The following is a 57,671-nucleotide window of genomic DNA, read 5'->3' on the forward strand; positions in this document are numbered from 1 at the left end:
TACGGAAGGAAGTTTCCGGAAATTCGGGCTGGATCCTCAGGAAGATCAGTTAAAGCAAGGGCTCACTTTCGACAACGGGCAATGGGCCCGTGAGCCGGAAGAGGCGTTTGGTGAACTGGCTACGGCGCAGGGTGCGAATATTGTTCCTACACTTGCCGGTGAATATGTCACTTTCTACCGCCAGTTGGGTGAAGCTGTCAGTAACGGTGCCAAATTGCCTGCAGACGGGGAAACGGTCATACCGGTGATCAAACTTATTGAACTGGCCATCGAAAGTGCGGAAACGGGCAAAGTCATGCCTGTATACGTAAATATGAAAGAAAATAACTAAAATATCTTGCAAACCGAAACTTTAACTGCTTTATTGGTTTCAAGTCGTAATTTATAAGTTTCGAAATGCAAAAGCGAAATACCCGCCAACGACGCGATGAAATCGTTGAATGGGTGAATCAGGCCGGCCATGTTCATGTGGATGAGATGGCTGCCAGGTTCAATACCTCACAGGTAACTATCCGTAAAGATCTTGCCGTGCTTGCCGGCGGGAAGCGAGTGCTGCGTGAATTTGGCGGTGCTGCGCCTTTTCCGTCTTCCGGGGCGGATACAGGATCTGACAGCGAAAACTCAGCCACGCCGGCTTCAGCGAAAACAGCCATTGGTTTTAAAGCTGCTTCGCTCGTGACAGACGGCGCGAAAGTGATCCTCGACAGCGGTAACACGACCGCTTCTGTCGTGCCTTTTCTTAACCACAAAAAGCTGGTTGTCATGACCAATTCTTTGCGTGCTGCCAACGCATTAACGATCGCAGATAACGAACCCACCGTACTCATGACCGGCGGAACGTGGGATGCACACTCGCAGGCGTTTCAGGGCAATATGGCGGAGAAAATGATCAGTGCCTACAGCTTTGATTTGGCCTTCATCGGTGCGTCCGGGCTGGATGTCGAAAGAGGCAGTACCACGTTTAACGAACTGACCGGGCTTTCCAAAGCCATGGCCGGTGTTGCGGCAAAAGTCGTGGTACTGGCTGAGTCAGAGAAATTTACCTTCCGCATGCCTAACCTTGAACTGGCGTGGGAAGACATTGATGTACTCATAACCGATGAGCACATCAGCGAACCAATTAAACAACAAATTGAACAGCAGGGCGTCACCGTAATGATTGCCCCGGCAAACGGAGAATAACCATGTGTGGAATAGTCGGCGCTGTAGCAGAGCGTAATGTAGTCGAAATCTTACTGGAAGGCTTAAAGCGCCTTGAGTACCGTGGTTATGATTCCGCCGGTGTGGCGTTATTACAATCAGGCGGTGAACTTACCCGCATCCGTCGTACCGGCAAGGTACAGGAACTGGCAGATGCTGTGGCGAACGGTGAAGCGCTGGGTTCTACCGGTATCGCGCATACCCGCTGGGCAACCCATGGCGGCGTAACTGAGCGTAATGCGCACCCTCATTGCTCCGGAGAGCGTATCTCCGTTGTCCACAACGGCATCATTGAAAACTACGAAGCCTTGCGTGAATCACTGAAAGCGCAAGGTTATACCTTCACCAGTGACACCGACACAGAAACCATTGCACACACGGTACATGCTGAAATGCAAAAAGGCGTGAGCCTGCTTGAAGCAGTACAAAACAGTGTGAAGCAGTTCCACGGTGCTTACGGTACGGTAATTATGGACAGTGAAGACCCGTCACGGGTAGTTGTGGCACGCTCCGGCAGCCCGCTGGTGATTGGTCTTGGCCTGGGGGAAAATTTCATTGCCTCAGACCAGATGGCTTTGCTGCCGGTGACTCGCCGCTTTATCTTCCTTGAGGAAGGTGATGTCGCTGAAATTACCCGTCGGGAAGTCAGCATTTTTGACGTTAACGGCAATCCGGTTGAGCGTGAAGTTATTGAATCTAATATCGAACACGATGCAGGTGATAAAGCGGGTTACCGTCATTACATGCTCAAAGAGATCCATGAGCAGCCAACGGTTGTGCGTAACACGCTGCAACAGCGGGTGGACGAAAAAGGACTGTTACCGGACATTTTCGGCAACGGTGCCGATGAGATTTTCTCAAAGGTTAAACACGTTCAGATCATCGCCTGTGGTACCAGTTATCATGCCGGTATGACTGCCCGCTACTGGCTGGAACAGTACGCGAATGTGTCTTGTGGTATCGAAATCGCTTCAGAATTCCGTTACCGCAAATCGGTAGTACATGAAAACAGCCTGCTGGTGACTATTTCCCAGTCCGGTGAAACCGCCGACACGCTTGCCGCACTGCGCCTGGCCAAAGATCTGGGCTACATGGCCAGCCTGACCATTTGTAACGTACCCGGCTCATCGCTGGTACGGGAATCCGATCTTGCCTTTATGACCCGTGCAGGCGCAGAAATTGGCGTTGCCTCAACCAAGGCTTTCACGACTCAGCTTACTGCTTTTCTCATGCTCACACTGGCACTGGGTAAGCACAACGGCATGTCAGGCAAAGATCATGGCAGCATCGTCAGTGCCCTTCACAGTTTGCCAGCCAAGCTGGAAGAAACTCTGGCGATCACAAAAGGTATTGAAGATTTAGCGGAAGAGTTTGCCGACAAGAACCATTCATTATTCCTGGGACGTGGCGACCAGTATCCCATCGCAATGGAAGGCGCGTTGAAGCTGAAAGAGATTTCCTATATTCACGCCGAAGCCTACGCCTCAGGTGAACTGAAACACGGCCCGCTGGCACTGATTGACGAGGAAATGCCTGTCATCGTGGTAGCGCCTAACAATGAGCTGCTGGAAAAACTGAAATCCAACGTGGAAGAAGTGCGTGCCCGCGGCGGTATCATGTACGTGTTCGCTGATAAAGATGCACACTTTGCCAGCGACGAAACCATGCGGGTAATCAACGTTCCCCACTGCGAAGCCCCCATCGCACCTATCGTCTACACCCTGCCTTTGCAGCTGCTTTCTTACTATGTAGCACTGATCAAAGGCACCGACGTGGACCAGCCCCGTAACCTGGCGAAGTCGGTGACAGTGGAGTAGAGGATCAGGAAAATGCAAAAATCTCTAATTTAGACAAATATAGAAAATAGTTTTATATCCGGAAGCAGGTCTTGAATTGAAGACCTGCTTTTTTTTACGGAAAAACAAAGTGAAATAGCTAGCTGTCCTCTAATACTAGTGAACTTTGCCGGCGTGAGTTTAGTTTTAGCTGTGTTTCATTGCCTTCCACGTATATACAAAGAGCTGATATTTGATCATTTCATTAACAGGATGTAGTCTAAAATTTAATCTATTTTGATTTGATGACAGTTGTTTATGACAAGGACGTTGATATGAACAAAGAACGATTCAGATATGCGACAACTTCTATTGAAAATAATATAAAAGTAAGGCTCAGAGATGAAGTTCTTACGTCAGAAAAGCCGATTGGCGGTTCGGTGCTCGAGCTACACGGGAATCAGGATAAAGAGCTTTATCAATACTTATTTGATGGCCATTCGAGATTTATTTACGAACAGAAGGGAGAGCGTCCTTCAATCATTGTAGGGCGAAAAGGAGCTGGAAAAACAACTTATTTGAATAATTTATCTTTTAAAAGTGGTGTGACAGCTCTACCTATCAGACAGTGGCAAGCTATTGGCGAAGTCCAGCAAATTATATCAAACCTGTTGGATAACGGCATTGATATAAGAGCTGAAAGAGCATCATATATCTGGCAATGGATCTTTCTCTCCGCCGTCATTCTAAAGTGTGGTGAAACCCTATTTTCCGATAAAACTCTTAAAGACTTCTACCAACTACTCCCAGTTAAAGAATTTAAAGACATTGGTATTTCTGCTGTTACTTCTTTTGCAAAGAATAAGCTTTCGAAGCTCGTAACGAATAATTTGGGCGCGGAACACGCAGAATTGTCGTCTGTAGCATGGTTACTGGAAGATAAAACACAGGCAATTGATGATTTAGAAATGAAGCTCTCGAATACTCTGGGAGAGCATAATCTGACAGCTATTATTCTCTTTGATAATGAAGAAGATGTCTTAGATGACATTAATATTGAGAACGCTCCAAACCTGCAGATTGCTAAGGCAATCGCGATTAAGGGTCTTCTAAATTTAGCTGGAAGGATAAATGAAGGCGCGATAAATGTACAGCTTAGATACTGCATTCCTGCTGAACAGTTCTTCGCGTTTAAGGAGTTGGCAAAGAACCCCGTTAAAGATTTCGGTCGCTTACATCTACTACATTGGACTGTAGGGGAACTACTTTCTTTAGTTGCGCATCGCTTTTTACTTCACTTGCATGTTTGGAAAGACGAGAAGCCAATTCTGGGTGGGCCATACGACGAGTTAATACAGTTTCCAATTTACACCCGGAAGGGGGCTTTGGAATTTTTCGACAAAATTTTACCTACTAAAATAAAGAACGGCAGGGGTCTTGAAGAAAGTACTAAAGCTTATTTCTTAAGACACTTTCAAGTTCTGCCAAGACAAATTGTCGACGTATTTAACGAAATTCTAGCTATGTCGATAAGAAACAATAAATCTATTACTAACCTGGATGCACAGATTGTTCTCGGAGCGGTAAGACGTAAAGAAGCTCTGATGGCCGAAGAAATTATTGTCGCCTACAGTAAAATGTTTCCTGAAGCCTCCTCTATAAGGAAAAAGGTATTGCCTAATATTCCCCTGCTTTTTACGTATAAGGATTTACGAAAATTTTATGACAGCAGGGAGTTTCTAAACACCGGCAAGTCAGTTCTGCAGGGTATGAAAGGAGAAGTCGAAGTATCTCCTGACAGATTTGAGAGATGTTTATTAGAGACCGGAATTATAGGAAGAGTTATAAGTAAACCTTCAGGAAATGATATCGGCTATATAAACGCAGAGTTTGAGTACTCCATGCCCGGTAGTCTGGATTTGTGCGAGAATGATGAATTAGTCATTCATCCGGTATTTTCCGGGCAGAGGAAAGCAACAGCATGGGACGCTATCGGAAAAAACATCATAGGCGTTTATCCCCACGATGCAGATCCTGATTTATCCGCTGATAGAGAATTATTGCGGTGCTTTTTCGTGTAACTGGTTGCCTGATTAGTGCTTCTTACCCAGAGTATACCACCGACCTTTTCTCAGATTCATCAACCTGCAGGCTGAACACATCTGGTCTGGCGTAATGGCCGTTTACGTCGAAGTCGTAGCGGGCGCGTTTTAAATCTTCAAGGTCAATGTCTGCGGTGATGAGACCTTCTTCGTTTTTAAGTGGCCCTGCAAGAATGTCGCCCATGGGGCTGACAATAACACTGCCGCCGGCAATTAACGGGCGTTGTGCGTCCCAGTTTTCTACCTTGATGCCTAATGCGTCCGGAGACGGTTGCACCTGACAGGCACTGACCAGAAACATTCTGCCTTCGTGAGCGATATGGCGCATGGAACATTGCCAGATCTCCCGCTCGTCCACGGTGGGCGCACACCAGATATCGACACCTTTGCCATAAAGTGCCATACGAAGCAGGGGCATGTGATTTTCCCAGCAGATAGCACCGGATATCCGCCCGGCTGAGGTATTGATGGCGGGCAGGGTGGAGCCGTCTCCCTGTCCCCAAATCAGACGTTCAGTGCCGGTGGGCATGAGTTTGCGGTGCTTTGCTGCCAGGCCATCTTCCGGCGTGAAATACAGGGAGGAACAGTAAAGCGTCGAACCTTGCTTTTCGATAACGCCAATGACCAGGTTCGTATTCAGGCGCGCTGCCAAATCTGCCAGTTCACGGGTTTCCGGTCCCGGGACGGCGATGGCTTCATCAAAATACTGCTTAAAGGATTCTCTGCCTTCCGGTAAACGGTAGCCAAGACGGGTTCCGAAGATTTCTCCTTTAGGATAGCCACCCAGCAAAGCCTCGGGCATCACCACTAAATCGGTTTGTGCTTCTTCAATAGCGTTTTCAAAACTGAGGATGGCCTCCAATGTCGCCTGAGTGTCCTGTGGTTTAGTGCCAATTTGCAAAGCCGATATACGCTTTTTCATGGAATTCCTTTACGGTGTTGAACAGAGTTTCTGCCGGTTTGTGTGATATGAATCATAGTACGCCGCTTATCGGGAAAACATACACAGATGCTCAGCGCCATCGTAGATCAGATGAACTGAATGTGAATTTCCGGTTTTGAAAAGCGGCGGATAAGGTATTCTAGGCCTACGCAGGTTTTTCGCCTGTTGCGTGGCTTGTGAAAACGGCCTTATTTTAACTATAGACACTATCGAAATATCAGCTTTTGAACGGAAAAAATAAAGTCGTCACACTACTTCGTCAACAACCATACTCGCGGGTAGCGCTGGCGCAGGCTACCGGTTTGGGTAAACCGGCGTTGACTAAAGTAACCAGAATGCTGGCTGAAGTGGGCCTTATTCGTGAGAACCCGGGGGCTGACACTGACTCCTCAGATCGTACAGGCAGGCCGGCAACAGAGTTGGCACTGAATGAGGGACATTACTTTAGTGCTGCTATGTACGTTTCGATCGAAGGTGTAAGTGCTTACTTGCAGGATGTTTCAGGCAAAGTTCACCGTTCTTTGAATCAGCCATGGCAGGTATCATTCAAACAAGGAAACCTGTTTTCCCCGTCCGTATTTTCCGCAAAGCTGCAGGCGCTGGTTGGTTCACTATGCGCCGGCCATGGTATTGAAGTAAATGTACTTAAATCGGTATGTATTGCTACTCAGGGTAAAATAGCGCAGCACACCGGCATTATTTATCAGTCACAATTACTTGATGAACAAAACGTGCCGCTGGCATCCATGTTAAAAAATGCGCTGGGTGTGCCTGTACATTTGTATAACATTGCCTGGTGCTCGACATTCTGTTTCAACGCCTTTAATCAGTTTGAAGAAAGCTATATAGCATTGCTTCTGGGTTATGGTCTGGGCACCGGTATTTGCGTTGATGGCAGATTAATTGCCGGACCGGATGGCCTTGCTCCGGAAGTGAGCCATCTGACTTACGATAAACACGGCCCTGTGTGCTATTGCGGCGCCCGTGGTTGTGCTGAGCAGTACGTCACCTACAACGCGATTTTCGGGCAGGCTGAACAAGCCGGTATTACGCTGGAAGGCGCAACGCCAGTTGAAAAGCTGCACCATATCAGTGAACTACTCAATGCAGGCAATCCGGCTGTGCAGGCCATCATTAATCAGGCAGGGGATGTCCTCGGGCACATTGCCGTGCAGCTAATGGCCATGCTTGATGTGCGGCACATCTACTTAAACGGTGAAACGGCCATTCTGCACGAGTACCTGGGGGCCGCCATCAAAGAAGCGCTTGAGCGTCATGGCAGTACCCAGGCCATTGCATCCCGCCTTTCAATTACTTACGAGCCGGATACTGGCGTTGCCACGCGGGGCTTACTGGAATTGACCAACCGCAGCTTCTCCGTTTAGCTGCGGCCACGTTGCAGAATTATTATTCTCTGGTTTTAATAATGATCCGCCGGTAGCTGGTCAGTGCCGGTGTGCCGTTATCTGTTACTGCGAGAATAACGTGAGCTTCACCGCCGTTATCACAGGGTACCGGCGTATCGTGCCACATCTCTCTGCATGCTTTAGTCACGGTAACTTCGCTTTTGCTGCCGGTATTTTTCAGTGAAAGTGCCGCCAGCGCCGGAGTGCCCGGCATGCCGCTGTAGCCTGCTTCTTCGTAATGGAACCAGTGCCAGGACAGTTTATTTCCGTCAGGATCTTCTGTGGCAGAAGCGTCCAGAACCAGCGTCTCCCCCTGTTTAACATCAGCGTAAACCACCTCTGTGCCTGTGCTTCCGTTAACCGATACGACGGGATGGTGGTTTGCTTCCTCATAGGGCTTGATAGTCCAGTCCATGCGGGCCGCAAAATCATGCTGAAACTGCTCACGCCAGCGCCAGATGGTCGCATGATCAGAGACTACAGTTTCACCGTCTTTGCCTGTGACCGTATCGGCAGACGTGACACGGGGGAACCAGTCACCGCCCTGAGTCCAGATTGAATGCGTTTCTCCGTACGGCTGACGGTAAACATAGCGTCCTCCCCAGCCGCCCCAGGACGGGCTGCGGAAACTGTTCAGTCCGTTAGCGGTTAATCCCAAAAAGGCCGGAGTGTCACCTTCCATAATGAATGCATATCTCAGGTAATGCTTGCCCAGCGGGCCTTTTTTACGGATATTTTCTTCCAGCCACTCATTCGATACGGTGGTGAAGTCAGCACCCTTGCCGTTTTGATAATATTCATCACCGGCGATGCCTGTCCAGGTGGCGTAAGCATATTCACCGCCGTCGGGAGACGAAGGCTTTACGATATAGCTGACATCAGGAAAGTGCTTGCGGATCCACGGCCCGGCATCATCCTGATCAGAAATAGAATAAACGCGAAGCTTCTTCTCAAATGCTTTAAGTTCAGCCTCTGAGCGGTTCGCTTTCACATCCATCAGTGCCTGTGCCAGCGTATTTGCGCCACCCCACACTGTTACCCAAACCGGCCGTGGATCGTTTTTATCGACGGCGGCAATCAGCGCTTCAGAACCCGGGGAAGATTGCCCTTTGCCTGTACTGGCCATGCCGTAGCCCGGCTGGCCCACATTCACCAGACTTTGCAGATACGCTGCTTCCGGCCAGCCGTCAGCATGTTTCATCAGGTTGCTGCGTACTTCGCCGTAAGCGGAAATAATACCGGCTATGGTGTCTGTTTCCCGCTTTTCTTTCTGCCAGGTAGACGTAGTTGCAATCAGGCCTTCAAGGTCCAGTTCATTGGAATAGGTCAGCAGGCGCACCATGGACATCTGATCGTCCGGCTCGTTGCCCATATCAGTGAAAACAAACACTCTGGGCTTGCCGGTAAATTCATCCACCGGCGGCGGTGTGTTACTGAGTGCATGAGAGCTCGCAAAAACCAGCAGCGCCAGACTGCTTTTCGATACAACAGAAGTAAACCGTTTCAATGACAGGATCCTTATTTATCACAACACTGGAAATGTGATAAATAAGTTAATTTACTTGGTGAATTAATTCAATGAAGAATGTGAGCTAGTCAGTAAGAGTTGTCCTGAATTAGCTAAATATCCGGTCTCATCATATCTTCATCATTTCGTCACGTGGCAGTCACAGTTCCCGGACAGCATGGACTTTTACACTGACAAAGGAGACGGGTAATGGGATTGAATCTGTGGCAGATTTTACTGGTACTGCTAATCGTAGTACTACTGTTCGGTCGTGGCCGTATTCCTGCCCTGATGGGCGATATTGCCTCCGGTATCCGCAGTTTCAAACAGGGTTTGCAGGACGAAGAACAAAAGCTGGATGTAACAGCACCTGCCGATCAGACAGAGTCTGAATCCGCACAGTCCAATCGTGTACCAGAGCAACCGGTGAAAGCCGGCCAACCCCATGCTTGATCTTAGCTGGACTGAGCTTTTTTTCGTGGGTGTGCTGGCCCTCATTATCATCGGCCCCAAAGATTTACCTGAGCTGTTTCAAATTTTCGGACGCTTTACCGCAAAGCTGAAGCGCATGTACGCTGGCATGCAGGGCAGCATGAACCAGCTTACGAAAGAAGTGAATATTGTGAACGGCAAAGCGCAACCGGGTGACGAAAGCTGGAAAGCGTTTTTGCCTGAAGATATAAGAAATCTGCCGGCAGATTTTACGCCGGGCTCAATGTCTGCAGAGCAACATACTGAGCGCCGGAACAAAATTGACGAGGCGCGCAAGCAGGCTGATGAAGCGCGTAAGGCGAAGGAGCAGCGCAATGAATGACGAACAGATCAATAAGTCCACTGCGCCTTTACTTACTCACCTTATTGAGCTTCGTACCCGCCTGCTTTACTGCCTGGCGTTTTTTATGGTGATGTTCGGCGCCGGCTACTATTTCTCTGCTGACATATACCATTTCCTGCAACAGCCATTGCTTCAGCAATTCGGTGAAGGCAGTGAACGGCGAATGATTTATACCGGCTTGCAGGAGGCATTCTTTACTTACCTGAAGCTGGCATTTTTTACTGCTCTGTTTTTCTCGGTGCCGCTTATTCTGATCCAGGTCTGGCGCTTTCTTGCTCCGGGTATGTATCAGCACGAAAGAAAAAGTTTTTTGCCGCTGTTTATTATGACCCCGGTTTTGTTTATTACCGGCGCTGCGCTTGCGTTTTATGTAGTGATGCCGATGGCATGGCAGTTTTTTATGAGTTTCGAAACCGCAGGCGGCAATGAGGCCATCAGAGTCGAACTGGAAGCAAAAGTCAGTGAATATCTGTCGCTGGTGATTAAGCTCATTCTGGCATTCGGACTGAGTTTTGAGCTACCTGTATTTCTGCTTATCCTGGCTAAAACCGGCATGGTAACGGCTGAAACACTAAGACACTACCGGCGCCACGCTATTGTGCTGATATTCCTTGTCGCTGCTTTTATTACACCACCTGATTTAATTTCCCAGATAGCACTGGGTACGCCCATCGTGTTGCTTTATGAAGTATCTGTTTACCTTGTTGCTATGACAGAGCGGCGGGCACAGGCGGCGCAGGAAGCTGCTGAAATATAAATTAAAAAAATCTGTCACGAACATGTAGCCTGCCCGTCAAGAAAATGGCGTCTGAGTGTCATTTTTGCTCCGTAGATTGGTTCCCGGCAAGACCGGATGTTGTCCCCTTTCAGAGGTCGGGGTTCCTACTTCTAAAACCAATCGAACAGGTGCAATAAAATGTCTAAAGAAACAACCGGGATGATTCTGTCCGAAGCGACGGTTAACCGTCGTGATTTTGTAAAAGGCGGTTCTGTTGTTGCTGCCAGTACAGCACTGGCATCACTGTCTGCCAAGGCTGCGACTCTGCCATTTTCTTCTTCTTACGGCCCACTGAGCATGAAAGCCTGTAAAGCAACAGGTCTGGAGTTGCTGGCTTTACCGGATGGCTTTGAATATACCTCTTACGGCTGGACAGGTCAGATCCAGTCTGACCGTAACCCGACACCAACCGACCATGACGGTATGGCAGTGGTTGCTGCAAAGCAAAATATCGTATGTCTGGTGCGTAACCATGAGTTAAGCGAGGGCGAAGGCCACAAGTGTGACCCTGTGGGCGGCCGTGGTATCTATAATCCGGCGCAATATGGCGGTACTACCAACCTGATGTTTGATGTAGTAAATGGTAAGTTCCTGTCTTCCTACAACAGCCTTGGCGGCACAATCCGTAACTGTGCTGGTGGCTCCACACCATGGGGTTCGTGGTTATCCTGTGAAGAGACCTTCCAGGTTGCTCAGGGCATTTATCACGGCTACATCTTCGAAGTTCCGGGTTTTGGTGTATCAGACGGTCAGCCAATCCGTGAGATGGGTCGCTTTACCCACGAAGCTGTGGCAGTGGACCCTGCAACAAGCTTTGTCTACATGACAGAAGACACGGGCACTTCGGCATTTTATAAATTCGAACCTGCAGGCCAGTGGGGTGATCTGAAATCAGGCGGTACGCTTTACGCAATGGTGCTGGATAACACACCACGTGTTGATCTGCGTGGCGGACTGGTTGAAGGCTCAACCTACAACGTAAGCTGGCAGGAAATCCCTGATCCGGACGCATTCAGTGAGTCCTGTTTCAGTCAGGCCAGTGACGCGGCCATCATTCTCCGCGGTGAAGGTTGCTGGTATGACGACGGTAAAATCTACTTCGTTTCTACTTCAGGTGGCGCAGCCGGTCTGGGACAAATTTTCTGTTTCGACCCCCGTCGTCAGCAACTCACGGTTGTTTTTGAATCTATCAGCACGTCAGAAGTCGATGGTCCTGACAATATTGCTGTCAGTCCCCGTGGCAGCATCCTGATGTGTGAAGACGGTGGCTCTGATCCCAAGCGTCTGGTGGGCTTAACACAAAGCGGCGAAACCTTCACGTTCTGTGAAAACCGCATGGAGCTGGATCAGGGTGATCTTGCTGTTATTGACAACATTTACCCCGGCGTTTCAGCCAACTTTACCGACAGCGTGGGTACCAGCACAGATGGTTCTGCCCGCCGCAGCTTTACCAGTCGTGAGTGGTGTGGTGCATGTTTCTATGGCCGCTGGTTATTCGTGAATATCCAGTCTCCGGGTGTCACGTTCGCGATTACCGGCCCGTGGGAAAACGGCGCACTGTAAGCCGGAATAAACATAGAAATTTAATAAAACAATACGGGGGCACGTTGCTGCCCCTTTTCAGACTCTAAGGAATAAACATGAAAGCACTGGTCTTTTTAGCATCAATGTTACTCGCTGTTCAGGCGAATGCAGCCATTATGAACCTGAGCATTCCGGGTACGGCAAGCGGCTCTCTGAGTGACGAAAGCGGTTGGTTAAACGGTGATACTTCAGCAATTGATTTTTACACGTTCGAATTATCTGCTGACACTGAATTGAGCTTTTCACTGGATACACTTCTTACATCAATGGGCATGAGCCTGTATTCAGGCGAACTGGCGACGGATCCCGGTTTCCTGTTTGACAATGCAGGTGACTTCTCTGATTTCTGGGGTAGCAGCTTAACGTATATCACTGGTACCGACGCTTTCGTACCTGCGGCAGGGACTAATGACCTCGATGCGGGATTACTTACAAGTGGCTGGTACACGCTGGCTGTAGGTGGGAATGAAGGTTTCAGCTTTGGTTCATTCAGTTACACGCTGAATGCAGACGCAGTGACCACCACTGTTTCAGAGCCGTCCACGTTTGTGGTTGCACTGATGATGCTGGCAGGATTGTGCTGGACACGCCGTCAAGGTCGCAACTAAACGCGGCTTTCAATAAATTCAAAGGGGCGCCCGGCGCCTCTTTTTTAATTCTAACACCCTGATACATCAACAATAATTTCAGGTGGCTGGTAAGTGTTAACAAAAGTTTCGTAGGAAACATAGCAGGCCGTGGCAACCACTTCGTTATGCCCCACACCCTGGTTAATTTTACTGCGAACGGTGATGTAAATTTCACGGGTGAGATCGCCGCTGGCAGACTGGCCGTTGAAATTATCGGCCCAGGTAAAATCATCGGCACCAAAACTCATCAGTTCCATGATTTCCGGAATGCCGTCACTGTCACCGAAAGAAAGCGCCAGCGGATAGCCTTTATCAAAATAAACGCCGTCAAAATCAAAACCATTATTAAATCCGCCATTTCTTTTGGCGATGATGGCTTTAGTGTGAGCAATGTTCGCGGTGGATTTCAGTGCGCCGGCAAGGGTATTAATAACAGCAGCATTGGCTTCAGATGACAGGTTCACAAAGCGCGGCAATGCCGTGACCGATAATACGCCAAGCATAATGATGACGATGATCAGTTCAATAAGCGTGAATCCGGATTGTCTGGATACCTGATAACGCATTGGCCTGCCCGATTTCTTACCTGTTCAGTCGATAATTTAAATACACCGTAATACTACTTGTTTATGGTAGAGCAGAATCCGGCGTATAGGGTTATCTGTAAATATACCTATGCACGTTGCCTTTAAGCCGCTGAGACCAGGTTTTTCCAGCTAAGTGCTTCATGCTTATAACGGCATGCGTGCGGGAAATATAAGGATAACTTTATTTTTTGCACCTGGCGAAATCCGGCAATACAAGGTAGCCGGATTGAATCGTAAGTGGTAAGCGTTTACTTACTCAATCGAGAACTCATCAAATAATGTCACTTCAGAATCCAAATCACTAGGGTCAAACACATAGCTTTTCACTGTGCCCGTGCTGGTATCAAGGACAGAGAATACCGACAGCACATTGCTGGCAACAAAAGGCAAATTCGGATAGCTGTCATTTTCCATGCTCATGGGACTGAACTGCGTAGGGAAGCTCATTACACGCCCCTGTGGATCACCGTTAGGCGGATAATTTGTTTCTGACCAGCGCGGATTGGCTGAATAAACATCTTCCCAGAAATCAGCTGTAGCCGGACGCCGGTTTGCCGTGTAAGTGCCGGTGGTATCATCGTAATATGCACCGTAGCTGTTACCCACATTAGAGCTTTCCAGGTAGTGCAGATCTTCTACCTGCGCGCGGTTCCACAAATGAGAATGGCCGATGTGCACCAGGTCTACACCGTTTTCAAGGAGCAGGGGTTCAATATCGTTCAGCCACACATCACCGGTAAGCGGATACTGGTAACGAATTTCCGTCGCGCTTTCCAGTGACGGCGCGATGGTGTCAGTCCATGTGGCCGGCTCAATGGGGAAGGTGTATTCAGCGACAGATTCACCTCCACTGCCATTGTCCTGTACAACCTGCAGCACCGGCTGTGCAAGCACCGGAACGGTGTTGTCACCCAGTCCGAAAACGCCCTGGTGCGCCATCACCACCTTGTACTTAGCATTTTGAAATGCTTCAGTCTGCATAACATCCGTCAGCCAGGTGTATTGCTCTGACTCAGCATCGAAACGCTCAAACAAAAATTCACCAAATCCCCACTGTGTCGGGTCGGTGTAGTTTTCTGCGTTTTCAACAAATTTGGTTTTGTTGTTCGGGGTAACACTCCACGAACGCCAGATACGGGAGACATTCATAGAAATCAGGAACACGTCTCCAAAAGATACCGCGAAGTATTCTTCGCCACGGGGGCCATCATTGGGGAAGGAAAAGATATCCAGAAAGCTCATCTGGTTGTGAGAGTGATCGGCGATCCACTGTGCTTTAACCGTTTCATCGTCAGACGGGTTAACGTCGGCTTTAACCTGTTCATAGGCGACTTCTGCAAACCATGCCGGTTGAGGATCACCAAAGCCGCCGTTCAGAGAGTAGCTTTCTTCATCTGGCGTATAACGGCCCATGACCTCATGGTTGCCAATAGTACCGAACACCGGTGCATGCTGGAGAATTTCACCGCCATTGTAGGGAAAGCCAGGCATGTATTGCTGGTAGTGTCCCTGCAGGGCCGGGAAGAATGCAGGCGCATTGTCTTTGACCTGATCGAACCATTCTGAAGCGCGGTCGGGTGCATTCACAAAATCACCGGCAAAGAATACTGCGTCTGGCGTGCCAACGGTTTCCACTACCTTCTGATAGTTTGCGACAACGTTCTTTTTCGACTGCAAATCAGAAGTCAGCAGAATCATTAACGCTGGAAGCAGTGGGTAATTGTAAAAACGGGTCTGTGAGCATTTTATGCTCAGGGTTCACGGGAACCGGCACTTCTACTTCAACGGGAACTTCAATTTCAACCGTTTCATCGTCACCACAAGCGGTAAGAGTAAGCAGGAGCCCGAGGGTGCCCGCGACGCGTAACTTCCACAACATGGATACATTCCTTTTGAACGAATTGAGAGAAAAATAGATGGAGTACTGCGCAAACCAGCGTTACAGGATTGAGTGACGTTAGTGAGATATTTTTATTACAGTGGCGTGATGTGTTTGGAATTTTTTATTCTTTGTGGCGGAAAATCTCTGATAAGCACGGTTTAAGATGATAGCTCCGTATCATGCAAATTCCGCTGCTTCCATTGAGAAGGTGCGCATCCTACTACACGGGTAAATGCCGCAGAAAATTTACTTGGATTGCTGTAACCAACCATACCTGCAACATGCGTCACACAATATCCCTGCAGCAGATACCTTTTGGCTTCCTGCATCTTATTCAGCAGAATATATTTGTATGGCGTTGTGCCGGTGCTTCTTTCGATTGCACGGGAGAATTGCCTGGTTCCCATTCCTAAAAGGCCGGCCAGTTCGTCTGTCTTAATTTCCTGTTCAATCTGCGTTTGAATGTAATCAGACAGACAGCTCAATTGCCGGCGACTTAGTCTTGATACCGGTTGTTGCTGTGTAAGGTTGTCAGAGAGGGCTGCAATACGTCGCAAGATAACGGATATGCCTTCTTGCAAAAATGATGTGCAAGGATCTTGCTGCTCAGCACATTCCCACATCGCCAGCGCTACCGTAAGGATTAATTCATCTTCAAGTACAGTAGATTGGTAGCAGTTATTTGCTGGCTGGCAAACATTACAAAACTTCTCAGTATCAATGGCAATGCCCAGCATATTCACATCAGGCGATGAGAATTCACCGTTTTCGTGAGGAGCAGTGATCAAAATACTCCTTTTCTTCCAGCGCCACGATCGATTTCCATATTTGACGATACCACCATCAGACAAGCAAACCCCGATTTTGAGATGTCTTCCCGCAACCATTTTTCCTGCAGTTGCAGGGAAGTGTGAGCGAACGAGTACAGCGCTCTCACAGGCCAGACTCATTATAGCCGGTTGTGCAGTGCTACTTTTCAGGCTGTCGACAATAGGGTTTCCGTTATCCATCTGTTTCACCTGGTAAAAATAATAAAAATACCAAAATGGAGTGGTGGGACATTTTGGAGCGGTATTCATTCAGCGGGTTTTTAAACTACGTCACTTTGCAATCAGTAAGGGAATATCTTCAGTATGTTTGAAAAGAGACGGTTAACAAAAACGCTATATGTATCTTCTGGTCTCGGGCTGGCTTTCATTTCTGTCGCAGCGATGTCCAGCGAGTATGCAATATCTGCCAGTAAAGATGAACCTGAACGTATAGAAAAACAGCATAAAGACGCGGTGGGTTCTGATGGCGGAGATGCTATTGAGAAAATTGTCGTTAAGGGGACGAAGCGGGGGACGGAGCTGTTAAAAGCCGATGTTTCGGTAACGGTTATCAATTCAAAAATGATTGATGAAGCGAGAATACGTGATTTTACCCGGATAGATGAACTTGTTCCCAACGTGCAATTTAACGAGTCCGGGCAGACTGGCAGTATTTACATAACGATTCGCGGCGTTGAGTCCAATCCGTTTGTTGTTAACAGAGCCGCGGTGTACATAGATGGCATTCCTTTTCGTGAGCTAAGTAACTCAGTACTTAGTCAGGTTGACTCCATCGAGGTGCTTCGCGGTCCGCAAGGAACGCTTTACGGTGCAAATTCAGAGTCAGGTCTCATCTTAGTTACCACAAAAACACCTTCGGAAGTCATGGAGCAGAACTACCGGGTATCGGCTTCAAGTTACGCCTCTGGCCAGGGCTACGTGGGAACCGGATTCGCCGGCGGACCACTGAATCAAAACTCACTTAGTGGCTCCCTGGCGTTCAGTACATCGATGGAGGATGCCTACGTAAAGAATGCGGGAACGTCCACGGGCGAAAGCGGTGAAATTAAGGAGAACTTCGTTCAGGGTAAACTCCAATGGACGCCAACAGACGCACTTACCGTTAACGCTACGTCTTATTGGCTTGATGAAGATGCGCCGGGTCTGTTCGTACAGCAATATGTGCCGCTAAATATCAATCTGTACAATCAGTTGTATGCAGATACGATGAACGGCGGGCGCCAGATTGATAAGTGGACGGCGTTAGAAGATGCGCCCAAATATACCAATTCGGAAGAATTTGTTGCCGGTATGAGTGTGACCTACGAAACTGAAGTTGGCACTATTGATCTGGCGGCTTCTTATCGTACTCTGGAAGAAGACTCCAAAGGGCTGGATTTTGATCTTACTGCCACGCCGTATGTGTCCGGGCGTGAAGAGAAAAGTGAAGACTACAAAAACATAGAACTGCGCTACAGTTCGCCTGAAAATAGCGTGTTCGATTATATTGTTGGTGTTTCCTACTATGCGGAAAGCGAAGAAAACACCAAGTCGACATTTATGGGGAGTGGCGATCTTGATAGCTATCTGGCCGCTCCTCTACAGTACAAAGAAGGTGAAGACAAAAGTCTCTTTGGGTCATTGAACTGGTATGTAACTGATAAGCTTAAATTTGGCGCAGGGTTGCGTTACGAGCATGCAGAAAGATCTGCGGTACAAACCGCCGGCGCGCTGGATTTAGGTCTTGGAGCCATTACCTACTATCAGGATGCGGACCTTTCGAACACCTTTGAAAACTGGCTGCCACGCATCAGCGCTTTATACCAATTTAATCGCAACCTGTCTTTTCATGCGTCAGTTTCAAAGGGCTATATTCCGGGCGGATTCAACCTTACTGCCATACAGGACGATGTGGTAGATGACAGCATATTGTTTTATGACAGTGAAACGCTGCTCAGTAGAGAAGTCGGTTTCAAGTGGATGTCCGCAGACAGAAAGTGGCGCTCTTCCGGCGCACTATTTTTTATAGAATCAGATAACTGGCAGGAGATTCAGGTCGCTACCGACGCGAATGGTCGCCCTGTCAGCTCTGATTATATCGGCTCCGCCGCATCAGTAGAAAGCAAAGGCGCTGAACTAGAACTGGTCTGGCGACCTGCAGACTCGCTCTCTATAAATAGCCACTTCGGAATTGTGGACGCTGAATACACCGATCTTCAGATTAGTGAGTCACTGAATGCTGCAGGACTGGCGGTTCAGTTTGTTCCCGACTATGATGCCGGAGTGGCTGTCCGGTATGAATTGGATGAGAACTTTTATGTCAGAGCTGAAGCTAACTTTACCGGGAAGACCGCGCTGCGGGCAAAAGGCGATGCCGTCCAGCGGGCAGTCTCGACGCTGGGACTACAGCTAGGGTACGACGGTGGACAGACTGCTATCAGAGTGTTTGGCGAAAATCTGACAGACGAGCGAATTGCCAGCGGGCTTGCCATAGAAAATATGGCTTTTGGCACCGACGGATTGTTTTACAGTCCGCTTGACGCGCCGCGTATCATCGGTGTTGAAGTGGAAGTTTGGTTGTAGCGTTCTGTGAATTTACGGGAATAAAAAGCCGGGCAATGCCCGGCTAACAGTTTCAGGGAAGAAACACGCAGTAAACTTAGAAGTTACCCCGCAGGCCGAGAGAGACGCGGCGACCGGAGAACTCATACATGGTCGGGAAGGCCGGGTCCATGGTGTAACCTTTGGTGGCTTCGTCGGTAATGTTGATGCCTTCCAGTGTCACTTTAAACGTTTCGTTGATGCGGTAGCCTAAAGACACATCGTACTGGCCGTAGGCATCGCGGTATACCGGATACATGTCACGCTCGATATATTCCACGTACTTGTCTTTGTAGTTGTAAGACACGCGGGCATCAAATACGTCGTCTTCGTAGTAGAACGTCACGTTATAGGTTTCGTCAGCCAGCCCTTCCGGCGGCGTAGGAATACCTAAATCAGAAGCGCCTGTTAATGAGTTATCCAGTGTTGTGTAGTTTGCATTCACACCAAATCCGTCGAGCACGTCATGGAAACGGGCGAAAGGCACCTGAACGATAAATTCCAGACCCACTTCCCACTGATCGGCATAAGTAGGCTTAAGATCCGGGTTACCGTCGCGGTATTTAAACTCATTTAAGCTCACGGTACGTTTGTAAGCGATGTCAGTCAGTGCAGGGCGGATGAAGGTTTCTGACGCAGCAGCACGGAACAATAACTCATCGGTAATATCCAGCGTGAAGTTCACGCTTGGCAGGGTTTCTTTGTAATTACCGGATTTGGAGACTGGCGCAGAGGTATAGCCGGTTGAGCCATCGGCGTTGATGAAGATTGGAGAATCAGGCCGAAGGTTCGTGGTGAGCCTGGGCCTGATGTTTTAAGCGTGTTGTTTCTGATTACCGGCCGTACTGCTTGTCGAGAATACCTGTTAATTCGCGCAGATCGTTAACCACATAATCGGGCTCCTGAGCCAGAGGATACATGGCTTTACCCGGACGGGTTACAAAAGCGGCCTGCATACCTGCAGCTTTTGCTCCGGCAATATCCCAGCCGTGAGCCGCTACCATCAGGGCATCTTCCGGTTTAACACCCAGTTGCTTCAGTGCCCAGGCATAGGCGCGGAGATCAGGCTTGTAAATCTGAATATCTTCAATGCTGTAACGGGCATCAAAAAAGTCTGTCAGGCCGGCGTTTTCAAACTGGGTTTTCACACCGTAGTTGGACGAGTTGGTTAAACTGACAATCTTATAGCCCCGTGCTTTTAAATCCGTCAGCCCTGATTTTACGTCCGGGTGCGGTGGCAAACTGAGCAGTGGCGTCACAATGCTTGTTTTGGCTTCTTCTTCCGTGATGTCTATGCCATTGGTTTCTGCCACCATCATTAATGCTGCCACGCCAATTTTCCCGAAGTCCTGATATTCCCCTGACACGGTTGATACCAGTGAGTGGTGCAACATGGTTGAGAACCACAGGGGAAGCAATGATTGCTGACCATTGAGGGCTTCGCCTACTGATTCACGCATTGCTTCCATATCCAGAAGGGTTTCGTTAACGTCAAAAATGATTACTTTGGGTTGTGATGGCATGGTGTCAGCCTCCGCATTGTTCATAACCGTTACCAGTAAGGCGACGGCAATAAAAAGAATATGTCTCAATGTAAGTTGTTCCTACGATGGTGGTGTACATAACGATTCTATTGTTTTAATTTCTTAAAAGAAGCCCTGTAAATCGAAACCTGTGTTTAAGATATTTAAAGTATGTATAGCCTGAATGAACTTGAAACCTTCATCGCCATTGTGGAAAACAAGGGGATTCACGCTGCTGCGTCTGTACAGCAAGTGTCACCTGCCACGGTGAGCCTGCGGTTGAGTAAACTTGAAAAGGCACTATCCACGGTGCTGGTCTTTCGTGACAGCAGAAAGTTTGCTTTGTCGCCGGCAGGTGAGGTGTTTTACCAACGTGTGGGAGACATTCTGGAAGCATTGCGGGATGCGGAATATCAGATTGGTGCGAGGGGCTCGTCTGTCAGTGGCATTCTGCGGGTTACCATGCCGCCCTGGGTATTTTCAAAATTTGTGATGCCAAAACTTATGGAATTTGAGCAGGCGTATCCGGATCTTAAGCTGGATTTTCTGATCAACGACCAGTTCGTCAATGTGGTTGAAGATAAGCAGGATGTTGCCATCAGGGTAGGCAAACTGGCTGACTCGGGCTTATTAGCGAGGAAACTGGCAAATAATTCCCGTTTGTTGTGCGCTGCACCTGAATATCTGGCCAGGGCCGGCCATCCCCGCAGTATTGATGATTTGGCGGCGCATCGCTGGGTTGTACTTCCCTGGCAGCGCCAGTTGAAAATACAGGAAGGCGAACACAGCCGGACGTTGAACGTGAACGCGCGGTTTACTGTGTCGAACTCCGACAACATGACGCAGGCTGTGCTGGCCGGTCACGGTTTGGGGATCAAATCTTATATTGCGGTTAAAGATGAATTAGCCCGCGGGCAGCTGGTGGAAGTATTACCGGAAGCACTGGCAGATAACGACGCGCCGGTATGGTTTCTCAAGCCGCAGAACAGCTTAACCACACGCAAAACCGAAGCCTTTTATGATTTTATGAAAGGGCTGTTTGCCTGATAGCGCAGCCTTTTCAACAACTTTGGGTATATACTGTTAACGGATATACAAAACAGCGGATTGTCTGATGACAAAACAACAATATGATTATCTGATCGTCGGTGCGGGCCTGTTCGGTGCCGTGTTTGCCAGAGAAGCGCGCCTTGCCGGAAAGTCCGTTCTGATCATTGATAAGCGTGATCACAAAGGCGGTAATATTTATTGTGAAAACGTGGCAGGCATCAACGTGCACAAGTACGGCGCACATATCTTTCACACCAGTAATCAGCGGGTATGGGATTATGTGAATCAGTTTGTCAGCTTCAACCGCTATGTAAATTCTCCTGTCGCGAATTACCGCAACAAGCTTTATAACCTGCCATTTAATATGAATACCTTTTACCAGTTGTGGGGAGTCACTACCCCTGCAGAGGCAAAGGCAAAAATTGAAGAGCAACGTGCCCCTTACCGTCAAACTGAGCCCCAAAATCTGGAAGAGCAGGCGTTATATCTCGGTGGCAAAGATTTGTACGAAACACTCATTAAAGGCTATACGGAAAAGCAATGGGGGCGACCGGCGACGCAGATCCCGTCCTTCATCATTAAACGTTTGCCATTCCGGTTTACTTTCGACAATAACTACTTTGACGACCTTTATCAGGGGATCCCTCATGGTGGCTACAACGCGCTGATTGACGGGCTGCTCGAAGGCATAGAAGTGAGAACCGGTGTGAACTTCTTTGAAAATCGTGAGGATTGGGAAGCGCTGGCCGGTAAAGTGCTCTACACCGGTAAAATTGATGAATTTTTTGATAAGTGCTTAGGGGAGCTGGAATACCGCAGCCTGCATTTTGAAACCGAAGTACTGGACTGCGAGAATTATCAGGGTAACGCGGTAATTAACTACACCGAAGCTGAAGTGCCCTGGACACGCATTATTGAACATAAGCATTTTGAATTCGGTAAACAGGAAAAAACCGTGATAACGCGGGAGTTCCCACATGAATTCAGCAAAGATAACGAACCTTACTACCCCATCAATGATGCCAGAAATAACGCCATGCTGGCAGAATACAAAGCGCTGGCGGCAAAGCCTGAAAATGCAGCTAAGTACCTCTTCGGCGGGCGGCTGGCAGACTACAGATACTACGATATGGATGATACCGTAGAAGCCGCGCTGGCACTGACTGACCAGATGTTCGGCGGGTAGAAAATAGTTGCCGCAAAAGGTGAAACTGCCCCCGGAGCCGGAAACAAAAAAAGCGGGCCCGGGCCCGCAGTAACAGAGGAATGAAACTATTGTTCAATCCGTGATGAATAATGCACTTAATGCTAGTGGAAGAAGTACCACATAATGCTGTGCTCCGAGCCCATGCTCCACAGAGCAACGGCCACTATCATTAATGCTTCCAGCACCAGCACACCCATGCAGAGCGTCGACGTGGAAAGGATGAAGCCCTCTTTATGGCTGATACCCAGGAAGCTTGGTGTACCTGCATAAAGCAGATAAGCCGTGTACACCAGGCCCGCTGCCACTGCTGTTACGCAAAGCCAGAACACAGGGTAAATAGCAAACACGCCGCTCATGAATAACGGGGTTGCTGTGTAGCCGGCAAATACGATGCATTCTGCCCGTGACGGGCGTTCAGGGAATCGTCTTGCCATCCAGTGAATAATACTGCCAACCGCAGCTACGGCTAATAAAATCAATGCATAGAATGCGGCGCCCAGCACCAGTCCGCTGGCGACAGAAACCTGAAAGACTTCCTCACCGCCAAAAGTCCAGCCAAACTGTGTGGTGCCGATGAAGGAACAAACCACGGGGATAAGCGCGTACCAAAGTACATGGTGGGTATATAAATGGCTAACCGTTTCATGTTCTTCATTAATGGAACGCCATTCTTTATCGGGATGATGGATCAGTCCCCATATGTGATTGCTCATAGTCAACACTCCTGCTGGTCAAAGAACGTACACTCTTAGTATTAACATAAAATAAACATATGGCTATAGTTTTTAACATTTTATCGGGGAGGGTTTTTGTTCGCTTTGGTTATAAAGAAGGCTGACGGGCGGCGTTTTCAGAACAAAAATGATAAAAAAAGCCGTATCACCTTTCGCTGATACGGCCTTATGACGTTTATTTAATGCTAAATAAGGATGTCAGTCCTCTACGAAGCCTTCATTCGCATGCACCGTCAGCGGGTGATAACCGGGTTTGGCTTCCTCAAATGCCTTTTTCGCAAACGCTTTCCCTTCCGGTGTTTGCGACAGCGCCCGGTAGAGCGGTTTCACCAGCTTATTCCGGCCTATTTCAACCAGGTAATCATGCAAACGGGGCCAGGCCGGCTTGTATTCATTCTGTACGGCAATCATCAGCCAGCTGTGCGCAATTTCGTTATTGTGGCTGTTGGTAAGATCAAAGGCAGAATCCAGATCTTTTAACTGCGCAGCAGACAGTGAAGAAGGCATGTTATTCAGGAAATACAGCCATTCGTGGGTTGTCCAGTTTGCTGTTTTGATGTCTGCAGCAGGCTTGTCGCCATTCAGCCAGGCAGTGCGCTGACTGTCCACCTTATCGAAGGCATCAGACGCCGGCACAGGTGCACCATCAGGAATGCCCGGCTTAAACACCCATTCTTCAATGCGTTGCTTGTCGAGCTTGTCCGGATATTGTTTCAGCAGGGTGTCTTCCAGATACGCCATGAAGGTGTCAGTGGTGATACTCCGGAAAGCAAAATGCTTGAAATACTGCATCAGGAAAGCGTCGAAGTTTTCACGGCCCACCTTTTGTTCCAGTTCACGGAGAAACAGCGCACCTTTTTCGTAAGGGATATCTGAAAATACATCGTCAGGATTGCGCCCGCGTAAATCTACGGCAAGTATTTCATCATTGGCCGGCAGCGCAGCGATATCTGCTTCAAGGCTCTGATAGCCCAGTACCGCCTCCATGTTAAAGCGGTCTGTACCGTACAACATTTCCATAATGCGGTAAGTCAGATAGGTGGTAAAACCCTCATTCAGCCACAAATCCCGCCAGGTGGCGTTGGTCACAGTATTACCCGACCAGCTGTGCGCCAGCTCATGGGCAATCAGGGAAACCAGACTTTTGTCGCCGGCAATCACCGTAGGGGTGATGAATGACAGACGGGGGTTTTCCATACCACCAAAAGGAAAGGAGGGGGGAAGGATAAGAAGGTCATAACGGTCCCAGCTGTAGGGGCCGTAGGTTTTTTCTGTCAGCTCCAGCATGCTTTCCGTGTCTTCAAACTCGGCGGCGGCTGCATCGAGAACTTCAGGCTCGGCGTACACGCCGGTACGTTCACCCATAGGCTTGAACTCAAGATGACCTATGGCCAGGGCAATCAGGTAAGAAGGTACAGGCTGAGGCATGGTAAAGCTGTAATCGCCGTCACGGGGCGTATCAGGGTCATTCGAGGCACTCATGACTGCCAGCAAATCTGCCGGAGTATGAATACGGGCGTCGTATGTGACTCTGACCTGAGGTGAATCCTGCAGCGGAATGAAACTGCGCGCATGAATGGCCTGAGCCTGAGTGAACAGGAACGGATGTTCTTTGCCCTGAGTCTGTGCCGGAGTAAGCCACTGCACGCCGGATGCTTCCGGTGAAGTCACATAGTCGATGGTGACAGCGCTGGCCGATGCAGGTAAGGCTATCGACAGGGGAGAACCCAGATTATCGTCCTCTTCACCCAGTGTAAACTCAACGGCTTTACCATTTGCGGTTACCTGTTTGATATCCAGTGCGCGGGTATCAACGATTAACGTGTCCGCATCCGGTTGAATACGGTCGAAATCCAGCGTCACTGAACCGGTAAGCTCACGGTTGTCGAAGTCTGCGGTTAAATCCAGATCCAAATGTGTTACCCGCACTGCGTCAGGGTTCGAAAATGAATGATAATCCGTACCTGATGCTATCGTGGATTGGTGTCCAGTGTGTTGTGCACTGGCTGGTTTTGATTCTGTCGTTGTGGTGTTGTCTGCCGGCTGGGAGCAAGCAAATAACAGCGGTGCTGATGCCAGCACCCATGAGAGTTTATTCATTGCTTTCCTTTACTCTTCAAATTAGTCTTGTGACTGCAAAAAGACGTTGTCTGATGCAGTGTTGTGATCACAATAACAGGCAGTGGTCGTATGGAAAACCTAAACGCCGTAAACCGTGTAAAGCAGTCGTTCAAACACTGATACAGGGAATACGCGCAAATGCCGTGAACAGTGCGGTATTTAATCTCATTTATGCAGGGAGAAATAATGAAGAAAGTTCTGGTTATTTTATTGTTGGTTATTGTGGTGATTGCCGGCGGTGTGGTTTATCTGGCCAGTGGGGCCAATGACTTTATCCGCGAACAAATTGAAACACAGGGCACAAAATATCTGGCTACGCCGGTTACCGTGTCAGCTGTGGATTTGTCTTTCAGTGACGGGCGTCTGACTATCACTGACATTGATGTAGAAAACCCTGACGGATTCAGTGAAGAAGACGCGTTCAGCCTTGACGGTGTGACATTAGATCTCGCCGGGGCTACCGAAGAGCCTTACCGCATCCAGGAAGTGACTGTAGACGGTCCGGAAATCCTTTATGAAGTAGACGCATCCGGACAGGGCAACCTGATGGTCATTAAAAAGAATTTGATGGCTAACCTGCCTCAGGGCGACAGCCAGCCTGCAGAGCCATCTTCCGCTCCGGCGCCAAAACTGATTGTGGATGCGGTAACGGTGAGTAATGCGAAGCTGAAACTGAATTTTGAAAACCTGGAAACCGGTGATTTCAAAATTGATAAGAAAGCTTATGAAGTCACTCTGCCAACGTTCAGTGCCGGTGCTATTGGTCAGCCTGACGGTTTACCGGCTGATCAGGTCGGTGCGGCTATCGTAAATCAGATGCTGGATAACGCCATCAAACAGGCAAAAGCAGAAGCGAAAAAAGTGCTGGCAGAAAAAGCCAAAGAGAAAGTGCAGGAAAAAATCGATGAAGAAAAAGAGAAGTTAATGGAGAAAGGCAAAGACAAGCTGAAAGATCTGTTTAACTAATCATCGCTTAATATCATCGCAAATACCGGCGGTACGACTTTACTTTACGGGTCGTCAGCCGGTATTTTTGTTTTTCTGGCTGTACAAAAAAAGGGAAAAACAATCAATGAGTATGGCGGATGTCTCTACCCACACCGCAGCGGAAGATGCGCGTAATGATGATATTCTCATTTATGTGAACGGTGACATTGTTCACCGCGACGAAGCCAAAGTGTCGGTATACGACAGTGGCTTTATGTTAGGTGATGGCATCTGGGAAGGCTTGCGGTTATACGACGGTAAATGGGCTTTTCTGGATGAGCATATGGACCGGCTTTTTGAAGCTGCAAAAGTGGTTGACATGGATTTAGGCATGACCAGGGCGCAGGTTACAGAGGCGTTGGAAGTCACCCGTAAAGCCAATGATATGCACACCGATGTACATGCAAGGCTGATGTTCACCCGTGGCAAAAAGAAAAAGCCGTTTCAGCATCCGGCGCTTTCTGTGCACGGTCCTACGCTGGTTATTATATGTGAGCACTCCAAAGCGTCCATTGCGCGGCCAATCAAGCTGGCTACTGTACCGCATATGCGTGGCCTGCCCATGACGCAGGATCCTAAACTCAACTCTCACTCCAAGCTCAATTGCATACTGGCCTGTATTGCCGCCGAAAAAGCCGGTGCCGATGAAGCGCTGATGCTGGATGTAAACGGGTTTGTAAACACCACCAACGCCTGTAATTTCTTTATTGTACGAAAAGGCGAGGTCTGGACCTCTACCGGCGATTACTGCATGAACGGTATCACCCGGCAGAAGGTGATAGACGTGTGTGAGCGGATTGGACTGAAGGTGCATCAGCGTAATTACTCGCTGGTTGAAACCTATGGTGCTGACGAGGCCTTCCTTACCGGCACGTTTGGCGCACAGACGCCGGTATCCCACATTGATGGCAGAGCAATTGGCGATGTGCACCCGGGACCGTTCACGCAGCAGATAAGAGAGGCATATTATCAACTGGTTAAGGAGACACACTGATGCGTATTGCTATGTGGTCCGGCCCCAGAAACTTATCGACAGCGATGATGTATGCGTTTGCCGCCCGCAGTGACTGCGCGGTAGTTGACGAGCCCTTTTACGCAGCGTATCTGAAGGAAAGCGGGGAAGTGCACCCGATGCAGGAAGCGATACTGGCATCGCAACCACAGCATGCTTCAGAGGTTATTGCGCAATGCCTGGGTCCGGTCCCTGACGGTAAAGATATTTTCTATCAGAAACACATGTCACATCACATGTTACCCGCATTTCCGCTGGCCTGGACAGACGATGTGATTAACGTGTTTCTGTTGCGTCATCCGGCAAGGGTGATTGCCAGCTACAATGAAAAACGGGAAAAGCCCTTACTGGATGATATCGGCATCCGTCAGCAGGCGGAGTTATTTAACCGCCAGATGACGCTGAACGGCGAACCGCCGGTGGTGATTGACAGTGACGATTTGCTGACCGACCCGGCAACGGGGCTGCAGACGCTGTGTGAAGCCATCGGGATATCTTACGATGCGGGCATGCTCAGCTGGCCGGCTGGCGGCAACAAAGCTGACGGCGTCTGGGCAGAGCACTGGTACAATGCGGTGTGGGAAAGTACCGGGCTTATAGCCACGGCACGGAAACCTGTACCGGTACTTTCAGAGACATTACAGGAAGTTTGTGAGCAAGCGCTTCCTTACTACTACCTGCTTGAGAAATACAAGCTGACGTTTTAGTTATCCTGCTCTGACTGTTGCGGCGCCGGCGTGTCTGTATCCGGCACGCTTATCCCCAATTTTTGCTCTGCCAGACGGATGAGTTTCTCATCCGGTGGCGGGGGTGTGGTGTCGGTGCCTTTTCGCAATGCCTTCACAACCTTCTTTAAAACTTCCACCCGTGCATACCATTTGTGTTCTGCCTGTATCAGATGCCAGGGAGCCGGTCGGGTATCCGTCTCATCAAACATGTCTTCGGTGGCTGACGCGTAATCAGTCCACTTACTGCGGTTGCGGATATCTTCTTCTGTAAGCTTCCAGCGTTTGTAGGGATTGTGCAGCCGCTCTTCGAACCGGCGTAGCTGCTCGTCGGGAGAGATGTGTAAAAACAGCTTAATGATGCGGACACCATCATCAGACAGCATCCGTTCAAACTCATTGATTTCCCGGTAAGCCCGTTGCCAGGCATCATCCGGTGTCAGTTGTTCCACTCTTTCTACCAGTACCCGGCCATACCAGGAACGGTCGAAAATGGCGATTCGGCCGGGCTTGGGTAACCTTGTCTGAAACCGGTATAAATAGTGCCTTCCCTGTTCTTCATCGGTGGGGGCTGCAATGGGGTGCACGGCAAACCCTCTGGGATCCAGATGGCCGGTCAGACGCCTGATGGCACCGCCTTTACCGGATGCATCCCAGCCCTCGAAAACCACAATTGCCCGTTTTTTCTGGTGATAAATGGCCTGCTGAACATGCAGCAGTTTTTTCTGCCACTTTTTCAGTTCTTCCCGGTAGTGCTGCTTTGAGCCAATCAGTGGCGCATCTTCACCGTGGGGTAAACGCAGAGTTCTGTGTCTTAATTCAATCTCAGAGACGGTTTTATTCATAAATGGTATTGGCTTAGTACAGAATGACCATTGCATTAATCCTACCCTGCGTTAGCATGTTGAACAAATTATGGACAGGGAGGCTGTAATGAACGCGCAAACTACACCGGCTAAGTCTGTGAAGGACATATTGTCGGCCTATTCAATCCCGGCTGAGTTGAAAAGCAAAGCCTGGTCAGATGTATATTTCGAAAAAGACGGTGAAAAGTACTATTTCGTCGACCTTGTGATGGAAGGCGGCGGCATGCTCGGGCTTGGTCTCGTGGGTTATACCTACGTGCTTGAACAGTGTAATATCCGTTTTCGTAAAATAGCCGGCACGTCTGCCGGTGCAATCAATGCGATAGGGCTGAGTGCAGCCGGTACGCCTGATCAGCCTAAAACCATGGCGATTGCAGATGTGCTGGATGAAGTGGCATTTTTCAGTTTTGTCGACGGACCTAAAGCTGTCAGGGATGTGGTGCAGAATCCCGGTGGCGGTAATATGTTCAGTAAAGGCTGGCGCTGGACGAAGGGTGTAATTTCCGGTTACAAACGGCTGAAAGCAAAGCGGGGATTAAACCCCGGTCAAACCTTTTACGACTGGATGGAACGTAAAGTGCTGAAGCCTTTCGGCGCAGCACATCTCACCGGCCTGGCGTCAAAATGGACGCTGCCGGAAACGGTCACCCTGAACCATCCGCCACGGTTCGCATATGATAAATCCGCCCCGTTCGGCGGACTGGCAGTAAAAGCCAGTTGTATGGCTGTCGGTGTTGAGGTGACCTTTCCTAAAGATGCTGATTTATTCTACCGCCCGGAAAACGATGCGCCTGTTGCAGATTTTGCCCGTGCCAGCATGTCTATTCCCATCTTTTTTGATCCCTTCACGCTGACAAACATCCCCCCTTACAGCGATGTGAAAGACCGGCTTCAACGGGATTTTTCAGTGACGCTGAAAGACCCTCAGAAGTATGGCGAGTCGGTCTCCTTCGTCGACGGCGGCCTGTTATCAAATTTTCCCTTTGACGAATTTCACGCGAAACCCAGTAAGGTTCCTTCAATGCCCACGTTTGGTGCCAAGCTGGGCTTTGATGTAGACCGTTTCGATAATTCATCACTGCTGAACTTTATCTCCAATGTGGTGGATATTGCCAAAGGCAACACTGATAAAGAATACCGCCATGAGCATTTTGAAGACTACAACCGGGTGGTGAAGGAAATTGATACAACAGACATTGGCTGGCTCGACTTTGATATGTCGCCGGAAGACAAAGAAAAGCTGATTGTAAATGGCTGTGATGCGGCTGTGGCGTTTCTGAAGTCATTTGACTGGGAAGAGTATCGTGCATTCCGACAGAAAAATGCGGCAGACCTTATTGCCAGCATTACGGGACAGCCTCCTGAACCAGAACCTGAAAGCACCGAACCGGCAATTCCGGCATAAGGTGTGAACCGGCAGAGCCGGCCCGGTGGCGAACTGGTTTACGCGCCGGGATTCAGGCGGGTAACCAGATAGTCCAGTAATAACCGGACTTTGGTTGATACATGACGGGTTTGCGGGTATACCGCCCATATCCCGTCATCATCGATTTGTTGTGCAGGCAGTATCACTTTCAGGCGGCCTGATTCGATATCATCAGCGACGTAATAATCAGGCAGTTGAATGATGCCCAGATGCTTGCGTGCTGCATCGCGGATCCCCACGCCACTGTTGCAACGCAGTCGTGCGTTTGGAAGCCGGTAGGTGACGACTCTGCCATTTACATTAAATTGCCAGTGGGCCGATGTGCCGGCAATGCACTGATGCCTGGCAAGGTCGGCCACCGACTGAGGCAGGCCATACTGTTCAAAATATTCCGGTGAGGCGCAGGTGAATAACGTCCGCGAGCCTAACCGGCGGGCAATCAGCGATGAGCTCTCGAGGTGACCAAGCCGGATAGCCAGATCGTAGTTTTCCTGTACTAAGTCCACAACCTGATTTGTCAGATTCAGGCTGACCTCAATGCGGGGATGCAGCGTAAGAAAGTCATTAACGACCGGTGCGATGATCCGTTCGCCGTAAGTTACGGGGGCTGTAAGCATGAGTTTGCCTGAAGGCGTGAGCTGTTGTTCGGAGACGAAACGTTCTGCGTCATCAAGCTGGTCAAGAATGTGACGGCATTGATGATAGAACTGCTGACCAAGCTCTGTCGGCGTCACTACACGGGTGGTGCGGTTTAACAGCCTTGATGACAGGCGGGTTTCCAGTGCGCTGACCTGGCGGCTTACTTTTGCGGTAGAGATACGCAGTTTTTTCGCTGCCAGCGTAAAGCTGCGCTGCTCAACAACCGCCACAAATTCAACAATACCGTCTCTGTTCATAAAGCCCTGCTGGTAAATGGTTCTATTATTGCATTTATGAAAAAGTGATTTTCATATTGCGTGTATTGTTACATAACTGCGACTGTTTAGAATAGTCCGACACACATCGAATAAAGGATAAAACAACATGGCTGACGTAATTACTTGTAAAGCCGCGGTAGCGTGGGAAGCGAAAGCGCCGCTGTCTATTGAAGAAATTCAGGTTGCACCACCTAAAGCGGGTGAAGTGCGGGTAAAAATTCTTGCCACAGGCGTGTGTCACACCGACGCGTTTACCCTGTCGGGTGAGGATCCTGAAGGGGTATTTCCTGCCATCATGGGCCACGAAGGCGGTGGTATTGTTGAGTCAGTTGGCGAAGGGGTAACCTCTCTGAAAGTGGGCGACCATGTTATCCCGCTTTACACCGCCGAGTGCGGAGAATGTAAATTCTGTACATCAGGTAAAACCAATTTATGCAGCGCGGTACGTGAAACTCAGGGTAAAGGTTTGATGCCTGACGGTACAACCCGTTTCAGTTGTAATGGTAAGCCAATTTATCATTATATGGGTTGCTCCACGTTCTCCGAGTACACGGTTCTGCCTGAAATTTCGCTGGCTAAAGTTAATCCTGATGCGCCACTGGAAGAAGTGTGCCTGCTGGGTTGCGGTGTGACCACAGGTATGGGCGCGGTACTCAATACGGCGAAAGTTCAGGAAGGTGACACCGTTGCTATCTTCGGACTTGGCGGTATTGGCTTATCTGCCATTATCGGTGCAACCATGGCGGGAGCAGGCCGCATTATCGGTATCGACTTGAATGAATCCAAGTTTGAACTGGCTAAGAAATTAGGGGCGACTGACTGCATCAACCCTAAAGACTATGACAAGCCGGTTCAGGAAGTGATTGTTGAACTAACCGACGGCGGCGTTGATTATTCTTTTGAATGTATCGGCAACGTGAATGTGATGCGTTCTGCACTGGAATGCTGTCACAAAGGCTGGGGTGAATCAGTGATCATCGGTGTAGCCGGTGCCGGCCAGGAAATTTCAACCCGCCCGTTCCAGTTAGTGACCGGCCGTGTATGGCGTGGTACTGCATTTGGCGGCGTGAAAGGTCGTTCGCAACTGCCCGGTATTGTTGAAGATTATCTGGCGGGTAAATTCGCTCTTAATGACTTCATCACTCACACTATGCCACTGGAAGAAATAAACGAAGCGTTTGATTTGATGCACGAAGGAAAGAGCATCCGGTCTGTGATCCACATGGCACCATAATTCATCGTAACCATACGGTATGGCGTCCCGAAGTTCGGGGCGTCCTTGCCCCTAGTCGGTTGGACTTACTGGTTCATGATACGGGAAACGTTCTCAGTTACGCTTACCGCACCCTGATATATTTCATCCATCACAGCCTGCACACTGCCGATTTGCTCAGCATTCAGGTCAACTTTGGATTTCACTTCGGTCATTTTCTCACTGGCTTGTTGTGCCAGACCTTTGTTTTCACCTACTACCGATTCAATCTCTACCGTTGAGTCACTGGTACGTTTAGCCAGCTGGCGTACTTCGTCTGCTACCACGGCAAAGCCACGACCCTGATCGCCGGCACGGGCTGCCTCGATAGCCGCATTCAGCGCCAGCAGGTTGGTTTGATCAGCAATGCTGCGGATAGTAGAAACGATGGATTCAATGTTGGCTGACTGGGCAGTCAGTTGCTCAATCAGTACGTTTGCCTGATCAACTTCTTTCAAAGTGGCGTTAAATACATCCACGGAATTGGTCAGTGATTCTGTTCCCCGTAATGCAATTTGTGACGTTTCTTCTGAAATCGACACCGCGTGTTCCGATGCACTGGCGATGTTACTTTGTTCAATCACTTTTTGCGTGATGTCTGAGGCAAACTTGATGATTTTATAGACTCTACCGTCAGCAGAGTAAATGGGGTTGTATGTCGCTTCCAGCCACAGCACTTCGCCTGCTGCATTCTTGCGTTTAAACTGGCCGGACTGGAAATTGCCTGCTGCGAGAATGTCCCAGAAATTAGGATTGTCGATGTAGAAATCATCGTAACAGAACATACGGTGATGCTGACCCTGAATCTGGTTCAGGCTGTAGCCCACGGTGGCCAGAAAATTCCCGTTTGCGTTAAGGATTGTGCCGTCCGGGGTAAATTCAATCACTGCCATTGAACGGTCCAGGGCATCAGAAATCGCTTTGTTGGCTTCTGCTGTTTCTTTTTGCTCAGTGATGTCGCAGCAAATTTTTAGTACTGCAGTTACTCTTCCGTTTTCATCCAGAATGGGTTCATAAGAAGCCTCCAGCCACACACCTTCACCACTGCGGTGTTTACGGTGAAACTGACCGGTTTGGGCATGGCCGTCGCGCAAGTCACGCCATAGCGCTGCATAAGCGGTACTGTTTGTTAGCTCACTGAAACACAGTGCACTGTGGTGCTGGCCAATCAAATCACCGCTTTGAAAACCGAAAATAGACGCAAAAATCTGATTGCATTCAATCACGTTGCCATCCGGCGTGAAAATAACGTAGGCATTGTGACGTTTTACTGCGTCAGAAAAGGCTTTATATTCGTTAATTGCCTGTGTTAATCCGGCGATTTCTTTTTCGTATGTAGACTTAAAAGCTAACATCTCATTTCTCGCGCATTGTTATTAGTATTTATATTTATGGTACTTTTATTCGCCAGCTCTGTGAGTTAGTCAAAAGTTTAGTTTTACTTAATTAACTGAAATAAAATGAAATTTATCTATTTCCATGCTTTTAAAGTGGTTATTATAGGTATAAATATGCATTAAATATCAGACTTTAGTAGCGTGTCTGACCGCCCGGTCCGGTTTAACTCAGACCCCAAATTATAAGGATGGGAAAGCCCATGAGTGCAGATTCGAAATTTCAGTTCAGTAAAATCACCGTGTCTCTTCACTGGATAGTGGCGATATTGATGATCGCTTTATTAGCTGTCGGTATTTACATGACAGAGAATCATGACTACAGCCTGTATCCGTTACACAAATCTTTTGGTGTGGTCGTTCTGGTATTTGCTTTTGCCCGTGCCGTATGGCGGGTGAAAAATGGCTGGCCGGTGCCGGCGGGAAACTATAAAGCGTGGGAGCATATGCTGGCCGGTGTGATTCACTGGGTACTGATCCCCGGTACGCTTATCCTGCCAGTGTCCGGCATCATCATGTCATCGATGGGCGGGCATAACGTTCCGTTTTTCGGGTTTGATTTAATTCCCGCTAACCATGACCCCGTTAATCCTCAGGATGTGCTGCCAAGAAACGAAGGCCTTTCAGAGGTGGCAGGTGAAGTGCACGAGATAGTGGGCTATCTGCTCATCGCAGCCATCATTCTTCATGTGGCGGGTGCGCTTAAACACCACATCATAGATAAAGACGGTACGTTGCAGCGTATGCGCGGAAAGAATATCGGCTAAGGGAATAACAAATACTTAGTGCCCTTCACCGGGCACGCTCTTTTTCCTGTCACACTGCTACCCGTAAACCTGTGCTGACGTAAACCCGTGTTGAACATCGTCTATGGCAGGCTTATTTTCCCCATGTTGGTATTGGGAATACCGAACAGATTGCCTTCAAAGCAAGGGCTGCCGGCCAGCGTTTCATTGGCGAGAATGGCAAATAGCAGGGCTTCTTTCGCATCAGCATCTATGCCCAGTTCAGACAAATTTTTAAGACTGATAAAGTCCGGCAGTTCATCCGCGATAGCTGCCATGAGTGCTTTATTTCGCGCGCCGCCCCCGCTCACGTACACCATTATCGCTGATGTGCTGGTGGCAGTCATGATAATGCCGTGGGCAATCGCTTTAGCAGTAAATGCTGTCAGTGTTGCTACAACGTCTTCGTTAGGAATGTACAGGGTTTGACTGCGTAATCGTGCCTGATTCAGATAATCCAGGTTGAATACCTCGGGTCCGGTGGTTTTCGGCACAGGACAGGAAAAGAAATCATGGCGTAGCAATTCATTAAGCAGATTTTCATTCACGTTTCCTGACAATGCGATGGCACCGTCTTTATCGAAGCGCTGCCGTGCATAGTGCCGGGAGACAAAGGCATCAATGATGGTATTGCCCGGGCCGATATCGGTGCTGAATACTTCAGCGGGATGATTACCGGCGGGCAGCCAGGTGAAATTGGCGATGCCGCCGATGTTCAGTAAAACACGGTTTTCCTGTTCGTGGCTGAACACGAGGAAATCTCCGTAAACCGCCAGTGGCGCGCCTTCACCACCTGCGGCGATGTGTTTCTGACGAAAATCAGAAAGTGTAATAATGCCGGTGCCTGTAGCAATCCGGTCACCATCGCCGATTTGTAATGTGCCGTTGCCGTATTCAGGCAAACCGTGCTGTTCCCGCGGGCAGTGATAAATGGTCTGACCGTGACTGGCAATACAGTCGATTTCTTCTTTATCCACTTGCCACTGGTTCAATGCTTTATTGATTAAAGACGCATGATATTCGCCAACCCACGCATTCAGTAACGTGACTTCCTGCAAGTCTACATCACGCTTTGCAAATACACGTTGAATTGCCTGGCGGAATTTGACGTCATAATCGACAGTCATAAACCGCTCGATACGGGCTTCAGTCTCTTTTCCTGAGCCAGTGATGTTACACAACGCGATATCCAGGCCGTCCAGCGATGTACCGCTCATTAGTCCGAGAATTTTTCGCTGTGGTTTGCTACCAATATGGTACAGGCGTTCAATAAATTTATTCATAATCATCTTTTGCCGGTTAGGTATTTGTGCCGGTACAGGGTGCCGGAAACCGTTTCTTACTACTTATCCGGAAGCAGGTTTCAGGGCAAATACACCTGACAAACCTAGCATATAAAAATAAAATATTCTTGATCAAAAATGTAACATGAGATAAAAAATCTCTCAGCCAATTCCTGAATTACGATTACTGACTATCGGGGTACAGATATTCTATGCCACTAATCCGCCACTTGAGCAGACGATATTTTCAAATAGCGGTATGCTTAAGCTGCCTTAACCTGACTCCTGCTAATGCTATGACTGCTGACACTGATACGCAAAGTATACGGCGCGATATTGCGCAAAAACTCATGCCTGACTTCCGCTATTTTTGTGCTGGCAACGAAGAAAAATGCCGCGAGCCGGTTACGGTTTTACCGCAGGAGTTAAAAGACTTCGTCGCTGAGTCCGGCGTGGGCGGCGTCATTTTGTTCAGTGAAAACTTATCCTGGCCAGGCCAGATTGCCTCGCTGACCAGCGATTTGCAGCAGGCTGCGACGGGGGAAAGTGACGGAGAGCCGCTGTTTATTGCCGTTGATCAGGAAGGGGGGCGTGTATTCAGAACTCCGCGGGTCTTCACAACTGACTTTGCCGGCAATATGGCGATTGGCGCAACCATCGGAGAACATGGTACCCGCTTTGCCCGTGAAAGCGCTGAAATCATGGCGCAGGAGCTTAAGCTGTTAGGTATTAATACCAACTTCGCTCCCAATGTGGATGTAAACGCCAATCTGGCGAATCCTGTCATTAACGTGCGTTCTTTCGGGCAGGATCCGAAAGTGGTGGCGCAAGCCGGGGAAGCGCAGGTTGAAGCCATGCAGTCGCAGGGAATTCTGGCCACACTGAAGCACTTTCCCGGCCATGGTGATACTCACACAGACAGCCATCTGGCTTTGCCGGTGGTCGATCACAGCCGCGAAATGATTGATGCGGTGGACTTGTACCCGTTTAAAACGATTATCCGTGAGGCGTCGCCGGCCATGGTAATGACGGCGCATATTCAGTATCCGCAATTAGATGACAGTAAACTCAACGACAAGTCCGGTCAGCCACAAATTAAGCCGGCGACATTGTCGAAAAAAATCCTCTCCGGGATCCTGCGTGATGAGCTGGGTTTTAAAGGGCTCATCGTGTCTGATGCCATGAACATGGCCGGCATCGCAAAATTCTTTGACCAGACTGATGCGGTAGCGGCTTCATTTTCTGCCGGTACGGATATCGTCGTGATGCCACTGCCGGTCCACAGTGACAGGGGTATACGCGCCTTCAATGAATTACTCGATGCCCTTACACAAAAGGTATTGCAGGGTGAGCTCGACAGAGAGTTAATTGCAGAATCTGCCGCAAGGATCCGGAAAACAAAAGCTGACTTCGGGCTGGCTGCACACTTTACCCCGTCACCTGAAAAACTGGCGGCTTCTCTGGCAGACAACAAGCGGCGTGCCCAGTTACTTGCCGATGCTGCCATCGCGGTTGTTAAAGGCAAACCTGCTGACTTTGTCATTCCGGAAACCGGCAACGTACTGGTTCTTATGCCGGAAGAAACCGTATGCCGTGCGGTGTCTTATCACATGTCACTGTACCGTCCGCAGCAGCAGGTTACCTGCATGAGCTTGCAGCAACTTAACAGGCCTTCGCTGGACAGTGCCATGGCGCAGGCAGATACCGTAGTGGTTGGCAGCATGACACCGGCGCCCAGTCTGGTAGAACTGGGCGGTATGGAAGACATGGACGTCAATACAAAGCAGATCATGGGGTTTGATGAGGCGCAGGCTTTATTGCCTTCATTACTCGAACAAGTCAAAGAAACAGGAAAACGCAGTATCCTGGTGTATTTGCGGATGCCTTACGACGCCATGCAACTGAATACCTTCAGCGATGCGGTGCTGGCGACTTATAACGCCAATGTGTATGCCCTGTCTGATGAACCTGACGCGCCCTATACTGGCGGCACGATGGACAGCCTGGTAAGAGTACTTACCGGCATGTTAAAGCCGCAGGGCGGGATCCCGGTATCTCTCGACGAGGTAAGCGCGCCCGGGGCTCATGACTAAACCATTCCGGATGTTTCTGAAAGCCGCTGTTATCGGCATGGCGACCAGTGTGTCAGCCCATGCCGCACAGTTGCAGGGGCAACTGGTATTACAGTCTGAAGCAACCTCAACACCTCTTACCGGTGTATTTTCAGTGCCCGGTGACCACGCCAGATTGCGTATTATGCCGGCTGTTGTCAGCGAGGCGCGCATTGAAGTGAATGACAGGGTGGTCTTCGACGGCATATTGGACCCGGCTGAAAATGCACAATATATACTGACCAGTAAAGATGCGGTGAAAACTGGTGAAAATGCACTGTCAGTACAAGTGAAAACCGGCGATGTAGCGGTGTCTGTAGACTATCCGGAACTGGAATTTGCAAGTCCGGAAGAAGGATTAAACGCCGCGCAAAGAAAGGCATTGCAACAAACGTTGCAGCCATTTATTGGCACTGACCCCGATAAACACCTGTTTCCCGGCGTTGCTCTCCTTGTCGCCAGACAGGGTAAGGTGCTGTATTCCGCGGGTCAGGGTATGGCGCAATATCAGTTAATGAACTCCGGCCGTCTGCATTCTCTGGCATCGCCCCGCAAGGTCACGGCAGACACGGTTTTTGATTTAGCGTCCGTGACGAAGGTGGTCTCCACCACAGCAGCAGTGATGCATCTGGTAAGTGAACACCGGTTGTCACTGGACGATACGTTGGGCGACTTGCTGCCCAGCTTCAGTCAAACAGATAAAGCCGGTATCACTGTGCAGCAACTGCTGACCCACCGCAGCGGCTTATGGGAGTGGCAACCACTCTGGCTGCACAAAAGGCAAAGCCGTGACTCTGTCTTCGCCTGGCTGGCGTCGCTGGAACGACGTTACGGGATTGCTGAAAAACGGGCATATTCTGATATTGGTTTTATGTTACTGGGTAAAATCGTTGAACAGATCAGCAAAATGCCGCTTAACGACTACGTATACACGTTCGTTCATCGGCCTCTGGGCATGAACAGAACCCGCTATTTACCACCGGAAAGCTGGCTGGATAATATCGCCGCCACGTCGCAGGGCAATCCCTACGAGCAACACATGGTAAGTTCATCCACACCATACCCTGTAGTAGAAAATCCGCCTTTTGAGCGCAATTTTGATAGCTACCGCGATTACACGTTAACCGGCGAGGTGAACGACGGCAACGCCTGGTATGCACTGGAAGGTGTGGCAGGTCATGCCGGTCTGTTTTCTGCTCTGCCGGATCTGGCAATCTATTGCCAGACGCTGCTCAACGGTGGTGGTTATGGTAACGCCATGCTAACCGGGCCTGAGACGCTGGCAGCGTTTCTGAATACGCCTTACGATACTGGTCAGGCGCTGGGTTTCTGGCGTTACGAAGACGGGGAGGGACGGGAAAGCTTTGGTCATGCCGGCTTTACCGGTACTCAACTGATGTTCCGGCCTGACGATGGCCTGATTGTCATCATGCTGACAAACCGCCAGCACAACGGTTTACGGCAGGACGGTACCTATCCGTCTGTAAAACCTGCCTGGCAGGCAATTCTGAGTGTGGTGGACAGTTTTCATTAATTTACCGCTTCGTGGCATGCTGAAGCCGGAAAGTACGATAAATGTAATAGCCCGTAATTATCGACACTGCCAGCATGGCAGCACTGAAGGCGATCTGCCATCCGGACTGTACCTCCAGACCGTTTCCCATCAACGCAAACAGCACCATTTGAGGAATATAACCTGCTGCTGATCCGCCAATAAACGGAGCCGGTTTTACCGACGTGACTCCGGCAACAAGGTTAATAATGTAGTTGCTTCCAAGTGGCAGAATACGCAGTGTGAATGCTTTTAAGAACACCTGCTCTGCCAGAAACCGGTTAACTTTTTTAACTTTGCCGGCAAAAAGCTTGTTTACGGTATTTTGCGTCAGAAATCGGGCACTGAAGAAACACACTGAACAGCTGATAGTTGCAGCCAGCGTTGAATACACTGCACCCTCCACGACACCAAAAGCGTAACCCGCCATTAATGCGACGACTTGTCTGGGTAAAGCGCAGGTTAGCAGACAAGTGGCGACAAAAATGAAATACAGTGCCGGTGCCTTTCCGGCAGAGCGGAAATGCGTGTCTATCCATTGTTCGTTGAAATCTGACAAAGAGGGAAAGAGCGTAAAAACTACGGTAATGGATGCACAAAGCACTACGAGAAATATCAGCCTGAGAATGGCATGGTTCATTTTGAACAGGGTGACTGCAGAGTGGGCGTTAGCCATGGACTGAATAAGAAGATGCCCGCAGGCGGATGCCGCGGGCATAAATACGAAATGAAGTTACTTCGCTTTACCTTGTTTGGCAACGGCATCCATCATCGCTTTAATCGCTTCAGGGTCGCCCAGGTATTCTTTAGAAATTGGTTTCAGATCGGCATCCAGTTCATATACAAGAGGTACACCGGTAGGAATGTTCAGTTCCAGCACTTCTTCTTCTGACATACCGTCCAGATACTTAACCAGTGCACGTAAGCTGTTACCGTGAGCGGCAATAACAACGCGTTTGCCATCCTGAATGGTAGGACGGATAACGTCGTGCCAGTAAGGCAGTACGCGGTCGATGGTCAGTGCCAGACTCTCTGCACGAGGCAGAATGCTTGGATCAACGTGGCTGTAACGACGGTCATGGCCGGGGAAGTGTTCGCTGCTTTCTTCAACTGCCGGAGGTGGTACGTCGAAGCTGCGACGCCAGATTTTTACCTGGTCTTCACCGTGTTTTGCTGCAGTTTCTGCTTTATCCAGACCTGTCAGGCCACCGTAATGACGTTCGTTCAGGCGCCAGTGGCGTTGTACAGGCAGGTAATGCTGTCCCATTTCTTCCAGCGCGATGTTCAGCGTTTTGATTGCGCGCAGCAGTACAGAGGTATAAGCGATGTCAAACTCAAAGCCTGCATCTTTCATTAGTTTACCCGCGTTCTGTGCTTGCGCAACGCCGGTTTCAGTCAAATCCACATCGTGCCAGCCAGTGAAGCGGTTTTCCAGATTCCACTGACTTTCGCCGTGACGGATAAGTACCAATTTATACATAGAAGTTCCCTAAGTCCTGGTAATAGAAAAATGGTAAAGGCATACACACTGCTATGCCAATTTTACATTCGAAAGTGCCGCTATCATCCTTTATTCGTGGTTAAAAATCCAGTTTGAGGAAAGATGTTATACCAGATGATTTTGCTCAAAGCTTGACCATACGGGCGTTTCGGGAGAATTAGGCATGTGTCAAAAATCAGTCTGGTCTGAAATGTGCTTTATCAACAGTGAGTATGAATTTCCGGATGCGCCAGTCAGCATAAACTGAGCGACAAACCGGCAGTAAGGATTATCATCCCGGGCTATACAATATGCGCGGTTTAACGACCGCGGGCGAATAGCTCAGGCATGTCTAAGTTAGTCAGGAGTGATAACTATGTGTCTTGATACGATCAAAATTCAACGTAAACGTGGAAAAGCCATTAAAACAGGCGAAAGCCGGGCTGAAAATGAAACCCGTACCGGTAAGCAATATCGCTATAAGGCACGGGGCACACGAACTTCACAACTAGTGAACAAAGCGGTATCTCACCCCGTTTACGCCAATTAAAGAGAAAAGGCCGGTTTAACCGGCCTTTTTTCATTTAGAACAAAGCGTTCTATATCAGTGAAAAAGATTCCTGCAAACACTTAACCGCAGCCAGTGTTTTTACTGGTGTTGCATCATGTTTCGGTGCAACCGCGTAGACATCATATTTCGACGCTTTCCATTCAGGCAGAATGTTCACCAGTTTGCCAGTTTCAATGTACTCTCTGACTTCCGGCTCAGGCAGCACGGCGTAACCGAGGCCATCCAGAGTCAGGCGGATTAAAGCTTGTACCGAGTCCACCATCAGGCGGGGCGGATCAGGCAGAGCTTTATCTTTTCCTTCCTGTGATTCCACATAATCCCGCATTCCCGGATGAGAAATATACGCATGGGGTGCTAAATCAGTACTGTTAACGGTATCCAGATCTGCCAGCGGATGGTTTGCTGCCACACAGACAATCAGATCCCAGGTGGCCAGATGACGGCAGTGCAGATTGACGTCGCTTACTTCCTGCAATGAAATCGCAAGATCCGCACCGCTGGCAATGACATCAGTAGTCTGGCTGGTTAATTCCAGTGCCACTTTAATTTTCGGAAATTCAGACAGTAATGCCTGCAAAGGTTTACTCAGCAGACCACCACCGAACCCTTCCGGCGCGACAATACGTAAGCGGCCTGAGGGGGTTTCCTGAAGTTGCTCAATCTGGTGCTGAGCCTCTTCTGCCACACGGATAAGTTCCATGCTGGTTTTATAATAAATGTGACCGGCCTCTGTCAGGCTGATGTGTCTGGTGTTACGGTTAAACAGACTGAGTCCGATTTCCTGTTCCAGTTTGCGCAACTGCTGGCTGATGGCAGACACGGTCATGTGAAGTTTTTTGGCTGCGATACTCATGTTGCTGGTATTAGCAACTTCAACGAAAATTTGCAGCGAACGGAGAAGCTTGGTGTTCATATAGCGAATGATTCCTGTGAAATCTCAGAAGAAATGAGTTGAGAATTCATGCGAGTCAGTTTAGTCTAAATGGAAATAATTCTCATTTCTTGGTAATCCTTACTCAGCCAGAATAAGGGTGCGGGCTGAAAGAGTCGATTCCATCACGTTCAATTTGTAGGACAACGGGATAAACAGCTTGTTCCGGCGGGCTTATCAGGAGAAAGGGGAAGATTCCGACCCGGAATATACCGGGAATATGAATGTGCGCTGACATTAAAATTGTTCATTTAAGGAGTGTCTGTTAATGGGATGTACCGTGGTACGCCAATTGTCATCAGCAAAACGCCGTGGGTTAGCTGGTGCCGTTCTGTCTTTATCTCTCGCTGTTTTTCCTGTTGTGTCTCATGCCAGTGAAGTAAAGGTTACCTTGCCCCGTCTGTCTGTCGCTGAATACCATGCACCTTATGTTGCCGTCTGGCTGGCTGATGCTAAGCAGAAGCGGGTAAAAGACGTTGCCGTATGGTATGACGTGGAAATGGAAAACGGTAAAGGCGAGAAATGGCTGAAAGATTTGCGCCTGTGGTGGCGTCGCAGTGGCCGCAGTGCTGATTTACCTATGGACGGAGTAAGCGGTGCCACCCGTCGTCCCGGTGAGCACACCATCGACTTGTCCGGACAGTTCGATGATATTCCTGCCGGAGAATACACCCTGTACGTTGAAGCTGCCCGGGAACTGGGTGGCCGCGAAGTATTAAGCGTGCCTGTCACATTGCCTGTTTCTGCATCGCAACATCAGGTTGCAGAAGGTGAGCAGGAACTGTCTGAAATTGAATTAACTTTGGAGCCATAAATGAAAATTAAACATCTGATCGGTACCGGCGTTGTTGCTTTGTCTTTAATCGCAACACCGGCACTGGCTCACCGTGCATGGATTAAGCCGACAACCACTGTTGTGTCCGGCGATGACGAGTGGATCAGCTTCGATGCTGCAGTGGCAAATGGCATTTTTACCCCTGATCACTTCGCACTGGGCACAGAAGGTATTACGGTAACTTCGCCTTCCGGTAAAGAAGTGGCGAAGCAGCACGAACAGAAACTGCGCTACCGTAGTGTTTTCGACATCAATGTGAAGGAAGAAGGCACGTACCGTGTTGAAACAGCATCCCAGTCGTTGATGGCATTCTGGAAAGACGCAGACGGTAAGCGCCAGATGTGGCCCGGTCGCGGTAAAACCGGCACGCTGGAAGAATTCAACAAAGCAGTACCGAAAAAAGCAGACGGTCTGGAAGTGGTCGAATCATCACGCCGTATTAATGTATTTGCTACTCTGGGTGAACCTTCAGAAGATGCCATCAAACCTTCAGGTAAAGGCCTGGAGCTGGATGGTAAAACGCATCCGAATGACCTGTATACCGGTGAAGAAATCAGCCTTGGTTTTCTGATGGATGGCGGTGCTGCCACCGGCACGAAAGTGACTATTGTAAAAGACGGTGAAAAGTATCGTGATACTGACGATGCGATGAACCTTACAACCGACGCTGACGGCCAGATTGCAGTTACCTTTGAGGAACCGGGCATGTACTGGCTGGAAGCTGAGTTTGAAGATGACAACGCAAAAGCACCGGCGCAGAAACGCCGTGGTATGTTCGTTCTGGTAATGGAAGTATTACCTCTGTAAACCATTTATTTTTTGCTAAATGGCAGCGCAGTTATCGCTCACTGACGAGGTAACTGCGCATTGTGTTTCTCCAGTATTTCCGCTTAAAATCCTTAATTCTTTTTACACATCCGGATTTTATCTATGACCCCTTCCATCACCGGTGCCCGCTCACTGGTTTTTGCATTATTTTCGTTGCTGATGCTGGGTGGCTGTGCAACGCCCTCCGTAGTAGCCCCCGCAGATAACACGCTTTCAACAGAAGCTTTCGGACCAAAGCAGTTTCAACAGGAAGGTTTTACTGCCGTGGTGGTGGCATACGGGCCTGAAATGAAGGGGATTCTGGGCCGTATCGAGGCTGATCCCGGCGCTCAGATCACGGAGGTCGTGAAGTACAAAGGTGTGACTTACCGTATAGGTAAATACCATGATGAACCCATTCTTGTATTTGCGACGGGCATGAGTATCGCCAATGCTGCACTGACCATGCAGATGGCTTTCGATTATTTTCCTGTGAAACAGGTGGTGTACATGGGGATTGCCGGCGCGGTGAATCCGGACTGGCAGCCCGGCGATGTGATTGTGCCTGAGCGCTGGTACTATCATGATGAAAGCGTGTACACCAATCCGGATAAACAAAACCCGGGCAATTACGTGTTGCCGGAATATTACGCCAGATTTTTGCAGGAGCAGCCGGAGCGCAGACAAGTGGATCCGCACCTGCCGGCATACAAGAACTTTCATTTCATCCAGCCTGACGAAGTGCTGATCATTAAAGACGGCCTGGATGAGCCGGTGGATACGGCTTATTTCTCTGCGACTCCCCGTTTGCTGGATGCAGCAAGAAGTGCCATGCTGGCCTTACCGGACCAGATGATTCTGGGCGAACGCAAAGCAAAATTAACGGTAGGCGGTAACGGCGTGACCGGTTCGGTATTTCTGGATAACCGCGAATACCGCCAGTGGACACGTGATGTATTTAAAGCCGAAGTGACAGAAATGGAATCTGCAGCAGTCGGTCAGGTTTGCACGATAAATGATGTAGATTGGGTTATAATTCGTGCAATCAGCGATCTTGCCGGCGGGCAGGAAGGCGTAAATGTAGAACATATCTACGATCAGGAAGTGTCGCGGGTGGGTGCAAACGTATTGTTTGCTGTACTCGACGCATTAGCCAGGGAAGATTAATGGCTGCGAAGGTTATACATCAGTATAACTTTCGTATTTTGTTAACGCATTATTCTTTTTTATTGGTTATGCTGGTATGACAAGTTGTTCAGGTTGTAGTTATGTTTAAAATTCTCGTTGTCGAAGACAGTCAGATAGTCCGTAAAATTTTAAATAAGCTGGTGGAAGATAACCCCCACTTTCACAGTGTGCTGTGTTCGGATTATGCTGAAGCAAAGCAAAAGCTGGATAGCGGCGAAGAATTTCTGGCAGCGATTGTCGACCTGAACCTGCCCGACGCTCCGCGTGGTGAAATCGTAGAACTGATGCTCTCTCATGACGTACCTACGGCCGTACTGACCGGTAATTTTGATGAGACATTACGTTCCTCTCTCATTGACAAAGGCGTACTGGACTACATCACCAAAGAATCCCGTTATTCCTACATGCAGGTTATCAAGCTGATTGACCGCCTGCGTAAAAATCTGACCACCAAAGTACTGGTGGTTGATGATTCCACTACCAGCAACTCTTACCTGTGTGCTTTTCTGCGCAAATTCCGTTTTCAGGTGTTGTCAGCATTTGACGGAGTGGAAGCCTTGCAGGTACTGGCTGAAAATCCGGATATCAAGCTGGTTATCTCTGACTACATGATGCCGAATATGGACGGCTTTGAACTGGTTAAAGCCGTGCGTCAGGATCGTAACTTCCAGGACCTGGTGTTTATTGGTTTATCTGCCAACGGTAACAGTGTGTTATCTGCCAAGTTCATTAAAAGCGGCGCTAATGACTTCCTGAGTAAGCCGTTTTATCACGAAGAGTTCTTCTGCCGGGTGCTACAAAACCTCGAAGCCCAGGAGATGCTGGTTACCATCCGTGATTCTGCGAATCTGGATGCACTGACAAAAACGTACAACCGGCGCTACCTGTTTGAACAGGGCGAGGCACTGTTCAAAAATGAAGGGCGTCTGGGCGGGCTTACTGTTGCTATGATCGACGTTGATGACTTCAAACCGGTTAATGATACTTACGGTCACAAAACCGGCGACCATCTGCTGCAGGAATTTGCCAGTCTGATGGGAGATTGTTTCGGTAAAGATCTCTATGCCCGCTATGGTGGTGAGGAATTCACTGTGATTTCCACCCGTGATTATGCTGCTTTGCTGGACGATTTGAATATTTTTCTGACAAGAGTCCGCGAGCATGAGTTCACCGAGCATCGTCTCAATCTTACCTGCAGCATAGGCGTGTGTGCGGAAGAGATGCAGAATCTGGAACAGCTGGTAGAGAAAGCTGATGCGCGGTTATACCGTGCTAAATATTCAGGCAAGGATCAGATTGTCGATATGGATTAATGCTGTTCACTGAGCAGCAAAGATAGCGGTGTCTTTGGTCTGGGACTGGCCAGTAAAAGAATTACAATTTGCAAAAGGATATTTGTATGACCCGTCTTTTCCGTCTGCCGGCGATGTGCTGGCTCGCTTTTATTATGCTTTTCCCTGCTCTCAGTGCTGCCGGTGACAGTGTGCCGGCCTCTGTGGATGAACTCGACGCTGCTATTGAAGAAATCTTAGAAGACAGCCACATTCCCTCAATGGCATGGGCCGTCATTCAACCCGGCCAGGCCGCCCATATTAATACCTTCGGGGTAAAAGCGCCCGGCTCATCTCAGGCGGTAACGCCTTCCACAACTTACCGTATTGCTTCCATCAGTAAAATGTTCGTGGGTATCGCTGCTATGCGACTTATCGAACAGGAACGCATCAATCCAGAAGACAATGTCAGGGACGTTTTGCCTGATCTTCAATTTGAAAACCCCTGGCAAGCGACTCATCCGCTGAAGGTTAAGCATTTACTTGAAAGTACCACCGGCTGGGATGACTTGTCGCTGAAGGAACACGTGTATGACAATGCTGATGTCATGCCTCTCAGTGAAGCGTTCGGGATAAATCCTGACAGCAGGGTATCCCGCTGGGCGCCCGGCACCCGTCATGCGTACTCTAATTCCGCGGCAGTGGCCACCGCTATGCTGATAGAGCAGGTAACCGGTCAGCCTTTTACAGACTATATCCGCGATACCCTCTTTATTCCCCTTGGATTTGAAAATACGTTTTACGCAGAGCCTGAGCAAAACAGCGATGCTGCATCCGGCGTCAGCGGTGGTCAGGTTGTGCCTCATCAACACTTGTTGATGTATCCGTCAGGCGGCGTCTCATCCAGTATCAATGATCAGGCTAAGTTGCTGGCATTCTTTACTGGGCGCGGTTCGCCACTGCTCAGCATAGACAGTGTTAACCGCATGGAGGTAAGTGATACCACGAATGTGTATCACTTCGATGGTGGTTACGGCATCTATAATTTTGCCCGCTACTACGGCGGATATGCCTACCGGGGACATGACGGGGCGTTAACCGGCTGGACATCAGAGCTGGCGTATTCTCCAAAGGGTGGATACGGGTTTGTGATTTTGCAGAATAGCGATGATGCCAGTGTACTGTATAAGGTGGGAAGAAAAATCAGTGACTTCCTGGTTTCGCAGACAGATACTCCTTCAGTGATAAGTCAGCCGGTACCGGATGAATGGAAGCAAAAGTCCGGCTACTACCGGTTTATTAATACCCGTATAGAAAAGCAGTATTTTATCGAGCGTCTGGTCGCTCCCGTTATGATTGATGTGGAGGATGACGGAGCTAAGCTGTCCAGCGTGTTTCCGCCGGGTTGGAACCGGGAATTAACCTACGCCGGTGACAATCGCTGGCAAAACGAAAAGGGTGAGATTGTGATGGCAGCGGCCACGGATCCCCTTGCCGGTGAGGTTATTCATTACGGTGATCGCGTACTGGTGAAAGTCTCAGCTTTAAACGCTGTCGCCGATAAAGTCGTGTTATTTGCCTGGTTAATCTTCTTACTTATCGCTTTGTTGTATACACCTGTCTGGCTGATAAATAACGCCAGGGGGAAAATTACCACGGTACACGGAAAACAACTCCGTAAGTGGATGTCACTGTCAGCGGTCAGTGCATTTGTTTTTCTGCTTTCGCTGGGCATTGGCATGAGCAATCCCTTTGCTTATCTGGCGGCCCCGGGGTTAATTTCGGTTGTCTTGTTCATCAGCTCTGTTGTTCTGCCTTTAGTGACAATATGGGCCTGTATTCAAACGGTAGTTTACAGCCGTTCAGATGCATCCCGCTGGCTGAAGGGCTTTGTGCTGATATTCATTGTGCTGCAGCTGATGGTTGCCGCTTATCTTGCGTATTTCAATGCGGCCGGCATCGTTTCCTGGACATAAACAGTAAGGGCTGACAGCGCAATGCTGTCAGCCAGCCCGCACTCTCAGTGCACGTTACGGGTGTATTCGATGGTTTTGGTAGCAAGCCGCACCTCTACCAGAAATACCAGTAAAGCTGATATCAGTGATGCCATTGCCAGAATAAACAGTGTGATGACCAGCGTATCGAGATTGATGCGCCATAATTCACCGGAAAACAAAGTAACAATCACCGAGCACACCAGCAAACCTGCTGTCACACACAGGCCGATCGCCCAGTTAATCACCCCCACTCTTCGCCACAGCATAATAATTTCACGTTTGTTTTTCTGGATCCGCTCAGCATCAGCAAAGGTTTGGATATTCCGTTCAGCTACCCGTACGCGGTCGGAAATACGACCCAGACGGCCAGACATCACGTTCAGAAAGCCGGCGATACCGGCAAGTAAAAATACCGGCGCAACGGCAATTTTAATGAGTTCAGAAAGGGGGGTGATTAAAGTATCCAATGAATAAAACCTGCTAATTCAACAACCGCGCAAGTTTATCCTATGCCCCTTGCAATTTCACCCGCTCCGGTTCTGACATGGCTCATGTTAAACGGCACAATCCCGGCGTTAACCCGGCCTTAACCCTGCCTGATGTAATGTTGCAGCATACGAGTAAACCGGGTGTAGTAATGAAGAGGAAATTGCCGGTGCTCACAGTGAGCATCGCATTAATACTGTCGGGGTGTGCCAGCACCGGAGACACTACTGATAATGCATTAAGTGAACGGGTGACTGAGGAAATGGGGAAGACGGTTTCCTGGTTGCCTCAGTCAGACTCTGCTATGAGAACAGCCAGTCTTGACCAGTTGTTGCCGGTAGAAGCCGTGCGGGCGCTGGTGGATGAAGCGATAGCGCATAACCCAGGTTTGCAGCAAACACTCATTACACTGAAGCAATCAAAAATACGGGAGACATCTGCCAATGCGTCCCGCCTGCCACAGGCATCGGCCAGCTTGTCCGGTAATAACAGTGAAAATACTGACACCTCCTACAGTGCTTCGGTGAATGTCAGCTGGGAGATTGATATCTGGAACCGTATCGGTGACAGTGTGGATGCCGCGGCTTTTACTACCCGAAGTAATGCGGCGGCGTTGCAGTCGGCAAGGGCCACGCTGGCGGCCAGTGTGATGCAGGGCTACCTCGATATCATCAGCCAGCAGAAAATTCTGGATATTGAAAAGAAGAAACTGGCCGCGCTTGAGAACAGCGAGAGCATCATTTTAAACCGTTACCGCACCGGCCTTGGCACACTGGCAGATTTAGATACAGCCCGTACCAGCAGTGCAACGTCACGGGCTAATATTGCTGAATATGAAAATAATCTGGCCAGTTCAAAACGTGCGCTGGCGGTTTTGCTGGGGCGCAGCGATATGTCACTGGCTGATGTTGCCATCAGCGAGTCGTTCCCTGATGTGGTATTGCCGCTGACTGCATTGCCGGAACAGGACCTGGCGCGGCGTCCTGATCTGATGGCGGCGTATTATCAGATTAAAGCTAACGAATCCTCTGAAAAAGTGGCGTACAAGCAATTACTGCCGTCACTGAATATTACCGCAGCCCTGAGTGACTCTGGTACCACACCCGCGCTGTCGTTGTTCAAAGACCCCGTGTGGAGCTTACTGAGCAGTATTACGGCACCGCTGTTTCAGGGCGGTGAGCTGCGGGCAAATATCGCGCTGGCAGAGCTGGATACACTGAACAGCTGGTGGAACTATCAGGACACACTGCTTACCGCGGTACAGGAAGTGCAGGCAACACTGGATCTGGAAAACAGCTATCAGCGCCGGCAACAGCATATCAGTCAGGCTTACAGCAATTCACGGCGTAGTCAGGACAACTACACCAGTCAGTATCGTCAGGGGCTGAGTGATATTCTCGATTTATTGTCAGTTACCCAGACTACCTATTCCCTGGAAGCACAACTGGTTCAGCTTCAGCGCAATCAACTTTCAAACCGTATCGATTTAGGGCTGGCACTCGGCCTTGGAGTATCGTCATGAGTCAGCAACGTAAAACCCTTTTCATCACTCTGGGCGCAGTCTGCGTGGTCATTCTCGCTGTTATGTTAATTGGTGGGAATGGTGCACCACCGGGACCGCCTGGCGCGCCGTCTTCTGCTACTGCGGCAAAGCCTGAGACTGCCGGCACAGAAAATGGTAACGAGAAGACACAACAGGCTGCACCGGCAGGCAGGATGCCGGGCGCAGGGCAACAGCAAACCACTACCATTCCTGAAGTGGGTGTGGTCAGTGTGGCTGCAAAGTCTCATAAGGCCAATGTAGAAGGTTACGGTCAGGTAAACCCCCGTTTTAATCTGACGTTATCTGCGCAGGTATCCGGACAGGTACAGTCGCTGAGCAAACGGTTTGAAACCGGCGCACAGTTTAATAAAGGGGATGTACTGGCCACCATCGACAATACCGATTATGAACAGGCTGTAGCGGCAGCACAGGCTACGCTGGAAGACGCAAAAGTAGCGCTGGAAGAAGAGCGCTTACAGGGCCAGCAGGCACTGTCTGAATGGCAACGCTCCGGACTGGAAGGTGAGCCATCATCTTCTCTGGTTCTGCGCGGACCGCAACTCGCTGCGGCAGAAGCTACAGTTGCCCAGGCAGAAAAAGCGCTGGCGCAAGCGCAGCGTGATCTGGCCTTTACTCAAATTACTTCACCGTTTAACAGTGTGGTGGTAACCCGTAGCATTCAGCCCGGCAGCTTTGTGCAGTCGGGCGCTGAAATTGCTGCATTGTATGCCACGAATGTGGCAGAAATCGCCATACCGCTGTCAGCGACACAGTGGAACAATCTGCCGTCACCGGCGACACTGAAACAAGCGCCCTGGCCGGTCACACTGACCGACATGGACGGTTTAACCCGCTGGGAAGGTGTGGTTGAGCGGGTAGAGCAGCATTTGGACACCACATCCCGACAGCGAAGCGCGATCGTGGTGGTCAACGACCCGCTTGCTCAGGCATCTCCGCTGTATTTTGGTACGTATGTGGTGGCAGAAATTGCCGGCCGTGAATGGCAGGATGTGTGGCAAATTCCGTCTTCTGCGATTTCGCAGAAGCAGGAAGTCTGGTACGTCACGCAAAGCAACACGCTGGATAAATTTACCCCGCAGGTGTTGTTTATGGAAAACGGTCATGCCTACATTACGCCGGTTGCCGGTATGGAGACCGCGAAAGTGGTCGTGCGGCCGCTGAACAGTTACCTGGTCAATATGAAAGTAAATCCGGTAGCGGAGGTCGGCAATGGCGGCGAATAACAGCAGTATCATCGGCTGGTTTGCCCGCAACCCGGTGGCGGCAAATCTGTTAATGCTGGGAATGATCATTGTCGGGCTGGCGTCTTTGGGTGATATCCGTAAAGAGGCTTTCCCCAGTATGGATCCCCGCTTTATCAATGTTTCCATGACCTACGACAGCGGTGACGCGGTTCAGGCCGAAGAGGGCATTGCGATTAACATCGAAAATGCGCTGGAAGGTGTGCCCGGGATTAAGCGCATTACCTCTACGTCTACGGCCAGTGGCAGTAACGTACAGATTGAAAAGGAAAGTGATTACGATCTCGATACGCTACTTACGGACGTGAAAACCAAGGTAGACAGTATCTTCAATTTTCCGTCTGATGCAGAAAAGCCGGTGATCTCCAAAGGACGGCGGCAGGATCACGTGATTTGGGTGCAGCTCTACGGTGATACTGACCACGCTACATTGCAACAACTGGGCGATCAGCTGGAGCGGGATTTACTCGCCAAAGACGAAATTCGTGAGGTCAGTACGCCTAATTTTATTGACCCCATGATGTCCATCGAAATTGATGAGGCTAAGTTACAGGCATACGGACTGACCATGTCTGATATTGCCGATGCCATTAATCAGGAGTCGGCTACCGCCCTCACAACCAGCCTGCGGAACAAAGAGAAGGTGATCCGGCTTAAAGCCTCTGAGCAGGCCTATTATGCAGAGGACTTTGCCAACATTCCGCTACTGGCCGACGACAGCGGCACATTCCTGACAATCGGTGATGTGGCTGACGTGACCGACATGTTTGCCGATGATGCCTACACGCTGGCCCGGTACAATGGTGTGAACGGCTATGGGATCCAAATCGTGATGGATGAAAACGGCGATGTGGTGAACATGGTGGCACAGGCGAAAAGCGTGGTAGAAGAGTGGCATGAGCGGGGTCTGTTACCGGAAGGCGTAGAGCTGGAAACCTGGTATGACCGCAGCACCATGATTACCGACCGTCTCGCCTTGCTGACTAAAAATGCGCTGTCCGGCATCGTGCTTGTATTTATCACGCTGGCAGTGTTTCTGAATCTTCGCGTGGCATTCTGGGTGGCCGCCGGTCTGCCGTTTATCTTCTTTGGTACCCTGTTTTTCATGACTGACAGCTTCGTTGATATGACCATCAACGAAATGACTACCTTCGGGTTTATTATGGCGCTGGGTATCGTGGTGGACGACGCCGTGGTGGTGGGGGAAAGTGTATACGCCACCAGGCAAAAATACGGAGACACACTGCAAAACACCATCAAAGGCACCATGCGGGTTGCCGTACCCACATTATTCGGGGTATTGACGACTGTTGCGACATTCTTTGCATTGTCTAACGTGGAAGGCGGGCTGGGTAAGCTTTATTCCCAGTTCGGCATGATTGTTACCATCTGTCTGCTGCTGTCGGTGGTGGAATCAAAACTCATTTTACCTTCTCACCTGGCCCATTTACCTACGCACAGAAAACCCCGTAAGGGCATTGCTGATCTGTGGGGCAAAGTGCAGCGGGGTGCTGATCGCGGCTTAAGTTTCTTCAACGAACGGATGTATCAGCCGGCACTGCGCAAAGCCATTCAATATCGCTATGCCGCCGTCATGCTGTTTGTCGCCCTGTTTATTCTGGTGATTGGTATGCCAATGAAAGGTGTGGTGCGGGTAGGCTTTTTCCCCAGTATGCCCGGTGACACAGTGGAAGCGTCAATGACGTTGCAGAGTGATGCCAGCTTCGGTCAGAACGAGAAAAACCTGACTCGGCTCGAAAACACGCTTAATCAAGCGGATGATTTTCTGATGAACAATCTGGGCCTTGAAGGTTCAGGCATCGCCAATTTGCAGGTGACGGCGTCCGGTGATCAGAGTGGCAGCATCATTGTTTCACTGGCAGAGAGTCAACCTTACTCGCTGGATGAACTGGCGTCGAAATGGCGTGAGCTTGCCGGTGAGCCTGAAGGGGTGAAGCAATTAAAAATTCAGTCCCGCAGGGAAATGGTAAACGCCTTCCAGGTGGAGCTGAAGAGCATCAGTGACAGTACGCTGACAGCAGCAGAAGCTGCGTTCCGTGAAGCGCTGGCAAACATCGACGGTGTGCACAGTGTAGAAAGCTCACTGACGCCCGGGGAAGCCATGTTGCGTTTCGAATTGACGCCGCAGGGCCGTGCACTGGGCATGGATACCAAAAGCTTGTCTCAGCAGCTGCTGCGGGCATTTGGTGGTGAAATTGTACAGCGCTATCTGCGCGATAAAAACGAAGTAAAAGTGCGGGTACGTTACCCTGAAGCAGACCGGGCGAACCCTGCCGATATCCTGAACGCCAGAGTGCGTTTGAACGACGGCACTGTGGTACCGCTGGACGTGGTTGCCCGTATTATCCCTGACAGCCAGCAGAAGCAAATCACGCGGATTGATGGTTTGCGGGCGCTTACTGTCTCTGCATCCGTTGTCAGTGATGAAATCACCTCAACTGAGCTGGTGGAAAAACTGAACAGTGAACTGGTGCCGGTGCTTACCCGCCAGTATCCGGATTTGTCAGTGCATTTTGCTGGTGAAGCAGAACAGCAGGAAGAAACACAAAGCTCTATGGAAACGGTGTTTATCCTGGCACTGGTGGCCATTTACGCTTTGCTTGCCATTCCGCTTAAATCTTATGTTCAGCCGGTGATCATTATGATGGCAATCCCCTTTGGTGTGGTAGGCGCTATCCTCGGTCACTGGAGCAACGGTTTGATGATGAGTCTGTTGTCTCTGAACGGTATTCTTGCCCTCAGCGGCGTGGTGGTGAACGATTCGTTGCTGCTGGTTTCCCGTTATAACGAGTTACGCCGTTTTGGTGCCGATGTGCAGGACGCCATTATCGAGTCGTGTAGCAGCCGCCTGCGGGCAGTATTGCTGACATCCGTGACGACGTTTGCCGGGCTGTATCCTATTCTCGGGGAAACCTCCAAACAAGCACAGTTTCTGATCCCTGCTGCAGCATCGCTGGGCTATGGTATTCTGTTTGCTACTGTCATCACCCTGTTGTTAATTCCTGCACTGGTGTTAATTAATGAAGATGTGCGAAGCCTGATGGTGCGTGGCCGTGAGCATTTAAAAAAACGTTTCGGAGACCGTGATGACCACATTACTGCTGGTTGAAGACGATTTAGATTTAGCCGGGAACATTGTTGATTATCTGGCACTGGAAGATTTCGACTGCGATCATGCCAGTAACGGTGTGGCGGCACTGAATTTTCTGGCTGAAAATGAATATGCCGTGGTGATCCTCGATATTAATCTGCCGAGACTGGATGGCCTGTCTGTGTGTGAACGGTTACGTGAAAAGGGCGATGATACGCCGGTTATCATGCTCACCGCACGGGATCAGTTAGATGACAAGCTGGCAGGGTTTGCTAAAGGGGCAGATGATTATCTGGTAAAACCCTTTGCCATGGCCGAGCTGGTGGCGCGTTTGCAGGCGCTGTCGCTAAGACGAAGCGGGCAGGTAAAGCAATTGCGATGCGGTGAACTGTGTGTGGATGTGAACGGAAAAACGGCCACGCTGGCAGGCGAGCCTGTGAAAATGAGTCCCACAGCGTTTATCGTACTCGAACAGCTGGTGCGGGCATACCCTGCGCCGGTCTCCCGTGAAATGCTGTCCCAGGCCGTGTGGGGCGAAAACCGGCCGGACTCCAATAGCCTGAAAGTACATATTCATCATTTGAGAAAGGCACTGGGGAAAGAAAGCGGTTTGGATGTGCAGTCTGCTACCGGTGTAGGTTTCAAATTAGTGTCCGGAGCGCAATAGTATGGTTCGTGGCTTCAGTCTGAGTTTGAGACGCTATATTCTCATTGCCCTGCTGGTAATGGGAACAGTCGTCATCTCCGGTTTCAGTTTCCTTGCAATGGTGAATTTTTTCGCAGGGATGGACGGCGTCATGCGTGGCACTATGATATCTGCCGCCGGAGAAACACAAGTGGAGCCGGGCAAGCCTCAGAAAGTCCTGAGTTTTATCATCGTCGCCGACTGGAAGGATTTCCCGGACAGCGTGAAATCAAAATTTAACCCGGACAAACTCCGGCCATTTCATTTACATAAAGCCGTTGAGCGATCGTTTATCTTCTTCAGGCCGTCCAGTGCCGTATTTGTGGTAAAAATTGCTGATCGCCGTGGCAGATATCCCGACCGGTACGTGGCCCAGGTGTTTGACTCTCTTAAACTCGATGACGAACCTGAATTCATGATTTCCCATGAAGGCTGGTCCATGCTCCTGGGGCTGGGCGTGCTGGTGTTGTTCGCCGGGGTGCTGATGATCCTGCTGCGCAGCGTATCCAGGCCAGTTGAGCGACTGCGGTTATGGGCACAGGGGCTTAATGAACAAACGCTGGAACAACCTGTGCCGGAATTCAAATATCAGGAGCTTAATGAACTGGCGGGTATTGTCCATTCCAGCCTGCAACATGTGCGGGAAGGACTGGTGAGAGAGCGGGAGTTTGTTTCCCACGCCAGCCATGAACTTCGCACGCCTATTGCGGTAATCCGTTCCAGTGTGGAGTTGTTGCATAAACTGGAAGAAAAAGGGCCGTCAAAAGGCGCAAACGCCATCCGTCGCATTGACCATGCTTCCCACACTATGACAGATCTTACTGAAACCCTGCTTTGGCTTAGCCGTCAGGATCACGATGAACTGGCCGTCTCTGACATTCAGCCGGGAGGAATGTTGTCTGCGCTGGTGCAGGATTTACATTATTTGCTTACCGGAAAACAGGTGAACGTGGAACTCGCCACGGACAATGTCGTTTGCTCTATCCCGCCGACAGCCCTTCGCATTGTATGCGGTAACCTTATCCGTAACGCATTTCAGCATACCCAAAGTGGTATGGTTACCATAAGCCAGTCTGGTCATACCCTGACGATCGTCAACCGTGAAGACAATGCAGAACAGTATAATGATCCGGTAGGAAACGACGAATCAGGTTACGGTCTTGGCCTGGAACTGGTAAGAAGGGTCACAGCCAAGCTTGGCTGGACCTATCAGCATCGCTTTACTGCTGATGGCTGTGAAGTGAGTATTGTGCTTTCCTGATTAAAGTTTGCTGTTTGAGTATCATCTCACTGTCATAAATCTGCATTAATGTTGTCATCTCTCATTTCTTCAGCGAAGGCAACATTGAACGAAAGCAACTCTCCGGCTGACTGGCAGGGTATTACCGACCCGGCAGCCGTTCAGTCCCGCAGCGCGTTAAAAGCGTTTATCCGCGGGCTTACCAATGATCCGGTGGTAGCCGAAGACGTGCTGCAGGAAACCCTGCTGCGCACCAGTAAAAGTGTGCGCTTCGCCGAACTGGAAAATCCACTTGCCTACATGATTACTGTGGCGAAGTCGGTGCTGTATGATTTTCAGCGTAAAGCCGTGCCGAATGCCGTGGACTGGCAGAATGAAGAACTGGAAGCCGCCAACGACAGTCCCGAAACCCATTATCACAATGCAAGCAAACTGGCGTTTATTGAAAGCGTATTGGCGCAAATGTCGCCGTTGCGCCGGGAGGTTTTTGTTATGCGGCGGGTAGACGGTATGAGCCGGGATGACATCGCCGCCGCGCTGGATTTGAGTGTGGAAGCGGTGAAAAAGCACCTTACCCGGGCCATGGTAGAGCTGACGCTCAAACTGGAAGAAGCGGGTTGGACAGAATCTGCAGAATAATCATTCTTTTTGTCCCCGAATGCATAAAATCACCATCTATA

The 57,671-nt window shown here is 49.6% G+C and carries 51 protein-coding genes (1 of these 51 running past the window's edge); 33 read left to right on the top strand and 18 right to left on the bottom strand.

Annotated features, from left to right (window positions below; genetic code table 11):
- The 4 genes from ACXAH4_RS01350 to ACXAH4_RS01365 all read left to right on the top strand — a co-directional run.
- On the top strand, positions 1–331 hold the 3' end of the coding sequence (locus ACXAH4_RS01350; RefSeq protein WP_474880381.1) for a Gfo/Idh/MocA family oxidoreductase. It extends 716 nt beyond the left edge of the window; the window shows 331 of its 1,047 coding nt (coding positions 717–1,047); the start codon falls outside the window, past its left edge; its stop codon occupies positions 329–331.
- A gap of 65 nt (positions 332–396) precedes the next feature.
- Entirely contained in the window at positions 397–1,182 is a 786-nt protein-coding gene (locus tag ACXAH4_RS01355) for a DeoR/GlpR family DNA-binding transcription regulator (protein WP_474880383.1), read from the top strand.
- 2 nt (positions 1,183–1,184) lie between these two features.
- Complete coding sequence (glmS, locus tag ACXAH4_RS01360; protein WP_474880385.1) at positions 1,185–3,017, top strand: glutamine--fructose-6-phosphate transaminase (isomerizing); 1,833 nt, start codon at positions 1,185–1,187, stop codon at positions 3,015–3,017.
- A 293-nt stretch (positions 3,018–3,310) separates the two neighbouring features.
- Complete coding sequence (locus ACXAH4_RS01365) at positions 3,311–5,056, top strand: P-loop ATPase, Sll1717 family (RefSeq protein ID WP_349590424.1); 1,746 nt, start codon at positions 3,311–3,313, stop codon at positions 5,054–5,056.
- A gap of 22 nt (positions 5,057–5,078) precedes the next feature.
- Here the strand turns inward: ACXAH4_RS01365 and ACXAH4_RS01370 are convergent, their stop codons facing one another.
- Positions 5,079–5,999 carry a carbon-nitrogen hydrolase family protein gene (locus ACXAH4_RS01370; RefSeq protein WP_474880387.1) on the bottom strand — a complete coding sequence of 307 codons (921 nt, stop codon included), beginning with the start codon at positions 5,997–5,999 and terminating at the stop codon, positions 5,079–5,081.
- 245 nt (positions 6,000–6,244) lie between these two features.
- Here ACXAH4_RS01370 and ACXAH4_RS01375 point away from each other — a divergent pair, with 245 nt between their 5' ends.
- On the top strand, positions 6,245–7,405 hold the full coding sequence (locus tag ACXAH4_RS01375) for an ROK family protein (protein WP_474880389.1): 1,161 nt from the start codon (positions 6,245–6,247) through the stop codon (positions 7,403–7,405).
- A gap of 22 nt (positions 7,406–7,427) precedes the next feature.
- Here ACXAH4_RS01375 and ACXAH4_RS01380 read toward each other — a convergent pair whose 3' ends face one another.
- Entirely contained in the window at positions 7,428–8,933 is a 1,506-nt protein-coding gene (locus ACXAH4_RS01380) for a DUF1593 domain-containing protein (RefSeq protein WP_474880390.1), read from the bottom strand.
- Positions 8,934–9,143: 210 nt separating this feature from the next.
- On the opposite strand from ACXAH4_RS01380, the gene tatA reads away from it, so the two are divergent.
- The 5 genes from tatA to ACXAH4_RS01405 all read left to right on the top strand — a co-directional run bounded on the left by tatA (position 9,144) and on the right by ACXAH4_RS01405 (position 12,738).
- A complete protein-coding gene (tatA, locus tag ACXAH4_RS01385; protein WP_474880392.1) occupies positions 9,144–9,386 on the top strand; it encodes a twin-arginine translocase TatA/TatE family subunit in 243 nt (80 codons plus the stop codon).
- Positions 9,379–9,747, top strand: a complete 369-nt coding sequence (locus ACXAH4_RS01390) for a Sec-independent protein translocase subunit TatA/TatB (RefSeq protein WP_474880393.1) — start codon at positions 9,379–9,381, stop codon at positions 9,745–9,747. The genes tatA and ACXAH4_RS01390 overlap by 8 nt, the downstream gene beginning before the upstream one ends.
- Positions 9,740–10,525, top strand: coding sequence for a twin-arginine translocase subunit TatC (tatC, locus tag ACXAH4_RS01395; RefSeq protein ID WP_474848490.1), 786 nt, complete (start codon positions 9,740–9,742; stop codon positions 10,523–10,525). Before ACXAH4_RS01390 ends, tatC begins: the two co-directional genes overlap by 8 nt.
- A 159-nt stretch (positions 10,526–10,684) precedes the next feature.
- Positions 10,685–12,109: an alkaline phosphatase PhoX gene (locus tag ACXAH4_RS01400; protein ID WP_474880395.1), complete on the top strand. Its 1,425-nt coding sequence runs from the start codon at positions 10,685–10,687 to the stop codon at positions 12,107–12,109.
- A 77-nt stretch (positions 12,110–12,186) separates the two neighbouring features.
- Entirely contained in the window at positions 12,187–12,738 is a 552-nt protein-coding gene (locus ACXAH4_RS01405) for a hypothetical protein (RefSeq protein ID WP_474848488.1), read from the top strand.
- Positions 12,739–12,788: 50 nt separating this feature from the next.
- Here the strand turns inward: ACXAH4_RS01405 and ACXAH4_RS01410 are convergent, their stop codons facing one another.
- From ACXAH4_RS01410 to ACXAH4_RS01425, 4 genes are all read right to left on the bottom strand, one after another.
- Positions 12,789–13,325: a pilus assembly FimT family protein gene (locus tag ACXAH4_RS01410; protein WP_474880396.1), complete on the bottom strand. Its 537-nt coding sequence runs from the start codon at positions 13,323–13,325 to the stop codon at positions 12,789–12,791.
- A gap of 273 nt (positions 13,326–13,598) precedes the next feature.
- A complete protein-coding gene (locus ACXAH4_RS01415; protein ID WP_474880398.1) occupies positions 13,599–15,044 on the bottom strand; it encodes a metallophosphoesterase in 1,446 nt (481 codons plus the stop codon).
- Entirely contained in the window at positions 15,025–15,225 is a 201-nt protein-coding gene (locus ACXAH4_RS01420; RefSeq protein WP_474880400.1) for a hypothetical protein, read from the bottom strand. The genes ACXAH4_RS01415 and ACXAH4_RS01420 overlap by 20 nt, the downstream gene beginning before the upstream one ends.
- Before the next feature lie 161 nt (positions 15,226–15,386).
- On the bottom strand, positions 15,387–16,307 hold the full coding sequence (locus ACXAH4_RS01425; protein ID WP_474880401.1) for a helix-turn-helix domain-containing protein: 921 nt from the start codon (positions 16,305–16,307) through the stop codon (positions 15,387–15,389).
- 54 nt (positions 16,308–16,361) lie between these two features.
- Here ACXAH4_RS01425 and ACXAH4_RS01430 point away from each other — a divergent pair, with 54 nt between their 5' ends.
- Positions 16,362–18,620 (top strand): TonB-dependent receptor, encoded by a 2,259-nt coding sequence (locus ACXAH4_RS01430; RefSeq protein WP_474848480.1) that lies wholly within the window; start codon positions 16,362–16,364, stop codon positions 18,618–18,620.
- Between the two features lie 76 nt (positions 18,621–18,696).
- On the opposite strand, the gene ACXAH4_RS01435 is transcribed toward ACXAH4_RS01430, so the two are convergent.
- Together ACXAH4_RS01435 and ACXAH4_RS01440 are read right to left on the bottom strand one after the other, a co-directional pair.
- Positions 18,697–19,449 carry a TonB-dependent receptor domain-containing protein gene (locus tag ACXAH4_RS01435; RefSeq protein WP_474880645.1) on the bottom strand — a complete coding sequence of 251 codons (753 nt, stop codon included), beginning with the start codon at positions 19,447–19,449 and terminating at the stop codon, positions 18,697–18,699.
- Positions 19,450–19,471: 22 nt separating this feature from the next.
- The gene (locus tag ACXAH4_RS01440) at positions 19,472–20,185 is read right to left on the bottom strand and encodes a haloacid dehalogenase type II (protein ID WP_474880647.1); all 714 of its coding nucleotides are present in this window, start codon (positions 20,183–20,185) and stop codon (positions 19,472–19,474) included.
- 147 nt (positions 20,186–20,332) lie between these two features.
- On the opposite strand from ACXAH4_RS01440, the gene ACXAH4_RS01445 reads away from it, so the two are divergent.
- Together ACXAH4_RS01445 and glf are read left to right on the top strand one after the other, a co-directional pair.
- The gene (locus ACXAH4_RS01445) at positions 20,333–21,208 is read left to right on the top strand and encodes a LysR family transcriptional regulator (RefSeq protein WP_474880403.1); all 876 of its coding nucleotides are present in this window, start codon (positions 20,333–20,335) and stop codon (positions 21,206–21,208) included.
- 67 nt (positions 21,209–21,275) lie between these two features.
- Entirely contained in the window at positions 21,276–22,397 is a 1,122-nt protein-coding gene (gene glf / locus ACXAH4_RS01450; protein WP_474841890.1) for a UDP-galactopyranose mutase, read from the top strand.
- A gap of 122 nt (positions 22,398–22,519) precedes the next feature.
- On the opposite strand, the gene ACXAH4_RS01455 is transcribed toward glf, so the two are convergent.
- Both ACXAH4_RS01455 and ACXAH4_RS01460 read right to left on the bottom strand, forming a co-directional pair.
- The gene (locus ACXAH4_RS01455; protein ID WP_474841888.1) at positions 22,520–23,131 is read right to left on the bottom strand and encodes a Yip1 family protein; all 612 of its coding nucleotides are present in this window, start codon (positions 23,129–23,131) and stop codon (positions 22,520–22,522) included.
- Positions 23,132–23,350: 219 nt separating this feature from the next.
- Positions 23,351–25,252, bottom strand: coding sequence for a M1 family metallopeptidase (locus ACXAH4_RS01460; RefSeq protein ID WP_474880405.1), 1,902 nt, complete (start codon positions 25,250–25,252; stop codon positions 23,351–23,353).
- 207 nt (positions 25,253–25,459) lie between these two features.
- On the opposite strand from ACXAH4_RS01460, the gene ACXAH4_RS01465 reads away from it, so the two are divergent.
- The 3 genes from ACXAH4_RS01465 to ACXAH4_RS01475 all read left to right on the top strand — a co-directional run bounded on the left by ACXAH4_RS01465 (position 25,460) and on the right by ACXAH4_RS01475 (position 27,979).
- Positions 25,460–26,239 carry an AsmA family protein gene (locus tag ACXAH4_RS01465; RefSeq protein WP_303572265.1) on the top strand — a complete coding sequence of 260 codons (780 nt, stop codon included), beginning with the start codon at positions 25,460–25,462 and terminating at the stop codon, positions 26,237–26,239.
- A 106-nt stretch (positions 26,240–26,345) separates the two neighbouring features.
- Positions 26,346–27,254 (top strand): D-amino acid aminotransferase, encoded by a 909-nt coding sequence (locus ACXAH4_RS01470; protein ID WP_474880407.1) that lies wholly within the window; start codon positions 26,346–26,348, stop codon positions 27,252–27,254.
- Positions 27,254–27,979: a sulfotransferase-like domain-containing protein gene (locus ACXAH4_RS01475; protein WP_474880408.1), complete on the top strand. Its 726-nt coding sequence runs from the start codon at positions 27,254–27,256 to the stop codon at positions 27,977–27,979. The genes ACXAH4_RS01470 and ACXAH4_RS01475 overlap by 1 nt, the downstream gene beginning before the upstream one ends.
- On the opposite strand, the gene ACXAH4_RS01480 is transcribed toward ACXAH4_RS01475, so the two are convergent.
- Positions 27,976–28,842, bottom strand: coding sequence for a polyphosphate kinase 2 family protein (locus tag ACXAH4_RS01480; protein WP_474880409.1), 867 nt, complete (start codon positions 28,840–28,842; stop codon positions 27,976–27,978). The two genes, ACXAH4_RS01475 and ACXAH4_RS01480, sit on opposite strands and share 4 nt — an antisense overlap.
- Positions 28,843–28,930: 88 nt before the next feature.
- Here ACXAH4_RS01480 and ACXAH4_RS01485 point away from each other — a divergent pair, with 88 nt between their 5' ends.
- On the top strand, positions 28,931–30,268 hold the full coding sequence (locus tag ACXAH4_RS01485) for a patatin-like phospholipase family protein (protein WP_474841878.1): 1,338 nt from the start codon (positions 28,931–28,933) through the stop codon (positions 30,266–30,268).
- Between the two features lie 38 nt (positions 30,269–30,306).
- Here the strand turns inward: ACXAH4_RS01485 and ACXAH4_RS01490 are convergent, their stop codons facing one another.
- Entirely contained in the window at positions 30,307–31,185 is an 879-nt protein-coding gene (locus ACXAH4_RS01490) for a LysR family transcriptional regulator (RefSeq protein ID WP_474841876.1), read from the bottom strand.
- A 127-nt stretch (positions 31,186–31,312) separates the two neighbouring features.
- Between ACXAH4_RS01490 and ACXAH4_RS01495 the strand changes: the two genes are divergently transcribed.
- Positions 31,313–32,440: an S-(hydroxymethyl)glutathione dehydrogenase/class III alcohol dehydrogenase gene (locus ACXAH4_RS01495; protein ID WP_303572258.1), complete on the top strand. Its 1,128-nt coding sequence runs from the start codon at positions 31,313–31,315 to the stop codon at positions 32,438–32,440.
- Positions 32,441–32,505: 65 nt separating this feature from the next.
- Here ACXAH4_RS01495 and ACXAH4_RS01500 read toward each other — a convergent pair whose 3' ends face one another.
- Positions 32,506–33,813: a methyl-accepting chemotaxis protein gene (locus tag ACXAH4_RS01500; RefSeq protein ID WP_474841872.1), complete on the bottom strand. Its 1,308-nt coding sequence runs from the start codon at positions 33,811–33,813 to the stop codon at positions 32,506–32,508.
- Between the two features lie 242 nt (positions 33,814–34,055).
- On the opposite strand from ACXAH4_RS01500, the gene ACXAH4_RS01505 reads away from it, so the two are divergent.
- A complete protein-coding gene (locus ACXAH4_RS01505) occupies positions 34,056–34,619 on the top strand; it encodes a cytochrome b (protein WP_474841869.1) in 564 nt (187 codons plus the stop codon).
- 101 nt (positions 34,620–34,720) lie between these two features.
- On the opposite strand, the gene ACXAH4_RS01510 is transcribed toward ACXAH4_RS01505, so the two are convergent.
- Positions 34,721–35,920, bottom strand: coding sequence for an anhydro-N-acetylmuramic acid kinase (locus ACXAH4_RS01510; protein WP_474841867.1), 1,200 nt, complete (start codon positions 35,918–35,920; stop codon positions 34,721–34,723).
- Between the two features lie 296 nt (positions 35,921–36,216).
- On the opposite strand from ACXAH4_RS01510, the gene ACXAH4_RS01515 reads away from it, so the two are divergent.
- Complete coding sequence (locus tag ACXAH4_RS01515) at positions 36,217–38,013, top strand: glycoside hydrolase family 3 protein (protein WP_474880411.1); 1,797 nt, start codon at positions 36,217–36,219, stop codon at positions 38,011–38,013.
- Positions 38,006–39,565 (top strand): serine hydrolase domain-containing protein, encoded by a 1,560-nt coding sequence (locus ACXAH4_RS01520; RefSeq protein WP_474841864.1) that lies wholly within the window; start codon positions 38,006–38,008, stop codon positions 39,563–39,565. The genes ACXAH4_RS01515 and ACXAH4_RS01520 overlap by 8 nt, the downstream gene beginning before the upstream one ends.
- Position 39,566: 1 nt before the next feature.
- Here ACXAH4_RS01520 and ACXAH4_RS01525 read toward each other — a convergent pair whose 3' ends face one another.
- Positions 39,567–40,301, bottom strand: a complete 735-nt coding sequence (locus tag ACXAH4_RS01525; RefSeq protein ID WP_474841862.1) for a TVP38/TMEM64 family protein — start codon at positions 40,299–40,301, stop codon at positions 39,567–39,569.
- A 15-nt stretch (positions 40,302–40,316) separates the two neighbouring features.
- On the bottom strand, positions 40,317–41,063 hold the full coding sequence (gpmA, locus tag ACXAH4_RS01530; protein ID WP_119502966.1) for a 2,3-diphosphoglycerate-dependent phosphoglycerate mutase: 747 nt from the start codon (positions 41,061–41,063) through the stop codon (positions 40,317–40,319).
- Positions 41,064–41,439: 376 nt separating this feature from the next.
- Here gpmA and ACXAH4_RS01535 point away from each other — a divergent pair, with 376 nt between their 5' ends.
- Positions 41,440–41,613 (top strand): hypothetical protein, encoded by a 174-nt coding sequence (locus tag ACXAH4_RS01535; protein ID WP_303572246.1) that lies wholly within the window; start codon positions 41,440–41,442, stop codon positions 41,611–41,613.
- 49 nt (positions 41,614–41,662) lie between these two features.
- Here the strand turns inward: ACXAH4_RS01535 and ACXAH4_RS01540 are convergent, their stop codons facing one another.
- A complete protein-coding gene (locus ACXAH4_RS01540; protein ID WP_474841859.1) occupies positions 41,663–42,547 on the bottom strand; it encodes a LysR family transcriptional regulator in 885 nt (294 codons plus the stop codon).
- 286 nt (positions 42,548–42,833) lie between these two features.
- Between ACXAH4_RS01540 and ACXAH4_RS01545 the strand changes: the two genes are divergently transcribed.
- From ACXAH4_RS01545 to ACXAH4_RS01565, 5 genes are all read left to right on the top strand, one after another.
- A complete protein-coding gene (locus tag ACXAH4_RS01545) occupies positions 42,834–43,379 on the top strand; it encodes a DUF2271 domain-containing protein (protein ID WP_474841857.1) in 546 nt (181 codons plus the stop codon).
- Complete coding sequence (locus ACXAH4_RS01550) at positions 43,380–44,207, top strand: DUF4198 domain-containing protein (RefSeq protein WP_119502963.1); 828 nt, start codon at positions 43,380–43,382, stop codon at positions 44,205–44,207.
- A gap of 123 nt (positions 44,208–44,330) precedes the next feature.
- Positions 44,331–45,374 (top strand): 5'-methylthioadenosine/S-adenosylhomocysteine nucleosidase family protein, encoded by a 1,044-nt coding sequence (locus ACXAH4_RS01555; RefSeq protein ID WP_474841855.1) that lies wholly within the window; start codon positions 44,331–44,333, stop codon positions 45,372–45,374.
- A 101-nt stretch (positions 45,375–45,475) separates the two neighbouring features.
- Positions 45,476–46,708, top strand: coding sequence for a diguanylate cyclase (locus ACXAH4_RS01560; protein WP_474841853.1), 1,233 nt, complete (start codon positions 45,476–45,478; stop codon positions 46,706–46,708).
- An 86-nt stretch (positions 46,709–46,794) separates the two neighbouring features.
- Positions 46,795–48,642, top strand: coding sequence for a serine hydrolase domain-containing protein (locus tag ACXAH4_RS01565; RefSeq protein WP_474848452.1), 1,848 nt, complete (start codon positions 46,795–46,797; stop codon positions 48,640–48,642).
- Positions 48,643–48,686: 44 nt separating this feature from the next.
- Here ACXAH4_RS01565 and ACXAH4_RS01570 read toward each other — a convergent pair whose 3' ends face one another.
- The gene (locus tag ACXAH4_RS01570; protein ID WP_119502960.1) at positions 48,687–49,130 is read right to left on the bottom strand and encodes a DUF2721 domain-containing protein; all 444 of its coding nucleotides are present in this window, start codon (positions 49,128–49,130) and stop codon (positions 48,687–48,689) included.
- 77 nt (positions 49,131–49,207) lie between these two features.
- Between ACXAH4_RS01570 and ACXAH4_RS01575 the strand changes: the two genes are divergently transcribed.
- The 6 genes from ACXAH4_RS01575 to ACXAH4_RS01600 are packed head-to-tail and all read left to right on the top strand — an operon-like array spanning position 49,208 to position 57,630.
- On the top strand, positions 49,208–50,671 hold the full coding sequence (locus tag ACXAH4_RS01575; protein WP_474841848.1) for a TolC family protein: 1,464 nt from the start codon (positions 49,208–49,210) through the stop codon (positions 50,669–50,671).
- Complete coding sequence (locus ACXAH4_RS01580) at positions 50,668–51,936, top strand: efflux RND transporter periplasmic adaptor subunit (protein ID WP_474841846.1); 1,269 nt, start codon at positions 50,668–50,670, stop codon at positions 51,934–51,936. The genes ACXAH4_RS01575 and ACXAH4_RS01580 overlap by 4 nt, the downstream gene beginning before the upstream one ends.
- On the top strand, positions 51,923–55,084 hold the full coding sequence (locus ACXAH4_RS01585) for an efflux RND transporter permease subunit (RefSeq protein ID WP_474880412.1): 3,162 nt from the start codon (positions 51,923–51,925) through the stop codon (positions 55,082–55,084). Before ACXAH4_RS01580 ends, ACXAH4_RS01585 begins: the two co-directional genes overlap by 14 nt.
- Positions 55,062–55,733, top strand: coding sequence for a response regulator transcription factor (locus tag ACXAH4_RS01590; RefSeq protein WP_474841842.1), 672 nt, complete (start codon positions 55,062–55,064; stop codon positions 55,731–55,733). Before ACXAH4_RS01585 ends, ACXAH4_RS01590 begins: the two co-directional genes overlap by 23 nt.
- Position 55,734: 1 nt before the next feature.
- Positions 55,735–57,012, top strand: a complete 1,278-nt coding sequence (locus tag ACXAH4_RS01595) for a sensor histidine kinase (protein ID WP_474880414.1) — start codon at positions 55,735–55,737, stop codon at positions 57,010–57,012.
- A gap of 48 nt (positions 57,013–57,060) precedes the next feature.
- Entirely contained in the window at positions 57,061–57,630 is a 570-nt protein-coding gene (locus ACXAH4_RS01600; protein ID WP_474841838.1) for an RNA polymerase sigma factor, read from the top strand.
- The last annotated feature ends 41 nt before the right edge of the window (positions 57,631–57,671 follow it).

Source organism: Alteromonas sp. ABV2_168, from assembly GCF_056161165.1.

Bases quoted from the DNA above. Each gene is read 5' to 3' on its own strand.
- ACXAH4_RS01355 (WP_474880383.1), top strand. From the start codon at position 397: ATGCAAAAGCGAAATACCCGCCAACGACGCGATGAAATCGTTGAATGG.
- glmS (WP_474880385.1), top strand. From the start codon at position 1,185: ATGTGTGGAATAGTCGGCGCTGTAGCAGAGCGTAATGTAGTCGAAATC.
- ACXAH4_RS01365 (WP_349590424.1), top strand. From the start codon at position 3,311: ATGAACAAAGAACGATTCAGATATGCGACAACTTCTATTGAAAATAAT.
- ACXAH4_RS01370 (WP_474880387.1), bottom strand. From the start codon at position 5,999: ATGAAAAAGCGTATATCGGCTTTGCAAATTGGCACTAAACCACAGGAC.
- tatA (WP_474880392.1), top strand. From the start codon at position 9,144: ATGGGATTGAATCTGTGGCAGATTTTACTGGTACTGCTAATCGTAGTA.
- ACXAH4_RS01390 (WP_474880393.1), top strand. From the start codon at position 9,379: ATGCTTGATCTTAGCTGGACTGAGCTTTTTTTCGTGGGTGTGCTGGCC.
- tatC (WP_474848490.1), top strand. From the start codon at position 9,740: ATGAATGACGAACAGATCAATAAGTCCACTGCGCCTTTACTTACTCAC.
- ACXAH4_RS01400 (WP_474880395.1), top strand. From the start codon at position 10,685: ATGTCTAAAGAAACAACCGGGATGATTCTGTCCGAAGCGACGGTTAAC.
- ACXAH4_RS01405 (WP_474848488.1), top strand. From the start codon at position 12,187: ATGAAAGCACTGGTCTTTTTAGCATCAATGTTACTCGCTGTTCAGGCG.
- ACXAH4_RS01410 (WP_474880396.1), bottom strand. From the start codon at position 13,325: ATGCGTTATCAGGTATCCAGACAATCCGGATTCACGCTTATTGAACTG.
- ACXAH4_RS01415 (WP_474880398.1), bottom strand. From the start codon at position 15,044: ATGATTCTGCTGACTTCTGATTTGCAGTCGAAAAAGAACGTTGTCGCA.
- ACXAH4_RS01420 (WP_474880400.1), bottom strand. From the start codon at position 15,225: ATGTTGTGGAAGTTACGCGTCGCGGGCACCCTCGGGCTCCTGCTTACT.
- ACXAH4_RS01425 (WP_474880401.1), bottom strand. From the start codon at position 16,307: ATGAATACCGCTCCAAAATGTCCCACCACTCCATTTTGGTATTTTTAT.
- ACXAH4_RS01430 (WP_474848480.1), top strand. From the start codon at position 16,362: ATGTTTGAAAAGAGACGGTTAACAAAAACGCTATATGTATCTTCTGGT.
- ACXAH4_RS01440 (WP_474880647.1), bottom strand. From the start codon at position 20,185: ATGAACAATGCGGAGGCTGACACCATGCCATCACAACCCAAAGTAATC.
- ACXAH4_RS01445 (WP_474880403.1), top strand. From the start codon at position 20,333: ATGTATAGCCTGAATGAACTTGAAACCTTCATCGCCATTGTGGAAAAC.
- glf (WP_474841890.1), top strand. From the start codon at position 21,276: ATGACAAAACAACAATATGATTATCTGATCGTCGGTGCGGGCCTGTTC.
- ACXAH4_RS01455 (WP_474841888.1), bottom strand. From the start codon at position 23,131: ATGAGCAATCACATATGGGGACTGATCCATCATCCCGATAAAGAATGG.
- ACXAH4_RS01460 (WP_474880405.1), bottom strand. From the start codon at position 25,252: ATGAATAAACTCTCATGGGTGCTGGCATCAGCACCGCTGTTATTTGCT.
- ACXAH4_RS01465 (WP_303572265.1), top strand. From the start codon at position 25,460: ATGAAGAAAGTTCTGGTTATTTTATTGTTGGTTATTGTGGTGATTGCC.
- ACXAH4_RS01470 (WP_474880407.1), top strand. From the start codon at position 26,346: ATGAGTATGGCGGATGTCTCTACCCACACCGCAGCGGAAGATGCGCGT.
- ACXAH4_RS01475 (WP_474880408.1), top strand. From the start codon at position 27,254: ATGCGTATTGCTATGTGGTCCGGCCCCAGAAACTTATCGACAGCGATG.
- ACXAH4_RS01480 (WP_474880409.1), bottom strand. From the start codon at position 28,842: ATGAATAAAACCGTCTCTGAGATTGAATTAAGACACAGAACTCTGCGT.
- ACXAH4_RS01485 (WP_474841878.1), top strand. From the start codon at position 28,931: ATGAACGCGCAAACTACACCGGCTAAGTCTGTGAAGGACATATTGTCG.
- ACXAH4_RS01490 (WP_474841876.1), bottom strand. From the start codon at position 31,185: ATGAACAGAGACGGTATTGTTGAATTTGTGGCGGTTGTTGAGCAGCGC.
- ACXAH4_RS01495 (WP_303572258.1), top strand. From the start codon at position 31,313: ATGGCTGACGTAATTACTTGTAAAGCCGCGGTAGCGTGGGAAGCGAAA.
- ACXAH4_RS01500 (WP_474841872.1), bottom strand. From the start codon at position 33,813: ATGTTAGCTTTTAAGTCTACATACGAAAAAGAAATCGCCGGATTAACA.
- ACXAH4_RS01505 (WP_474841869.1), top strand. From the start codon at position 34,056: ATGAGTGCAGATTCGAAATTTCAGTTCAGTAAAATCACCGTGTCTCTT.
- ACXAH4_RS01510 (WP_474841867.1), bottom strand. From the start codon at position 35,920: ATGAATAAATTTATTGAACGCCTGTACCATATTGGTAGCAAACCACAG.
- ACXAH4_RS01515 (WP_474880411.1), top strand. From the start codon at position 36,217: ATGACTGCTGACACTGATACGCAAAGTATACGGCGCGATATTGCGCAA.
- ACXAH4_RS01520 (WP_474841864.1), top strand. From the start codon at position 38,006: ATGACTAAACCATTCCGGATGTTTCTGAAAGCCGCTGTTATCGGCATG.
- ACXAH4_RS01525 (WP_474841862.1), bottom strand. From the start codon at position 40,301: ATGCCCGCGGCATCCGCCTGCGGGCATCTTCTTATTCAGTCCATGGCT.
- gpmA (WP_119502966.1), bottom strand. From the start codon at position 41,063: ATGTATAAATTGGTACTTATCCGTCACGGCGAAAGTCAGTGGAATCTG.
- ACXAH4_RS01535 (WP_303572246.1), top strand. From the start codon at position 41,440: ATGTGTCTTGATACGATCAAAATTCAACGTAAACGTGGAAAAGCCATT.
- ACXAH4_RS01540 (WP_474841859.1), bottom strand. From the start codon at position 42,547: ATGAACACCAAGCTTCTCCGTTCGCTGCAAATTTTCGTTGAAGTTGCT.
- ACXAH4_RS01545 (WP_474841857.1), top strand. From the start codon at position 42,834: ATGGGATGTACCGTGGTACGCCAATTGTCATCAGCAAAACGCCGTGGG.
- ACXAH4_RS01550 (WP_119502963.1), top strand. From the start codon at position 43,380: ATGAAAATTAAACATCTGATCGGTACCGGCGTTGTTGCTTTGTCTTTA.
- ACXAH4_RS01555 (WP_474841855.1), top strand. From the start codon at position 44,331: ATGACCCCTTCCATCACCGGTGCCCGCTCACTGGTTTTTGCATTATTT.
- ACXAH4_RS01560 (WP_474841853.1), top strand. From the start codon at position 45,476: ATGTTTAAAATTCTCGTTGTCGAAGACAGTCAGATAGTCCGTAAAATT.
- ACXAH4_RS01565 (WP_474848452.1), top strand. From the start codon at position 46,795: ATGACCCGTCTTTTCCGTCTGCCGGCGATGTGCTGGCTCGCTTTTATT.
- ACXAH4_RS01575 (WP_474841848.1), top strand. From the start codon at position 49,208: ATGGCTCATGTTAAACGGCACAATCCCGGCGTTAACCCGGCCTTAACC.
- ACXAH4_RS01580 (WP_474841846.1), top strand. From the start codon at position 50,668: ATGAGTCAGCAACGTAAAACCCTTTTCATCACTCTGGGCGCAGTCTGC.
- ACXAH4_RS01585 (WP_474880412.1), top strand. From the start codon at position 51,923: ATGGCGGCGAATAACAGCAGTATCATCGGCTGGTTTGCCCGCAACCCG.
- ACXAH4_RS01590 (WP_474841842.1), top strand. From the start codon at position 55,062: ATGACCACATTACTGCTGGTTGAAGACGATTTAGATTTAGCCGGGAAC.
- ACXAH4_RS01595 (WP_474880414.1), top strand. From the start codon at position 55,735: ATGGTTCGTGGCTTCAGTCTGAGTTTGAGACGCTATATTCTCATTGCC.
- ACXAH4_RS01600 (WP_474841838.1), top strand. From the start codon at position 57,061: ATGTTGTCATCTCTCATTTCTTCAGCGAAGGCAACATTGAACGAAAGC.